Origin of the sequence: Pseudoduganella danionis, assembly GCF_009720775.1 — a bacterium.
GTDB classification, from domain to species: Bacteria; Pseudomonadota; Gammaproteobacteria; order Burkholderiales; family Burkholderiaceae_D; genus Rugamonas; species Rugamonas danionis.
The window spans coordinates 403,069-460,739 of record NZ_WNKW01000003.1 but is presented as its reverse complement, the minus strand read 5'-3'; the positions used below and the strand labels follow the sequence as shown (position 1 = coordinate 460,739).

Annotated in this window: 39 protein-coding genes, 1 pseudogene and 1 riboswitch (2 of these 41 only partly in view); of the genes and pseudogenes, 12 read left to right on the top strand and 28 right to left on the bottom strand. The window is 62.1% G+C overall.

Annotated features, from left to right (window positions below; all coding sequences use genetic code 11):
* Both GM655_RS13655 and GM655_RS13650 read left to right on the top strand, forming a co-directional pair.
* Positions 1–535: the 3' portion of a LytR/AlgR family response regulator transcription factor gene (locus tag GM655_RS13655; RefSeq protein WP_155435202.1), read on the top strand. 242 nt of this gene lie to the left of the window's left edge; the window shows 535 of its 777 coding nt (coding positions 243–777); its start codon lies beyond the left edge, outside the window; the stop codon is at positions 533–535.
* Between the two features lie 137 nt (positions 536–672).
* Positions 673–1,749, top strand: a pseudogene (locus GM655_RS13650) (acyltransferase family protein); the annotation flags it as partial.
* A gap of 67 nt (positions 1,750–1,816) precedes the next feature.
* Here the strand turns inward: GM655_RS13650 and GM655_RS13645 are convergent.
* From GM655_RS13645 to GM655_RS13540, 22 genes are all read right to left on the bottom strand, one after another.
* Positions 1,817–4,264, bottom strand: a complete 2,448-nt coding sequence (locus tag GM655_RS13645) for a penicillin acylase family protein (protein ID WP_155435201.1) — start codon at positions 4,262–4,264, stop codon at positions 1,817–1,819.
* Between the two features lie 81 nt (positions 4,265–4,345).
* Positions 4,346–5,284: a LysR family transcriptional regulator gene (locus tag GM655_RS13640; RefSeq protein ID WP_155435200.1), complete on the bottom strand. Its 939-nt coding sequence runs from the start codon at positions 5,282–5,284 to the stop codon at positions 4,346–4,348.
* A gap of 56 nt (positions 5,285–5,340) precedes the next feature.
* Complete coding sequence (locus GM655_RS13635; RefSeq protein ID WP_371866823.1) at positions 5,341–6,309, bottom strand: glycoside hydrolase family 43 protein; 969 nt, start codon at positions 6,307–6,309, stop codon at positions 5,341–5,343.
* A 31-nt stretch (positions 6,310–6,340) separates the two neighbouring features.
* Positions 6,341–7,324: a galactofuranose ABC transporter, permease protein YjfF gene (gene yjfF / locus GM655_RS13630; RefSeq protein ID WP_155435199.1), complete on the bottom strand. Its 984-nt coding sequence runs from the start codon at positions 7,322–7,324 to the stop codon at positions 6,341–6,343.
* Complete coding sequence (locus GM655_RS13625; protein WP_229632581.1) at positions 7,321–8,415, bottom strand: ABC transporter permease; 1,095 nt, start codon at positions 8,413–8,415, stop codon at positions 7,321–7,323. Before GM655_RS13625 ends, yjfF begins: the two co-directional genes overlap by 4 nt.
* 49 nt (positions 8,416–8,464) lie before the next feature.
* The gene (locus GM655_RS13620) at positions 8,465–10,039 is read right to left on the bottom strand and encodes a sugar ABC transporter ATP-binding protein (RefSeq protein WP_155435198.1); all 1,575 of its coding nucleotides are present in this window, start codon (positions 10,037–10,039) and stop codon (positions 8,465–8,467) included.
* A 16-nt stretch (positions 10,040–10,055) separates the two neighbouring features.
* Complete coding sequence (locus GM655_RS13615) at positions 10,056–11,018, bottom strand: ABC transporter substrate-binding protein (protein WP_155435197.1); 963 nt, start codon at positions 11,016–11,018, stop codon at positions 10,056–10,058.
* A gap of 107 nt (positions 11,019–11,125) precedes the next feature.
* Entirely contained in the window at positions 11,126–13,453 is a 2,328-nt protein-coding gene (locus tag GM655_RS13610) for a glycoside hydrolase family 127 protein (protein WP_229632560.1), read from the bottom strand.
* Positions 13,454–13,572: 119 nt separating this feature from the next.
* Entirely contained in the window at positions 13,573–14,667 is a 1,095-nt protein-coding gene (locus GM655_RS13605; protein ID WP_308807411.1) for an arabinan endo-1,5-alpha-L-arabinosidase, read from the bottom strand.
* 1 nt (position 14,668) lies between these two features.
* A complete protein-coding gene (locus GM655_RS13600; RefSeq protein ID WP_155435196.1) occupies positions 14,669–16,246 on the bottom strand; it encodes a glycoside hydrolase family 43 protein in 1,578 nt (525 codons plus the stop codon).
* A gap of 4 nt (positions 16,247–16,250) precedes the next feature.
* Positions 16,251–17,798, bottom strand: coding sequence for an alpha-N-arabinofuranosidase (locus tag GM655_RS13595; protein WP_155435195.1), 1,548 nt, complete (start codon positions 17,796–17,798; stop codon positions 16,251–16,253).
* A gap of 33 nt (positions 17,799–17,831) precedes the next feature.
* Positions 17,832–19,847, bottom strand: coding sequence for a glycoside hydrolase family 97 protein (locus GM655_RS13590; protein ID WP_229632559.1), 2,016 nt, complete (start codon positions 19,845–19,847; stop codon positions 17,832–17,834).
* A gap of 105 nt (positions 19,848–19,952) precedes the next feature.
* Positions 19,953–20,720: an SDR family NAD(P)-dependent oxidoreductase gene (locus GM655_RS13585; protein WP_155435194.1), complete on the bottom strand. Its 768-nt coding sequence runs from the start codon at positions 20,718–20,720 to the stop codon at positions 19,953–19,955.
* Positions 20,721–20,757: 37 nt separating this feature from the next.
* A complete protein-coding gene (locus tag GM655_RS13580) occupies positions 20,758–22,365 on the bottom strand; it encodes an aldehyde dehydrogenase (NADP(+)) (RefSeq protein ID WP_155435193.1) in 1,608 nt (535 codons plus the stop codon).
* Positions 22,362–23,354 (bottom strand): AraD1 family protein, encoded by a 993-nt coding sequence (araD1, locus tag GM655_RS13575; RefSeq protein ID WP_155435192.1) that lies wholly within the window; start codon positions 23,352–23,354, stop codon positions 22,362–22,364. Before araD1 ends, GM655_RS13580 begins: the two co-directional genes overlap by 4 nt.
* Before the next feature lie 96 nt (positions 23,355–23,450).
* Positions 23,451–25,193 carry an IlvD/Edd family dehydratase gene (locus tag GM655_RS13570; RefSeq protein ID WP_155435191.1) on the bottom strand — a complete coding sequence of 581 codons (1,743 nt, stop codon included), beginning with the start codon at positions 25,191–25,193 and terminating at the stop codon, positions 23,451–23,453.
* A gap of 130 nt (positions 25,194–25,323) precedes the next feature.
* Positions 25,324–26,406 carry an aldose epimerase family protein gene (locus GM655_RS13565; protein ID WP_155435190.1) on the bottom strand — a complete coding sequence of 361 codons (1,083 nt, stop codon included), beginning with the start codon at positions 26,404–26,406 and terminating at the stop codon, positions 25,324–25,326.
* Between the two features lie 64 nt (positions 26,407–26,470).
* Positions 26,471–27,067, bottom strand: a complete 597-nt coding sequence (locus GM655_RS13560; RefSeq protein WP_155435189.1) for a hypothetical protein — start codon at positions 27,065–27,067, stop codon at positions 26,471–26,473.
* A 179-nt stretch (positions 27,068–27,246) separates the two neighbouring features.
* Positions 27,247–28,188, bottom strand: a complete 942-nt coding sequence (locus GM655_RS13555; protein WP_371866807.1) for a glycoside hydrolase family 43 protein — start codon at positions 28,186–28,188, stop codon at positions 27,247–27,249.
* A 46-nt stretch (positions 28,189–28,234) separates the two neighbouring features.
* Complete coding sequence (locus tag GM655_RS13550) at positions 28,235–29,587, bottom strand: MFS transporter (RefSeq protein WP_155435187.1); 1,353 nt, start codon at positions 29,585–29,587, stop codon at positions 28,235–28,237.
* 155 nt (positions 29,588–29,742) lie between these two features.
* Positions 29,743–32,628 carry a TonB-dependent receptor gene (locus tag GM655_RS13545; RefSeq protein WP_155435186.1) on the bottom strand — a complete coding sequence of 962 codons (2,886 nt, stop codon included), beginning with the start codon at positions 32,626–32,628 and terminating at the stop codon, positions 29,743–29,745.
* Between the two features lie 186 nt (positions 32,629–32,814).
* Complete coding sequence (locus tag GM655_RS13540) at positions 32,815–34,323, bottom strand: AMP nucleosidase (protein WP_196308766.1); 1,509 nt, start codon at positions 34,321–34,323, stop codon at positions 32,815–32,817.
* A gap of 183 nt (positions 34,324–34,506) precedes the next feature.
* Here GM655_RS13540 and GM655_RS13535 point away from each other — a divergent pair, with 183 nt between their 5' ends.
* Both GM655_RS13535 and GM655_RS13530 read left to right on the top strand, forming a co-directional pair.
* A complete protein-coding gene (locus GM655_RS13535; RefSeq protein ID WP_155435185.1) occupies positions 34,507–38,592 on the top strand; it encodes a Pls/PosA family non-ribosomal peptide synthetase in 4,086 nt (1,361 codons plus the stop codon).
* Between the two features lie 22 nt (positions 38,593–38,614).
* A complete protein-coding gene (locus GM655_RS13530) occupies positions 38,615–39,238 on the top strand; it encodes a 4'-phosphopantetheinyl transferase family protein (protein WP_155435184.1) in 624 nt (207 codons plus the stop codon).
* Here the strand turns inward: GM655_RS13530 and bla are convergent.
* Positions 39,235–40,131 carry a class A beta-lactamase gene (gene bla / locus GM655_RS13525; RefSeq protein ID WP_155435183.1) on the bottom strand — a complete coding sequence of 299 codons (897 nt, stop codon included), beginning with the start codon at positions 40,129–40,131 and terminating at the stop codon, positions 39,235–39,237. The two genes, GM655_RS13530 and bla, sit on opposite strands and share 4 nt — an antisense overlap.
* A 151-nt stretch (positions 40,132–40,282) precedes the next feature.
* Here bla and GM655_RS13520 point away from each other — a divergent pair, with 151 nt between their 5' ends.
* From GM655_RS13520 to GM655_RS13485, 8 genes are all read left to right on the top strand, one after another.
* A complete protein-coding gene (locus GM655_RS13520) occupies positions 40,283–42,148 on the top strand; it encodes a DUF885 domain-containing protein (RefSeq protein WP_155435182.1) in 1,866 nt (621 codons plus the stop codon).
* Entirely contained in the window at positions 42,148–43,059 is a 912-nt protein-coding gene (locus tag GM655_RS13515) for a cupin-like domain-containing protein (protein WP_155435181.1), read from the top strand. Before GM655_RS13520 ends, GM655_RS13515 begins: the two co-directional genes overlap by 1 nt.
* Before the next feature lie 61 nt (positions 43,060–43,120).
* Positions 43,121–43,218, top strand: a riboswitch (glycine riboswitch).
* A gap of 163 nt (positions 43,219–43,381) precedes the next feature.
* Positions 43,382–44,647 carry a D-amino acid dehydrogenase gene (locus tag GM655_RS13510; RefSeq protein ID WP_155435180.1) on the top strand — a complete coding sequence of 422 codons (1,266 nt, stop codon included), beginning with the start codon at positions 43,382–43,384 and terminating at the stop codon, positions 44,645–44,647.
* A gap of 41 nt (positions 44,648–44,688) precedes the next feature.
* On the top strand, positions 44,689–45,594 hold the full coding sequence (locus GM655_RS13505; protein WP_155435179.1) for a tetratricopeptide repeat protein: 906 nt from the start codon (positions 44,689–44,691) through the stop codon (positions 45,592–45,594).
* Positions 45,595–45,829: 235 nt separating this feature from the next.
* The gene (locus GM655_RS13500) at positions 45,830–47,050 is read left to right on the top strand and encodes a sterol desaturase family protein (RefSeq protein WP_155435178.1); all 1,221 of its coding nucleotides are present in this window, start codon (positions 45,830–45,832) and stop codon (positions 47,048–47,050) included.
* The gene (locus GM655_RS13495) at positions 47,047–49,443 is read left to right on the top strand and encodes a TonB-dependent receptor (RefSeq protein WP_229632558.1); all 2,397 of its coding nucleotides are present in this window, start codon (positions 47,047–47,049) and stop codon (positions 49,441–49,443) included. The genes GM655_RS13500 and GM655_RS13495 overlap by 4 nt, the downstream gene beginning before the upstream one ends.
* 13 nt (positions 49,444–49,456) lie before the next feature.
* Positions 49,457–50,884, top strand: a complete 1,428-nt coding sequence (locus tag GM655_RS13490; protein ID WP_155435176.1) for a serine hydrolase domain-containing protein — start codon at positions 49,457–49,459, stop codon at positions 50,882–50,884.
* A 261-nt stretch (positions 50,885–51,145) separates the two neighbouring features.
* Entirely contained in the window at positions 51,146–51,721 is a 576-nt protein-coding gene (locus tag GM655_RS13485; RefSeq protein WP_155435175.1) for an NnrU family protein, read from the top strand.
* A 19-nt stretch (positions 51,722–51,740) separates the two neighbouring features.
* Here the strand turns inward: GM655_RS13485 and GM655_RS13480 are convergent, their stop codons facing one another.
* The 5 genes from GM655_RS13480 to GM655_RS13460 form a co-directional block, all read right to left on the bottom strand.
* Positions 51,741–52,202 (bottom strand): hypothetical protein, encoded by a 462-nt coding sequence (locus tag GM655_RS13480; RefSeq protein ID WP_155435174.1) that lies wholly within the window; start codon positions 52,200–52,202, stop codon positions 51,741–51,743.
* 17 nt (positions 52,203–52,219) lie between these two features.
* A complete protein-coding gene (locus tag GM655_RS13475) occupies positions 52,220–53,245 on the bottom strand; it encodes a GGDEF domain-containing protein (protein ID WP_155435173.1) in 1,026 nt (341 codons plus the stop codon).
* A 12-nt stretch (positions 53,246–53,257) separates the two neighbouring features.
* On the bottom strand, positions 53,258–56,338 hold the full coding sequence (locus GM655_RS13470; protein WP_155435172.1) for an efflux RND transporter permease subunit: 3,081 nt from the start codon (positions 56,336–56,338) through the stop codon (positions 53,258–53,260).
* Between the two features lie 13 nt (positions 56,339–56,351).
* Positions 56,352–57,491, bottom strand: coding sequence for an efflux RND transporter periplasmic adaptor subunit (locus GM655_RS13465; RefSeq protein ID WP_155435171.1), 1,140 nt, complete (start codon positions 57,489–57,491; stop codon positions 56,352–56,354).
* Between the two features lie 77 nt (positions 57,492–57,568).
* Positions 57,569–57,671 carry the final stretch of an efflux transporter outer membrane subunit gene (locus GM655_RS13460; protein ID WP_371866806.1) on the bottom strand. Its footprint extends 1,427 nt past the window's final position, so the window shows 103 of its 1,530 coding nt (coding positions 1,428–1,530); the start codon falls outside the window, past its right edge; its stop codon occupies positions 57,569–57,571.

Here is a 57,671-nt window from a genome sequence, read left to right as displayed (position 1 = left end):
CGACGAATATGCGATCCGCGCTTTCGATGCCAACGCCATCGACTACCTGCTCAAACCCTACGACCAGCCGCGCCTGCAACGCGCCCTGCAGCGCGTACGCGAGCGGCTTGCGCAGCAGCGGCTGGCCGCAACCGTTGCCGGCGCCGACGCACAAGCCGCGGCAGCCACGGCGCAGCAAACTGCAGCTACCCGGCCGCCGCTGCCCGCCGTCACCCAGCTACTGGTGCCCGAACGCAGTGGCACGCGCATCGTCAAGGTCGAGCAGATACTGTGGATAGAAACCGCCGACAACTACGTGATCCTGCACACCACCGCGGGTGAACCGCTGATGCGCCAGACGCTGGCCGGCCTGCTGGAAAAGCTGGGCCCGCGCTTCGTGCGCTGCCACCGCCGCGCCGCCGTCCGGCTCGATGCGATAGCCAGCATCGCCAATCTCGACAAGGGCGATGGCGAAATCATGCTGCGCGACGGCAGCCGCGCGCCCCTCAGCCGCCAGTACCGCGCGGAGCTGGAAGCCCGGCTGCACCACGGCTGAACTGCCCCCGCATCCCATCCCCCCCATCCGGAGCGCCGGACTATCCGCTTCGCCCCACGCCACGCCCGTTTCGCCCCATCGCGATAGACGCCGGCAGCCGCACAATCTAATCTGGCTCCATTAACAAGGAGCTAACGATGAACCACAACCGTCTCTACTTCCTCGACTGGATACGCATCTTCGCCTTCTGCGTGCTGATCTTCTATCACACCGGCATGTACTACGTGACTTGGGACTGGCACGTCAAGAGCCCATTTGCCAGCGACGCGATCGAACCGCTGATGATTTTATCCTCACCATGGCGTCTGGGCCTGCTGTTCATGATTTCCGGCGTGGCTACGGCCTTCATGCTGCAGAAACTGCGCATCGGCGCCCTGCTGCGGCAACGCAGTTGGCGTTTGCTGCTGCCGCTCATCTTCGGCATGTTCGTTATCGTGCCGCCGCAAGCGTATTTCGAAATCGTGGAAAAAATCAGCTATCAGGGCAGCTATGCGGAATTCATGCGCCTGTACGTAGAGGGCTACCACGGCTTCTGCCGCGGCAACGACTGCCTGCGCCTGCCGACCTGGAACCACCTGTGGTTTGTCGCCTACCTGTGGGCCTACACCATGCTGGGCGGGCTGCTGGTCTGGCTGCTGGGAGCACGCTGGCGTGCGCTGTCGGATGGGCTGGGCCGTTTGCTGAGCGGCTGGCGCATGGTCGTGCTGCCAGTCGCCGTGCTGGCCGCTGCACGCTTCGGTCTGGCCGAGCGCTACCCCAGCACCCATGCACTGGTGGACGACTGGTATAACAACGCCCAGTACTTCTTCCTGTTTGCGCTCGGTGCGCTGCTGGCCACGCAGGCGGCGTTCTGGCGTCAGGCGGAAGCGCTGCGCTGGACCAGCCTAGTTCTGTGGCTGGCCAGCTGGGCGCTGATCGTCTGCTACTGGTCGATACCGGAAGCGCTGGCCGGCAGCGCCGAAGTCCAGCAATGGAAGCCTGTCATGCGCACCATTTACTGCCTGTGCCAGTGGGCGCCGATACTGACCGTGTGCGGTTTTGGCCACCGCCATCTGAATTTCGACAGCGCCAAGCGGCGCTATCTGACCGAGGCCGTGTTCCCCGTCTACATCCTGCACCAGACCCTGATCGTCTGCATGGCGCACTGGCTCAAACCAGTCAAACTGGCACCGGCCACCGAAGGCCTGATTCTGATCGTGCTGACCTTCAGCATCAGCTTCGCTGTGTTCGAAGTGGTGCGCCGCATCGCCGTGCTGCGCCCACTGTTCGGACTCGCTGCGCTTACTTCACAAACGTCAGCGTATGCTGGGCAGGTCCCGGCAGCAGCGGCGTCGGACGACCATGCACCCAGTCATCACGGCCATCAAGGAAGTATGGCGACAGCGGATGGCCGCTCTGGCCACCTGGCAGGTTGAAAATACCCTGCTCTTCATGCCCCGGCGAGACTGACAACCGCTCGGACTGGCCAAAAGTAGGACCGGAGACACGCGGCATATGCTGGTCGCCGGGCAGCATGTCCGGCGCCACTTTCAGGAAGCGGCCCAGCAGCGGCACGGCAGAGGCAAACGGGTGGGCACTCACGGCGGTATTGCGCTCACCCCAGCTAGCACTGGCCAGCGGCTTGCCATCCTTGGTCAGGCTGGCGATCACGCGGTCTATCGCGGCCAGATGCAGCGCCTGCCAGTTGGTATACTGGGGCGGCAGCCATGCTGCCGGCTGCTGGTCCAGCACGCGCGCCACCACGACCGGCCAGCGCGACGTAATCGAGGCCATGCTGGCTTTCGGATCGATCGCCGCCAGTTGTTCATTGGCGCTTTCGAACAGCAGATCGTACAGCGCATACATATAGCCGCGCGTGATGCGGTAGCCCACCGAATCCACGCTGGCCTTGCCGCTCCAGCTCTCCTTGAGCAGCTTGAGCACTTCGGCGCGCTGCGGCTGGCCGGCCACGGCCTTGGCGTCGAGTGCGGCCATGGCACGGTCGCGCCAGCCCGCCATGAAGATGGCACGGTCATCCAGACCGATCTCGTAGACTTTCTTCACATCGGTTTTCGCGCCCAGCGCCGTCAGGTCTTCGCGCACCTGATGGGTACGGGCACCCAGATCGAAACCGCCATCGCCGAGTTTTTCCGAACCCGCGTTGAGCAACTGGCGGCTATTGGCCGTGTACAACTGGCCGGAAGCAGGGTTCACCACTTTCGGATACTCTTCCGGCGCCAGCCAGCCATTCCACACACCGGCCGCTTCGCTGACAGGCATAGGATAGGTGCTGACATTGCCGCTGGCGGCACGGCGCGGCAGCGGACCGGCAATGGTCCAGCCGATATTGCCCTTGTCGTCGCCGCCTACGAAGTTCTGCGCCGGTATGCCCAGCGTCGGCGCGATGGCCAGCGCCTGATCCAGCGAGTCGGCCCATTCCAGTTTCTGCGCATTGACGTTCACTGCGCGCGCTGTGTGGGCGACCCAGTGCACGGCATAGCTGCGGCCACGCGATACACGGATAGGACCGAGCGACGTCTCGCGCACGGCCAGCTTCTCGGCTGCCGCACCTTTGACGAGTATGGTTTCTTCATGCAGCACTGGGGTTTCCCAGCCCGCCTGCGTGCGCACCTGCCCCGGCTTGGCCGCATCGGTATCGAGCGCGATCAGATCGGCGTAATCGCCATAGCTGTTGGTGAAGCCCCATGCCACGTGGCCGTTACTGCCGACCACCACCACCGGCGCGCCGGGCAGGGTTACGCCGACGATGCGGCGCTGGCCGCCCTTCCCGTCCGGGAATTGCAGCGCGGCGCGGTACCAGATGGCGGGCAGCGAAATCCCCAGGTGCATATCGTCGGCCACGATGGCGGCGCCCGTATCGCTACGGCTGCCGGCTACGGCCCAGTTATTGCTGCCTACCGTGTTAAGAAAATCGGCGCTCGCCACTTTGCTGTCGAACAGGGCGCGTATGCTGGCCGCTTTCGGATCGGTCAGGGTAGGTACGCCTGCTGCTTTCGGCTTACCCCACCAGACTGGCGGCATATCAGGGATGGTGGCCGTGCCGGCGATCGGTGAAACATCGTCCAGCGGTGCATCCCAGTGGGTGGCTTCCGGCGCGAGGAAGCCGCGCTGGGCCGGGCTGGCGTTTTCGGCCAGCCAGCCGCGCGCCAGTTCGCGCGCTTCCTGCCCGCCCTGCAGATCGAAGTACATGGCCCAGATCACCAGCAGCGAGTCATCGGCCGACCACGCACGTGGTGCCATTCCCACCAGAGCATATTCAAACGGACGGCTGCGCAGTTGCGCCAGACCGGCATTCACGCCGGCGGCATAGCGCTCCAGCAGCGCGCGGTCGGCGGCCGGCAGTTCTTTCAATGCCAGCGCGGCACGCGCGCGGAAGCGGTGCAAGCGGTGCGATTTATCGACCGACAGCGCGCGCTCGCCGAACAGTTCCGACAGTTCACCGGCAGCCACACGGCGCAGCAGATCCATCTGGAAGTAGCGTTCCTGCGCGTGCACGAAGCCGGTCGCGTAAGCCACGTCCAGCCGCGAACCACCGCTGATCAGCGGCACGCCATGCGCATCGCGCGCCACGCTAGCCGTGGTTTCCAGCCCCGCTGCCTGCTGCGTGCCATCGAGCTGCGCCAGACTGCCGCGTAAATACAGCCAGCCACCTGCGACCGATACGGCCACCAGCCCGGTCACACCTACGGCAAGCCGCTTGGACCAGCGCGCCACTTTGCTTCGATTCATGCTTACCCCATCCGTTGTCTAAGTTACATGACGGTGAGTTTGCCAGAAGCAGCAGGCATGGCGCAAGCATGCAGTTTCAGATCAAGCCAGTTCGCGCGCCACTTCCCGTACGGACTTCAGCAGCAGGCTGGCGCCAGGCGACATGATGTGGCCTTCCACCGTGATGATGCCGTAAGCATCCATGCGGCACGGCAGCTCGATCGGCAGGATATTCAGCACGCCCTGCGATTCGTAGTATTTGGCCACCGCCACCGGCATCACGTTGAGCGCGTCGGTCTGCTGCAGCAGCGGCGTAATCAGCAGCACGGCGGTGGTGTCGATTACGTTGACAGGCACTTCCAGCCCCGCGCGGCGGAACATCAGTTCGCAGCGGGCGCGCAGGATACTGCCTTGCGGCGGCAGTATCCACGCCTGACTGGCCAGCTCGCGCAGACTCAGTTTGCGCGCCGACAGCAGCGGGTGACCGGGGCGCACCACGGCGCATGCCGGCTCGTCGCCCAGCTCTTCATAGGCCAGACCCTCGGAGCTATGCCGTTCCGGGATACGGCCTATCATGAAGTCCAGCCTCCCCCGCTGCAACTGCTCCAGCAGGATGTTGGACTGTTCCATCTCCACGCCTATGCGCAGGCGCGGCGCCTGCTGCTTGGTGCGGGTGATCGCCTTGGGCAGCAGCTCTATGCCGGGCGTCATGATGGTGCCGATATCCACCTGCCCTGCCAGACCAGCCTTGATGGCGACGATATCCTCGTGCGCCAGCGACAGGCTGGTTAGCGCCATGCGGGCATGGCGTATCATGGTTTCGCCATAGATGGTCGGTTCCATGCCGCGCGGCAGACGCTCGAACAACTGCACGCCCAGCATCTCCTCCAGATCCTTGAGCTGCTTGGAGGCGGCCGGTTGTGTCATGTGCAGCTCTTCCGAGGCACGGTGAATATTGCGTTGTTCGTCCAGCGCGATCAGCAGCAATAGCTGGCGCGTTTTCAGGCGCGCGCGCAGGAACCAGTTCGGGTTAGTATCCATGGAAAAATGATATCACAATCAGTATTACTACAAGCCTCAACTAGATTGATTGAATATCACTTGCAAGCTGACGAAGGATTTGCGGCCGGACCTTCTTTAGTCTGCGGAATGAACGGTATCGTGCCATCGGCGTTGTACTTGAACTCTTCCACTGCCACGGAACGACGGAACTCGCCGCCACCGGGCAGCTTGGCGTTGTGGTAGAAGATGTAGGACTTGCCGTTGAAGTCGACGATGGCCTGATGGATGGTCTTCACCTTGGCATTCTTGGACATGATGACGCCGCGATAGTGCCATGGCCCGGTCGGGCTAGGCCCCGTCATATACGCCGTCTCTTCGGGGTAGTTGCGCGAGTAGGACAGATAGTAAGTGCCGTTGTGCTTGTGCAGATAGGAAGCTTCCGTGAACATGTCCATGCCCACTGTCTGGATAGGGCCGTCGAATTCGATCATGTTCGGTTTCAGCTTGGCGTACTTGAGCACCGTATTGCCCCAGTACAGATAGGCCTGACCATCGTCATCCTGGAACACGGCGGGATCGATATCGTCCCATGCAATCGGCGCCTGCAGCGTCATATCGTTGGTCACCAGCGCCGAGCCGCGGGCATCGACGAACGGGCCTTCCGGACGATCCGCCACGGCCACGCCGATGGCATGACCGGGGATGGTGGCGTGATCCACCGTGGAATAGAAATAGTACTTGCCATCGCGCTTGGTGATATCGGCCGCCCATGCGTGGCCCTTGGCCCATTTGAAGGTGGCAGCCTGCACGGGCGAGCCGCGGTCGGTCCAGTTCTTCATGTCGCAGCTAGTGTACAAGCGCCATTCGTTCATCACGTAGTCGGGGCTCTTAGGCGTGGCTTCATCGTGACCGACGTACAGATACACCGTGCCGTTTTCTACATAAGCCGAGGGGTCGGCCGTGAACAGTTTGGGAAACAGCGGATTGGCCGCTTGTGCCACCGGTGCGGCCAGCGCGGCCATGCCTAGGGCGGCCAGGGCCAGCGGTTGCAAATACGATTTCATATGTTTTTTCAAAACAGTCTCCTTGTAAATCTTAACGGCGTGCGCCCAGCGCCAGTGCGCGCTGAACCACACAGAATACGAACAACAGCGCACCGATCACGATCTTGGTCCACCATGAACTGAGCGTGCCATCGAAAGCAATCAGGGTCTGGATGGTGCCCAGCACCAGCACGCCGGAGAGCGCACCGGCCACATATCCGTAGCCACCACTGAGCAGCGTGCCGCCTATGACCACGGCAGCAATGGCATCGAGTTCCGTGCCCTGCGCATGCAGACCGTAGCCGGACAGCATATAGAACGAGAACAGCACACCGGACAGCGCCGCGCAAAAACCGCTGAAGGCGTAGATCAGCACCTTGGTGCGGGCCACCCGCAAGCCCATCATGTGGGCCGACTGCTCGTTGCCGCCCACCGCGTAGATGGCGCGGCCAAACGGCGTGCAGTGCGCCACATAGATGGCAGCGGCCAGCGTCAGCAAGGCGATCAGGGCGGACGGCGACAGATAGCCATCCAGCACCGGCAACTGGGTCTGCGACATGCTGACGAACAGCGGCTGGTCGATGGTAATCGAGTTAATGCTGATCAGGTAGCATAGACCGCGCGCCAGAAACATGCCGGCCAGCGTGACGATGAAAGGCTGCAGCTTGAAGTAATGGATCATGGCCCCCATCAGCGCACCGAAGCCGGCACCGGCCAGCAGCACGATGACTATCGCCAGCAGCGGCGGCCAGTGCCACACTTGCACCATCCATGCCGCCATCATGGTAGTCAACGCCAGCACGGAGCCGACCGACAGATCGATGCCGCCCGAGATAATGACAAAACTCATGCCCACCGCAATCACCAGCAGGAAGGCATTATCGATCAGCAGATTAAGCAGCACCTGCAGCGACAGGAAACCGGGATAGGCCGCGCCGCCCGCGCCCAGCAACAACGCCAGCAGCACCACCGTGGCCAGCGAAGTGAAATATGGCGACGCCATCGCTGCGCGTCCGCGCATTACCAGACTACTCATGCTGTGCCTCCCTGCTTGGCGTCTGCCTTGGCATCCGCCTTGGCGCCGCTCGGCTTGCCCGCTGCGGCGCCCGACCAGGTCCGCGCCTGCATGGCACGCCACATGGTTTTGAATTCGGCCGACTGCGACAGGCAGACCAGGAATACCACCACCGACTTGACCACCATATTGATTTCCGGCGGCAGGCCGAGCGAATAAATGGTGTAGGTCAGCGTCTGGATGATGAGCGCCCCTACCACGCTGCCGACCAGACTGAATTTACCGCCGGCCAGCGAGGTGCCGCCCAGCGTCACGGCCAGAATCGCATCGAGTTCCAGCAGCAGGCCGGCGTTGTTCGCGTCGGCGCTCTTGATATTTGCGCTGATGATCAGCCCAGCCAGACCGGCACAGGCGCTGCAGAACACATATACAAAGAAGATCAGCACCGCCGTACGCAGGCCAGCCAGCCGCGCTGCCACGGGGTTGATGCCGACCGTCTGGATGAACAGGCCCAGTGCAGTCTTACGCATCAGCAGCGCGGTCAGCGCGAATACGCCCGCCACCAGATACAGCGAGAACGGCAAGCCAAACAGATAGCCGCTGCCGAGGAAAAAGTAAGGCTGGTAGTAGACGGTGATGATCTGGCCATCCGTGAACAACTGGGCCAGACCGCGCCCCGCCACCATCAGGATCAGCGTAGCGACGATGGGCTGCAGGCCCAGACCAGCTACCAGTATGCCGTTCCATGCGCCGCATAACAGCGCCGCGCCCATGGCCGCACACAGCGCCCATACCATCGGAGTGTTCGCCACATAAGTCGGCACGCCATCCTGCATGACCATGGTGCCGCCTATCAGCATGGCCGCTACCGTAGCGCTGATGGCCACCACGGCGCCCACCGAGATATCGATGCCGCGCGTGGCAATCACCAGTGTCATGCCCAGCGCTGCCAGTATCAAAGGTGCGGCGCGGTTGAGGATGTCGATCAGACTGCCGTACAGATGGCCGTCCTTGAGTTCGAGGTGGAAGAAGCCGGGTATCAGCAACAGGTCCAGCAACAGCAGCAGGGCCAGCGCCGCCACGGGACGGAACAGGGGATGGTGCACAAACATGATAGAACTTCCCGCTTTCGGCACAGCGGCAGGCCGCTGCAAAATCAGACTAGACATGGTTTGCTCCCGCTGCGATCACCTGCAGCACCGAGCTTTCATCGAGTGCATTGCGTGCATATTCGCCGGCCGTCTTACGGTCGCGCATGACCACAATACGGTCGCTCACACGCAGCACTTCGGGCAGTTCGGACGAGATAAACAGTATCGACATACCCTTGCGGCACAGGCCCGCTACATAATCCATGATCTCCTGCTTGGCCCGTACATCGATGCCGCGCGTAGGCTCGTCGAGGATCAGCATTTCCGGCTCATTCACCAGCCAGCGCGCCAGCAGCACTTTCTGCTGGTTGCCACCCGAGAGCGCACCGATAGGCGTTTCTATACTGGCCGTCTTGATGCCCAGCGCCTGCACATAATGCTGCGCGAGTTCCTGCTGACGTTTGAGCGGAATCGCGCGCAGTATGCCCAGACGGGCCTGCAAAGCCAGCATCATGTTCTCGCGCACGGACAGTTCCAGCACCGCGCCTTCATGCTTGCGGTCTTCCGAGCAGAAGCCTATGCCGGCCGCTATCGCATCGCGCGGCGTGGCGATCTGGCGCTGTTTGCCATGGATGGCGACTTTGCCGCTATCGGCGCGGTCGGCACCGAACAGCAGACGCGCCAGCTCCGTGCGGCCCGAGCCCAGCAGACCGGCCAATCCGAGCAGCTCGCCCTTGCGCACTTCCAGATCGACCGGTGCCAGCGAGCCGCGCCGCCCCAGTCCCAGCGCGCGCAGGAAAGCCGGCATGCCGCCTGCCTGATTCTGGCTGTGGCTTTGGCCTTCGGCCTCGCTTGGGCTCTGGCCCTGACCTGCATTAGCGTTCGTACTCGTGCCGGCAGCGGGCGCCCCCACCATCTTGTTGACCAGTTCCACGCGCGACAGTTCGCTGCAGGCATACTCGCCTTCCCGCTCGCCATTGCGCATCACCGTGATACGGTCGGAAATGGCATAAGTCTGGTCAAGGAAATGGGTGACGAACAGGATGGCCATCCCCTGCTGGCGCAGATCGCGCAGCACGGAGAACAGCAGTTCGACTTCCTTTTCATCGAGGCTGGAAGTCGGTTCATCGAGTATCAGCACCTTGGCCGAGCCTAGCAAGGCGCGCGAGATGGCGACCATCTGCTGCACCGCCAGCGGATAGCTGGCCAGTGGGCGGGTCACATCGATGCTCACCTGCAGGCGCTCCAGCAGCGCACTGGCCTGCTGGCTCATGCCCTGCCAATCAATGCGGCCAGCTTTCTGCGGATAGCGGCCAATGAAGATATTCTCCGCCACCGACAGATTCGGGCACAGGTTTACTTCCTGGTAGACGGTACTGATGCCGAGATTCTGCGCATCGAGCGTAGAAGCAGGACGGATGGCGCGGCCTTGCAGCAGTATCTCGCCGTGATCGGGCGTATGCACGCCCGTCAGCACCTTGATCAGCGTGGATTTTCCGGCGCCATTCTGCCCCATCAGCGTATGCACTTCGCCCGGGTAAAGCGTGAGCGAGACGGCATTCAGCGCCTGCACACCTGTGAAGGCCTTGCTGATGCCGCGTAGTTCCAGCACGGGCGCCATAGTCGCCGCAGTTGCTGCAGTCATTGAGCTGCTCATGACGTCAGTATTTACGGCTCGGGAATTCTTTGGCCGCCACTTCGGCAGGGAATACGCCCTCCACCGTGGTGATACGACGCGGTACCGGCTTGCCCGCGACAATGTCGCGCGCCAACTGCATCAACTGTGGCCCCAGCAGCGGGCTGCATTCCACCGTGACGTTGAGCTTACCGGCCAGCATGGCCTCGAATGCGCCTTTCACGCCGTCGATGGAAATCACCAGGATATCCTTGCCCGGCTTCAGACCCGCTTCCTCGATAGCCTGTATGGCGCCTATCGCCATATCGTCGTTATGCGCATACAGCACGTTGATCTTCTTGCCTTCCGCCTTGAGGAAGGCTTCCATTACTTCCTTGCCTTTGGCACGCGTAAAATCACCCGTCTGCGAGCGGATCACCTTCAGCTTGGGATTGCCCGCAATGACTTCCTCGAAGCCTTTCTTGCGATCCAGCGCCGGTGCCGAGCCCACAGTGCCCTGCAGCTCGACGATGTTGATGACAGGATTAGGCAGCTTGGCAGTACGCTCCACCAGCCAGCGGCCGGCGCGGCGGCCCTCTTCGACGAAATCGGAGCCGATAAAGGTCACGTACAGACTAGGGTCGCTCACGTTCACGGCACGGTCGGTCAGCACCACGGGGATCTTGGCCGCCTTGGCTTCCCGCAGCACCGTATCCCAGCCCGATTCCACCACCGGCGAAAACGCGATCAGATCGACGCGCTGGGCGATGAAGGAACGGATGGCCTTGACCTGATTTTCCTGCTTCTGCTGGGCGTCGGCGAACTTCAGCGTGATGCCGTCTTTCTTCGCAGCGTCCTTGATGGACACGGTATTGGCGGTGCGCCATTCACTTTCGGCGCCGACCTGGGAAAAGCCGATCACCAGCGGTTTGGCAGCGAACGAGGCGGGGCTGGCGAAGCAGGCGGCCAGACAGGCAGCCGCCAGCAGGGTTCTGCGTTTGGATTGCATAGCAAAGTCTCCAGATGGATTTTTATGTATCTTCTGCCATCCATACTATGAGAATCTCGAATATCTATCCAATCACATTTTCGCCAACTTCGATAACAATTTCGATATCAGCGCAGCAGGCGCAAACCGTACAGACCACCCGCCATGGAGCCGGCGCGCGCCTCGAAGCGCACTTCCCATTTTCCATCGTTAGGCAGGTCCGCAGGCAGCGCGTAGTCTACCGTGTAGAACTCCTCCGCCGCGCTGGCCGTCAGTGTCACCTCGGCCAGTAGCCGGCCATTGATGCGGATATCGAAACGTCGGCCAGCATCGCCACGGGCATAGCTCAGGCGCAGCACGCGTGCCTCGCGCTTGGCATCATTGAGCTGGTAGCTGAACCAGCCGCTCGCATGGCGCCAGTGGCGTCCCTGATTAAGCCCCGCATCGGCGCCCTCGCCACGGAAGCCGTGATCAGACTCCGGCTGCTGCTCACCCGGCGCCACCTGATCGACGGTACGCGCATCGAGCGCCAGCCGCGCCGCCTCGTTTTGCGCCGTCTTCTGTCTGAGCGCATCCAGATTGGCAGGCGTCGAATACGGCCAGTAAATCACATAGCGCGAATCGTGCAGCCGGTAGAACGGAATGAAGGTGACGCTGCCATCGTGCGTGCCGCTACCCTGTGCCTGCCCCTGCGCCTTCCCCTGTCCCGGCTGCTGCACCAGCCCCGTAGCGCTAAAGGTCAGCGGCTGACCCGGCACAGGCCGCAGCCGCTGCAAGAAGTCCTTGCTATCGCTAACCAGCATGGGACTGGCCTCCAGCGGGCACACCGGCCCTTGCGCCACATGGCCCATACGTGATTCATCGGCGAGGAAATTCAGCTTCTCGTCACCGAACGGCCGGGTCTTCGCCGCCAGCACCACGGGGCCATGCAGCAGCGCGTAGTAGTTCGATTGATCCGGCATCTGTTCCAGCCGTGTCGTCATCGGCAGTTGCACTTCGACCTGGTCGCCATCGCGCCACTGGCGCCGCAGACTCAGATAATGATCGCGACCAGTCTGCACCTTCACTAGCTGGCCGTTCACGCGCACCTTCATGGCGCCCGCTGCCACCCATGCGGGATAACGAATTTTCAATGTAAAGCTGGCGTTACCGGCTATCCGCAGCATGCTGCGGTCTTCCTCGGGGAAGCGGCCATATTGAGTAACGCTGATGCCGCGCTCACGCCAGTTCAGCGTGGAAGGGATGAACAGGTTGACATACAGTTCGTCGCCACGATGGGCGTAGATAAACTCGCCATATTTGGCATGGCTCTCGATGCCGGAACCGACGCAGCACCACATACCCTTGTCCACCTGCGAATACACGCGGTAGTGGTTGGGCCGCATGGGCGTGAAATACACGAAGCCGCCCGTATCGGGCCGCTGCGAAGACAGGATATGGTTGTACAGCGCGCGCTCGTAGTAGTCGGCATAGCTGGCGCGGCTATCGCGCTGGAACAGCAGCGCTGTCAGCTTGAGCATATTGTAGGTGTTGCAGGTCTCGGGCCCTTCCACTTCATTGATCATGGGTGAGAAGTCCTGCGCATCATGGAAGTGCTCCTTGACGCTATTGCCACCTATCGCCACCGTGCGGTGGTCATGCACGGTCTGCCAGAAGAACTGCGCGGCCTGCTGCCATTCGGCGCGGCCCGTCATGCTGCCTATGCGCTGGTAGCCTATCACCTTGGGGATCTGGGTATTGGCGTGCATGCCTGTCAACTGGTCCTGCCCCTGCGCCAGTGGCTGCATGAGTCCCGGCTGCGAGAAGCGGATCGCAAGATCCAGATATTTGCGCTGGCCCGTCATCTGCGCCACATCGGCCAGCACTTCGTTCATGCCGCCATGCTCGCTGCGCAGCATGGCCTGCATCTGCTCTTCGCTCAGATGGCTGGTCAGTTCCAGCGCCCAGTCGGCCATGGCGACCAGCATGTCGCGCGCATCGGCATTGCCGCCATACTGGTAAGCGTCGCGCAGGCCTGCGTAAAGCTTGTGCAGGTTATACCACGGCACCCATTTGCCATTGACGGAGAAATTATCCGCATGCAGTTCACCTCGGGCGATGGCCTGCCAGGCGGTGCTGCCTTCGGGGATGCCACCGATATAGCCATTGCCGTTCTGCTGCTGGCAGCGTTTTAGCTCGGCGACAAAGTAGTTCATCCGGCGCAGCACTTCGGCGTCACCGGTAGAAGCGTACATCAGTGCCAGTGCGGACAGATAGTGGCCGCCGAGATGGCCATCAAGGCCGCTCGATTCCCAGTTGCCGTAGCTGGCCTGTTTGGGCGGCAGGCCCGCTTCACGCAGGAACGGTGCGAGCAGCCGGTCCGGCTCCATGTCGAGGATGTAGCGCAGATCGGTGCGCTGGGCGTCGAGAAACGGGCTGGCACCGAGTCGCACATCGGCGAGTGGGAAGAGTTGCAACGGCGCGGAAGATGCGGATGGCGTGGAAGGTGCGGCAACTGCCGCAACGCTACTCCCCGCAGGGAGCAGCGCAAGCAGCAGCCATGCCGTCCGCAGCAGGTGACGGCTGAATGGCAGCATCATTTGGGGGCGATGATGCTGCTGCGGTAGCGATCGAGGTCGGCGGCATCGACCGCGGGCCAGCCCGCGTTATCCCAGCGGATTTCCATGACTTTCAGCTTCTGCAGGAAGTCGTCGGCTGTCTCGTAGGCGTGCATGACCAGATAGTCCTTGCCGTCAAAGGTATAGGTACCGTTGTGGCCCAGACCGCGCCACGCCTTGGTTCCCGCGATCAGCGTGGTGCCGCCGCCCTTCATCATATCGACGCCGTTCTTGTCCAGATACGGACCGCTGACACTCTTCGAACGTCCGACCACCACGTGGTAGGTGCTATCGCCCTTGCGGCAGCAGTAGCCGAAGGAAGCAAACAGGTAGTAGTAGTCGCCCTTACGGAAGATGAACGGCGCTTCGATGTCGTCACTGCCAGCCGCTGCCCCTGCAGCTGCCGGTACCGTCGTGCGACTGGCGATGGCATGCCATTCCTGTGGCTGGGCCAGCGCGGTACGCTGTTCGTTCAGTTTCACCAGCTTGATGCCGCTCCAGAATGAACCGAAAGCCAGCCATGCACTGCCCTTGTCGTCCTCGATGATGTTCGGGTCGATGGCATTCCAGTTGTCGCGCAGCGGCACCGATTGCAGTACCAGCCCCTGATCTTCCCAGCGATAGTCGGGCGAGCGCGGGTCTAGCGTCTTGTTGACCGTCACAGCGATGCCGGAGGTGTTCTTGCCGAAGCCGGAGACAGAGTAGTACAGATAATAGCGGCCGTTGTGGAAATGCACATCGGGCGCCCAGATATGCCCATCGAAGCTGGGCGCTACCGTGCGCGCCCAGGCTGGCGGCTGGGCAAAAACCTGCCCTTCCGGCTGCCAGTCGCGCATATTCTTCGAGCTATAGAACGGTATGCCCGGCCCCGTGCTGAACAGATACCAGGTATCGCCCTGCTTGATCATGACCGGATCATGCACGCTGACCTGCTGGCCGACAGCGTTAGGCTGCGTGGCGGCGTGGGCAAACATCGCACTGGCGCCCCCTATGCCCAGCACGACGCCCAGACTAAACAGCAGGGCCAGCGACGGCCGTGCCGCCATGAGTTTCTTCCCGATTTTCGTAAACATCCTAGTTCCCCGTCCGTGCGCCCCAGATGGACACGCCATCCACTGATTGCGCCGTCCATGTGACGACAAATGCACTGGCATTGCTGTTCCACTGGCGCGATAGCACGCCATTGAAAGTACCGCCGCTACCCAGCACGATGGTGATCTTGTTCCCGCCATTATGCTTCCATGTGCCGCTGGCCGCACCGGAGACGACGCCGTCGGCCGCCAGCCGGATATTCTGCGAAGGCTTGATGGTGGCAGAAATGTCCTTGCCGTGGTTGATCATCTTGTAGGCGCCGGCCGCTTCTGCTGTCGTCACTTCGGTGGACAGCGGCGTTGCGTTCTTGCTCAATGGCGCATAGCGGAACGGAGCCACGACCATCCAGCCATCCTCGTTGACGAACATTTCATGCACGCGAATCTGGTGCAACTCGCCCGTACCGGGGAAGCGCGTGTGGAAAATCAGGAAGTACTGGCCACTGGCCGCATCATAATAGGCCGAGTTGTGCCCGGGCGAGACGTAGCCCAGCGGCGTACCCGTTTCGCCATCGGCCAGCGCGAACTGGTGGTTGCCCATGATTTTCTGGCCATAGGGTGCGATGCTGGCATCGTCGAACAGCGGCAGCGCCGGATTCGATTTCACGTTGGCCATGTCGTTGCCCTTGGCATCCACATAGGGACCGTCCGGATTGAGCGAACGCGCCACCCGCATATTGTAGGCGCCGTTGGCATCGAGCCCGCCGAAGGACGTGAACAGGTAGTAGTACTTGCTCTGCGGGCTGTACAGAATATACGCGCCTTCGATGCGGCTATGGTTACCGCCCATCAGCCGCTTGCCATAGCCCTGCCCCGGTTTCTGCAAGCCGGTGGCCGGATCGAGCGCGAGGATGAAGATGCCACCAGAATAGGAGCCATACACCATCCACAGCTTGCCATCCTTGTCGAAGAAGGTCGCCGGATCCACCGTGTTGGGCATGGTCAGAGCGTCGTAGACCTTGACGCCATCTTCGCTGATCTGGCCCCACATGCCGGATTTGAGCATGATCTGCTTGTTGACGTATGGTCCTTCTATCTTGTCGGCCACCGCCAGGCCCAGCGCGGAACGGGGCGAATCGCCTTTGCAGGCGTCGTAATAGAAGTAGTACTTGCCGTCTGCGAGGCGGATCACGTCAGGCGCCCACAGATCCGTGACCTGCGCCCACGCGAAGGTGTCGCCCAGCGCCGTGGTGACGTTGCTGAACAGCGGGTTGCTGTTGTTGACGCCATCGGCGATTTTGGTCCAGTTCATCAGATCCGTGGACTTGGCGGCCGCCAGATGGGAACCGAACACATAGTAAGTGCCATCGACACGGATCACGGCCGGGTCATGCACCGAGGCGTCCGCAAAGCTGATGCTGGTCGGCGTAGGCGTAGGCGTAGGAGTCGGCGTAGGCGTAGGGGTCGGCGTTGGCGTCGGTGTAGGGCTAGGCACCGGCGTTACGGCCGCCGTACTGCCACCGCCACCGCCGCCGCAGCCGGCCAACAGCAGCGCAACGCCGCCAGCGATCGCCTTGCGGCGCGAGATGCTCACATCATCCTGTTTCGTATTCGCGTTCATCGTTTTACTCCACTGCTACCACAACCACGGACTTGGCCGGAATCTGCACACTGAGCTTGCCATCGACCGCCTTGGCGCTGAATGGCGCTGGCTTGACGGCTTGCGGAGCGGCGAAAGTGTTGTGCGCATCCATCGCAGCGGCCGTCAGCACACGGCCACGCACGGCCTGCACCTGCTGGCCCGGCAACGAAATCGCCACATCGGCCGGCTGGCGCGGATTGGTGTTGACCAGCGCCAGATAGACCTTGCCATCCGTTGCGCGGGCTGCCGTGGCGCTAATCTCCGGTATGCTGGCGCCGTCCAGCGCGTACTCACGGTTGTTACTCAGCGTCAGAGGCAGGAAGGTGGCGTTCTGGAACGGCACATACATTTCGAACGCATGATAGGTAGGCGTCAGCAGCATCTTGTCCTTATCGGTGATGATCATGGCTTGCAGCACATTGACCATCTGGGCGATATTGGTCATGCGCACGCGGTCAGCATGGGCATGGAAGATGTTGAAGTTAAGCGCTGCAACAAGCGCATCGCGCAGGGTATTCTGCTGAAACAGGAAGCCGGCATTGGTGCCCTTCTCAACGTCGTACCAGGTGCCCCATTCGTCCACGAACAGGCCCAGCTTCTTCTCCGGGTCATGCTTGTCCATGGCTGCCGAATTGCGCTGCATGTGCTGCTCCATGCGCAAGGTGTTGGCCAGCGTGGAGATCCATTCCTGCTCGGCGAAGCCGGTGGCGGCACCCTTCACTTCCCATTTTCCGGTAGGGATGGTGTAGTAGTGGAAGCTGATGCCGTCGGTCTGGCGCTTGAGCTGCTTGCTCAGCACATCGGACCAGCTAACGTCATTATCATTGCCGCCGCTGGCGATCATCTTCGGACGGTAAGGCGCTGGCGCACGCAGGAAGGTTTCGACGTTGCGGTACAGGTCAGCGTAGTGTTCCGGCGTCATATTGCCACCGCAGCCCCAGGCTTCGTTACCGATGGCGAAATACGCGACCTTGAACGGTTTGTCACGGCCATTCTTGCGGCGCAGATTGGCCAGCGTGGATTTGCTGTCCGAGGTCATGTACTCGATCCACTCCGACATTTCCTGCGCACTGCCCGTGCCCAGATTGCCGTTCACATAGGCGTCGGCGCCCAGCATTTCCACCAGATCGAAGAATTCGTGGGTGCCGACCGCGTTCGATTCCTCTACCCCGCCCCAGTTGGTATTGACTTTCACGGGCCGCTTGTCGCGCGCACCTATGCCGTCTTTCCAGTGATACTCGTCAGCGAAGCAGCCGCCCGGCCAGCGCACCAGCGGCACATGCATGGCTTTCAGCGCCCCCACCACGTCGTTGCGCCAACCTTTGGTATTCGGGATTTTGGAGTTGGGGCCTACCCACAGACCACCATAGATGCCGCTGCCGAGATGCTCGGCAAACTGGCCATAGATATCCTTGTTGATCACGGGGCCGGGCTTGCTGGTATCGATGCTCACGCTCACCGGCTCGGCGGCGAATACGGAAGCTGCGGCCAGCAGCGACAGGGCCCATACACCAGGCTTCAAATAGTTCATGCTTGTCTCCTTATGGATATTGTCTAGCTGTTTTTAAAGTTGAATCAGGAAGCCGCCACGCGGCTGGATGGTCAGTTCTATGCGTTTGCCGGCCTTGAGCGGGCGCTGTTCGAAGCTGCGCTCGGCGGCACCGTCGCTGATGATGCTGCCCTGCTGATGCTGAGCGAACGACAGGTCCAGCGTCACCGTGCGCGCGCTAGCGCCAGCGTTGATGCCGGCGATGTACCAGTGCTGGCCGGCGCGGCGCGCCATCACCACATACTGGCCCGGATAGCCATCGAGCAGACGGCTATCGTCCCAGCTACGCGGCAGTTCCTGTAGCAACTGCTTCACGTAGGCAGGCACACCGGCCATGCCCTCCGGCGTTTCGGCAAAGTGCTGGATGCCGGACAGGTAGAGCACCGAGGTGGCCAGCTCGAAACCATTGCTGGCGCTGCGGCGGATATTCGGTATGGAGCCGAACACCATGGGTGTGAAGTCCATAGGGTCGAACAGATTGCGCGTGAACGGCAGCATGGCCGCGTGGGCCGGCATGCGGTCTTCGTCGACCTGTTCGAAGGTAGTGAATTCCAGCCCGCGCACAGCTTCCATGGTCATCAGGTTGGGATAAGTGCGGCTCCAGCCGCGCGGCAGCGTGGCGCCGTGGAAGTTGACCAGCAGGCCGGCTGCAGCGGCATCGCGCAGGATGTCCGTGTAATAGGCAATCATGGACTGGCCGTCGCCACCGAAGAAATCTATCTTCACGCCTTTCACGCCGATGGCGCGCAAGCGTTCAAATTCGGCCACCCGCTGGGCATGTGTGAGCAGCTGGCTTTTGGGCGTATATTCAGTGGTATTCCATGCGCCAGATGAGTTATACCAGAGCAGTATGCCGACCTGCTTGGTCGCTGCGTACTGCACCAGCTCGCGCACCTTGTCGTAGCCTATCTTGCGGTCCCAGTCGGCATCGATCAGGGTATAGTCCCAGTGCATGTCGGCCGCATAGTCGATGAATTTCTTCTGCACCTCGTACACGGTGGCATCATCCTTGAGCAGCGCCCAGCTCCACGAAGCGTGGCCCGGCTGCACCAGCGCAGGCGGGAACGGGATGGCCGGCGCAGCCAGATCGGTGCCCAGCGTGGAGTCCGTGACAGTCTTCAGCGAGCCCAGAGCCAGCACGCGCCATGGCGTGGTCAGCGTGCCTGCCACGTCGGCCAGCAGGCCGCCGCCGGTGTAGACCTCGGCCGCCATGGGCTGGCCAATGCGGTACTCGGCGCCATCGGAACGGGGCGCCAGCCGCGAGGCCTGATAGCTGCCATCCATGCCCGCTTCGCTGATCGCCAGCCAGTTGGCACCGGCCCTGAATAGCGCGGGGAAAACCCAGCCCGCTTGGGTCGGCGCTGCGCTGCCGGCGGCAATGTCCATCTGATAGTGTTCTTCGTAGGAGGGATTGGTGCCGTTCCAGCCCGTCTGCGCCACCGACATCGGCTGCAGCCATGCGCGGGTGGCAGCGGGCAACGCGAAGCTGGTCTGCTCGGCCAGTAGCTGCTTGCGCGCGAGCGATGCTTCGCGCACGCGGTAGCGGAAGGCCACGCCATCGTTGGAGACGCGGAAGCTGATCTCCATGCGCTGCCCGGCCGGATTGCTGACGGTGGTGGTCTGCTCCAGCGCACGGTAGCTGATCTGGCGCCGCTTGCCGACAGCCATGCTGTACCGCTCATGCACGGCCAGCGCGCGGCTGATACCGCACACGCTGAGCTGCTGCGACAAGTCGGCGCCCTGCAACTGCAAGCCTAGCTGCGATGGCAGCAGCACGGGCCGGCCATCGCGCGCGATGCTATACCGCAGCGTGCCACCGCTGCCGGCTTGCAGCGTCACGCTGATATGCCGATCGGGGCTGCGCAGCACGGCCACGTTCCGGGCCGCGCTGCCAATGTTGCCGGTGCTGTCTGCGCGGATAGTGCGATTAGTGCTGCTAGTGCTGTTCGCGCCATCTGCGCAGGCCGCGACAGCGGACTGCGTAAAGCTGCAGGCGGCCAGCATCAGCACGGAGAATCCTGTCTTCACCATGTTTTCACCCAGATAGAGAGAGCTACCGCCCGCTGCTGACTCGCACCGCACAGCGTGCACAGCGAACGGCACTACTACATAGAAAAGCCCGCAGGCTGCCGCCGTCTAGACCCAGCCTGCATCGACGATGAATTCCTGCGCCGTACACATGGCACCATCATCGGCAGCGAGGAACAGCACCATCGAAGCGATGTGCTGCGGCATCAGCTTGGTCGGGATGCACTGGTTGCGCTTGATTTCTGCTTCGCCCGCCTCATCCAGCCACAGGTCGATCTGACGCTGGGTCATCACCCAGCCCGGCGTGACCGTGTTAACACGGATGCCATGTGCACCGAATTCGCGAGCCAGCCCGCGCGTCAGGCCATGCACAGCCGCTTTGGCCGTGGCATAAACGGGGTAACCGGCATTCTTCACATGCCACGAGATCGAGCCGACGTTGATGATGGAACCAGCGCCCTTCTTCTTCATGCCTTCGAAGACAGACTGGCAAGTGAAGAACATCGGGCGCTGGTTGATGGCAATGCGCTCGTTCCAGTAGTCGGGCGTAACTTCGCTGGTTTCGTGGCGCTGGTCGTTGGCGGCGTTATTCACCAGAATATCGAAGTCGCCAATGGCCGTGGCCAGTTCGGCCATGGTGGCCTGCAATGCCGCGATATCAGTAATGTCGCACTGGCGGAACAACGGCTCGGGATAGCCGGCTTCCTTGACGCGGCGGATCAGCGCCAGGCTGGCATCGCGAGCGATATCGACGAAAGCCACCTGGGCGCCCTGCTCCGCAAACGAGATCACCATGGCTTCACCTATGCCGGTGCCACCGCCCGTAATGAACACGCGCTTGCCGCGCAGGCTGCCAAATTTGGCCAGTTGGGTCATACAGTCTCCAGAATTTTTATGATAGTTGTGAGCCAATTCAGTCGCGCGTCAGTACACCGTCGCGCCGGTGCCAGCGTCCGGCATTCGTGCCTGCGCCAGTATCAGTCTCGCTATTGTCACGCAAGACCTGCGGCAGCAGCGCCTGTGCCAGATTCTGATAGCACACGGGACGCAGGAAGCGGTTGATCGCGCCGGTGCCCACCGAAGTGCTGCGGCCATCCGAAGTAGACGGGAACGGGCCACCATGTACCATCGCACTGCATACTTCCACACCGGTCGGATAGCCATTCGCCAATATCCGGCCCGCCTTGCGTTCCAGCAGTGGCAGCAGCGCTTGTGCCGCGTCGAGATCGGCCGCATCCATCTGCAGCGTGGCCGTGAGCTGGCCTTCCAGACTTTCGGCCACCTGATGCAGCTCGGCCAGATCGCGGCAGGCCACCACCAGCGAGGCGGGACCGAATACTTCTTCCGACAGCGCGTGCTGCGACAGGAAGGCCGCAGCCGTGGTGTGGAACAGCGCGGGTGCGCCCTTGCCCGGTTCCTGCCCGGCCAGTGCCAGCGTACTCACATCGGCATGCTGCTCAAGCTGATGGATGCCGCGTGCATAGCTGCCGGCGATGCCGGACGACAGCATGGCGCAGGCAGCACCACCGGCCAGCGCCTGCGCTGCCGTAGCAGTGAAGCGCGCCAGATCGGGGCCGTCTATGCCTATCACCAGACCTGGATTGGTGCACATCTGTCCCACGCCCAGCACCAGCGAAGCTGCGAAACCTTGCGCGATGTCTTCGGCGCGCGCGGCCAGCGCCTGCGGCAGCAGGAACACGGGATTGATCGAACTCATTTCTGCATACACAGGGATAGGTACGGGACGTGCGGCAGCCACCGCCATCAGCGCCGTACCGCCGCTGCGCGAGCCGGTAAAGCCCACCGCCTTGATGGCCGGATGGCGCACCAGTTCTTGACCTATGCCGTTGCCGCTACCTGTCAGCAGTGCAAACACGCCGGCCGGCAGGCCGCACAGTTCCACTGCCTTGACGATGGCGCGGCCTACCAGTTCGGACGTGCCGGGGTGGGCCGAATGGGCTTTCAGCACCACAGGGCAGCCGGCGGCCAGCGCGGACGCCGTATCGCCACCGGCGACTGAGAAAGCCAGCGGGAAGTTACTGGCCGCGAATACGGCCACAGGGCCGACAGCAATCATGCGCATACGCAGATCGGGACGGGGCGGCGTACGTTCTGGCAGGGCCGGATCGATGCGCACATCATGCCACGAGCCTTCTCGCAGCAGGCTGGCGAACAGTTTCAACTGGCCTACCGTGCGGCCACGCTCGCCTTCGATGCGCAGGCGCGGCAGGCCGCTTTCCGCCATCACGCGCTCGACCAGCGTTTCACCGAGCGCCATGATCTGCTCGGCGATGGTTTCGAGGAAGACGGCGCGCTGCTCATCGCTAAGGGCGCGGAACTGGTCGAACGCTGCATCGGCCAGACGGCAGGCCTGATCGATCTGCTGCAGGTCCACCGCATGGAAAGCCGGCTCCATCTGCTGCTGCAAGCTGGGGTTGTAAGCGTAGATAGCGCCGCCGCTACCCTTGACGGCCACGCCGCCTATCAGTGCGTCACCCGTAATGGTTACAGTGCTGATCATAATGGCAGCACCTTCGCCACTTCCGTGGCATACACCGACAGACGGTTGCGCAGCGCAGGGCCGAACTGGGGCGCTTCGATTTCGAAGGTCTCGCCGGGCTGCACCACGATGTTATCGGCCACGCTCAGGGTGGCGGTACCGAAGAAGTGGATATGCACATCACCGGGACGCTTGAACAGCGGGTATTTGAAATGGTGGTGTTCCAGATTGGCCAGCGTGTGCGACATATTCTGCTCGCCGCTAAAGAAGGCCTTTTCCCAGCGCAGCTTGCCCTCTTTGTCGTAGATGCGCGAGGTGCCTTCAATATGGGCCGGTGCTTCACCCACCAGCAGGGCAGGACCAAGGCCGCAGGCGCGCAGCTTGGAGTGGGCCAGGTATAGATAGTTCTGGCGCTCGGTCACGTGGTCGGAGAATTCGTTACCGATGGCATAGCCCACGCGGTAAGGCTGGCCATCGTCGCCGATCACGTACAGGCCGGCCACTTCCGGCTCTTCACCGCCATCGAGCGCAAAGTCCGGCATGGCCAGATCGGCGCCACTGGCGGCGACGATGGAGCCGTCGCCCTTGTAGAACCATTCCGGCTGAACGCCCGCCTCACCGGCCGCCGGCTTGCCGCCTTCCACGCCCATGCGGAACATCTTCATGGAGTCGCTCAGCGATTCCACATCACCGCCGATTTTCTTGTGCATGGCATCGCGCGTATCGGCACTGCCCAGATGGGTCAGACCCGTGCCCGTCACATAGCAGTGGGCCGGATCGGCATGATCGATAGGCGGCAGCAGCAGGCCTGCTGCCTGCACGGCGTCAAACGCCAGTTGCACCTTGCCCACGGCAGCACTCGCCAGCGCGGCCAGACTGGTTTTCTGGCGGATGGCTTCCTGCGCCAGCGCATAAGTGGTTTCGTAATCTTCGATGACGCGGATGGTATTCTGTTCCAGCACGCCGATCTGGCGGCCTCCCTGAACATTCTTGAATTGCACGAGCAGCATGGCTTCTCCGGATTTCTGGGTTCTGTTAATTCGTTTGAGATAGAGGTGCAGCGCGGGTCCGCTGCACTACCGCAGCGGACCCGCCTGAATCAGCGCTTAGTGCGAGTGGCGCGGTACGGCCGAACCGCGATTCCCGACCAGGAAATCAAAATCGCAGCCTTCATCGGCCTGCAGCACGTGTTCGATATACAGCTGCTGATAGCCCGTCTTCGGACCCGGCGCGCTACCGCGCTGGCGCGCCGCCTGACGCTGGGCCATTTCCTCGTCGGAGATCTCCAGATTCAGCACGCCGCCGGCGCAGTCCAGCGTGATCCAGTCGCCGTCCTTGACGATGCCCAGCGGGCCGCCGGCCATGGCTTCCGGCGCCACATGCAGCACTACCGTACCGTAGGCCGTGCCGCTCATGCGCGCATCGGAAATACGCACCATGTCTTTGACGCCGGCTGCCAGCAGTTTCGGCGGCAGGCCCATATTGCCCACTTCGGCCATGCCGGGATAACCTTTCGGGCCGCAGTTCTTCATCACCAGCACCGAGTTGGCATCCACTTCCAGATCTGGGTCGACGATGGCCGCCTTGTAGTGTTCGAAGTCTTCGAACACCACGGCACGGCCACGGTGCTGCATCAGTTCCGGCGTGGCGGCCGATGGTTTCAGCACCGCGCCGCGCGGTGCCAGATTGCCGCGCAGGATGCAGATGCCGCCATCCTTGAGCAGCGGCTTGTCGAGCGGCCGCACTACTTCGTCGTCATAGATAGGCGCGTCCTTGCAGTTTTCCCACAAGGTCTTGCCGTTGACGGTCAGTGCATCGGGATTCGGTACCAGATTGCCCTCGCCCATGCGGCGGATCACGGCAGGCAAGCCGCCAGCGTAATAGAACTCTTCCATCAGGAAGCGGCCCGAAGGCAGCAGGTCAACGATGGTCGGCGTACCACGGCCGATGCGGGTCCAGTCTTCCAGCTCCAGATCGACGCCGATGCGGCCGGCAATGGCTTTCAGGTGGATCACGGCATTGGTCGAACCGCCGATGGCAGCGTTGACGCGGATCGCGTTTTCGAAGTTCTCGCGCTTGAGCACTTTGGACAGTTTGAGGTCTTCCTTGACCATGTCGACGATACGGATGCCAGACATGTGGGCCAGTATGTAGCGGCGCGAATCCACCGCAGGAATCGCGGCATTGTGCGGCAGCGAAGTGCCCAGTGCTTCGGCCATGCAGGCCATGGTGGATGCCGTGCCCATGGTGTTGCAGGTACCGGCCGAACGCGAGTGGCCCGATTCGGCCGACATGAATTCGTGCATGGAGATTTCGCCTGCCTTGACCTGCTCGTGCAACTGCCAGACGGCCGTGCCGGAACCGATGTTCTTGCCGTTCAGCTTACCGTTCAGCATAGGGCCGCCGCTCACCACGATGGTCGGGATATCGACCGAAGCAGCACCCATCAGCAGCGCCGGAGTAGTCTTGTCGCAGCCGACCAGCAGCACCACGCCATCCATGGGATTGCCGCGTATCGATTCTTCCACATCCATGCTGGCCAGATTACGGGTCAGCATGGCGGTAGGACGCAGATTCGATTCGCCGTTGGAGAACACGGGGAATTCGACAGGGAAGCCACCGGCTTCCAGAATACCGCGCTTGACGTGTTCGGCCAGCTTGCGGAAATGTGCATTGCAAGGGGTCAGCTCGGACCAGGTGTTGCAGATGCCGATAATCGGTTTGCCCTGGAATTCATGATCAGGGATGCCCTGATTCTTCATCCAGCTGCGGTACATGAAACCGTTCTTGTCCTGCGTACCAAACCACTCGGCCGAGCGTAACTTGACCTTTTTGTCGTTCTCAGACATGCATATCTCCTCAGTATGTTCCTGTACGGGGACGTGCTTGTCATGCCCCCGCATCGATAAGCCATACTAAGATGTACAGAGATATCTTTCCAATAAATTATTATTCGACTTTGATACCAAAATCAATATCTCATGCCGGCTGCTGGCCTGCCGTGTTATCGGTACTGAGACGGTATTCCATGCGGCGACGGTATTCGGCGCCGGGGCGCAATATGGTGCTGGCAAATTGCGGCTGATTAGGGGCGTCAGGAAAATACTGTGGCTCCAGGCAGAAACCCGTGCGGAAGTCATAAACCCGGCCCTTGCCCCGCACCGCTTCGGACAGGAAATTCCCGCTGTAGAACTGCACACCCGGCCCCTGCCCCCACACTTCCAGCACCCGGCCCGAGACCGGCTCGCGCACGCGCGCGGCCAGCGCCAGCGCGCCTTCCTGCCAGCCGCTCAGGGCGAAATTATGGTCATAGCCGCTGCCAAAAGCCAGTTGTGGATCGGCCGCACCGATACGGGCCCCTATCGCGTGCGGCGTGCGGAAGTCGAACGGCGTGCCTTGCACGGCGCATAGCTCCCCCGTGGGAATCAGGCCTGCATCGACAGGCGTGTAGGCATCGGCAGGAATGGTCAGCTCGTGCGCGAGGATATCGCCCTGGCCCGCCAGATTGAAATAAGCGTGGTTGGTCAGGTTGACGGGCGTGGCTTGATCGGTGACAGCATGAAAATCGATGCGCAAAGCGTTATCGCTGCCCAACTCATAACGCGCCGTCACGTCCAGATTGCCGGGGTAGCCCTGTTCGCCGTCCGGACTGCGGTAGCGCAGCGTCAGCGTGGCGGCATCGGCCGTGCTGGCGGGTTCGGCCTGCCACAGCCTGCGGTGGAAGCCATCATAGCCGCCATGCAGGTGATTGATACCATTGTTGATATCGAGCTGGTAGCGCTTGCCATCGAGTTCGAACTGCCCGTTTGCGATGCGGTTGCCGTAGCGGCCTATCAGCGCGCCGAAATAATGCGATTCGCCCATGTAGGCGGCCGCATCGTCGAAGCCGAGACACACGTCGGCTAGCTGGCCGTTGCGGTCAGGCGCCAGTATCGAAGTAATCACCCCGCCCAGATCACTGATGCAGACCTGCATGCCATGCTGGTTGGTCAGTGTATAAAGCGTGGCGGCACGGCCATCCGGCAGCTGGCCGAACGAAGAACGGGAAATGCTAGCTTGCATAAGGTACTTTCAGGTCTGGATAGTGTTTCTAGGACTGGTATTCAATTGGAGCAAGGACATGCACTCAGTGCACGTCCTCTAACAGATCGGTCTCGCGACGATACTTCGGCAGGCGGCGCTCCAGCACCGTTGTCGATTGGTGATCAATATGTTCGATCAGCGTTACTGCAGCCGTCAGCGCTTGCCCCATCGCCTTAGCTGCAGATGAAAGCGCCTCGGCAGCCGTCTGCGGCGGCTTGGCAGCCGGATTGCCGTGCGCACTCTGTCGACTACGCAACAGTCCAGCATTACACCACTGACGTTCGCCCGGCATGCGTATCCAGAGGTCGCGCCAGGCATTGCGCCCATCGCCAGCAATCGCCAGCGTCATCCCGCGTGGCGTTACCGCACGCTGGCCGAACATGAGCTGGTCGCCTGATACTTGCGCGAAATAGCAACGCTGCAGATATTCCATGCGGACTTGCGTACCCTCGGGCAGAAACAACTGCTTCCACTGGTAGCCACGTAGCGGCTCCTCACCCTTTTTCTGGGCAGCGATCCAGGCTTTGATGGCTTGATCCGCCGCCTCCACCACCGACAGCCGACTACTGCTGGAATATAAAAAGTCGCAAAGCAGTTGCCACGTATGGGGTGGCAGCACATGCTCTCGTGGCGCATTCATACTCGTTTGCCTCTCTCGTTTTGTCTGGTTCTTACTCGTTCTGTCTCGTTTGACTCGCTGCGGCGCACAAAGTTCAAAACGAGACAAAACGAGTACAAACAAGTACAAACCAGACACCCAAACGAGACAGGATTATTTTGACGTCGCCGCGCCTCCCCCCCTGCCTATCGCCTTGCAGTCTAGGCGAGCGATGGCTTACCGAACACCGGCATGCCCTGCGCATCCCACTTGAGCGGCTTCACATAGGTATGGCGATCCGGATTCCACAGCGGATCACCGACGATCTCCGTATAGGTACGGGCGTGGTAGACCAGCAGCGTCTCGCCGTCTTCACCCACGGTAAAGCTGTTATGGCCAGGGCCATACACGCCATGCTCGAAGCAGGTCTGCAGCACTGGCTGGGGCGATTTGGTCCACGCAGCAGGATCGAGCAGGTCGGCATTTTCGTCCGCCCACAGCAATCCCATCGCATAGTTTTCATCGGTGGCGCTGGCCGAATAGCTGATGAAGATCTTGCCGTTCTTCTTCAGCACGGACGGCCCTTCATTGACCCAGAAGCCGCGGATCTCCCAGTCGAATTCCGGCTTGCTCAGCATGACAGGCGCACCGCCAAGCTGCCACGGCGTTTTCATGGGCGCGATATACAGATTCGAATTGCCTTCGATGGCCACATCCTTCTGCGCCCACAGATAATACAACTGGCCCTTGTGGGTGAAGGTGGTCGCGTCGAGGCAGAAGGTGTCTATGCCCGTATCGATCTGGCCCATGAACTCCCACTGCCCTTCCAGCGGGTTGGCATTGGTATTGCGGATCGCATACATGCGGTGCTGGAACAGCTTGTACTTAATCTCGCGGCTAGGTGCGGCGGCAAAATACACATACCACGCCCCCTCATTGAAATGCAGCTCGGGCGCCCATACCAGCTCGCTGTAAGGCCCCGTATCCGGCTTGTGCCAGACATCGACCTTCTCGGCATCCACCAGACCGGCCAGCGTGGCCGCGCGCCGCAGTTCGATACGGTCATACTGGGGCACCGAGGCCGTGAAGTAGTAATAGCCATCCGTATGGCGGTAAATATGGGGATCGGCACGCTGTTCAATCAGCGGCTTGAGAACGTTCACAGTTTCCATGCTAGGTAAAATAAAGTAATCAGAGAGAACAGCAGTTTCAGTGAGTGGCATAGCCGAGCTGGCGCATCTCTTCCTTGACCTGCCCGTAGTAGCTATCGCTGATGCGGTACTTGAACATCAGCAGGCCCATAATCAGATGGAAGCAGCCCGGTATCACGGTCAGCATCAGCGCGATGCCGCTCATGGCCAGCTGCGACTGCGGCTGGTTAGGCACGTACTGGAAATATGTCAGCAGCACGCCCACCATGCCGCCGGCCACCGCCATACCGGCTTTCTGGCATACAGAAATGCCGCCAAACGCCAGCCCCGACACGCGTTTGCCGCTCTGCACCTGACCGTAGTCGATGGTCTCGGCAATCGAGGACCAGAACACGGGCGCATGCAGATCGACGATGAAGGACAGCGCAAAATACAGCACATAGGCCAGCAGGATATCGCCCGGCTTGACCAGATAGAAGATCGCGATGCTGATCACGAACACCAGCAACTGGGTATTGCGGAACAGCTTGACCTTGCAATAGCTCTTGGTGATCCAGGTCGACGCCACCATGGACAGGATGGCCGCCACCACGCCCAGCGACAAGAAAGTGGACTGCACCGACACATCGCCGCCCAGATAGTATTTGGCGTAATACAGCGCGACCGAACCACGGATTACATAGCCCACCGTGCCCGTCACGCAGGCGCCGGCCAGCAGCAGCCACTGGTCGTTTTTCATCAGCAGGCGGAACTGGGCCAGCAGCGAAGTGCGCTCGACCTTGTGCACCACCCGTTCACGCGTACCGAACACGCAGAACAGGAACAGCAGCACGCCCATGGCCGCCATCACGCCCATCGCGGCCTGATAGCCGGTGGCAGCCTTGCCCTCGCCCCAGTATTCGGCCAGCACGGGCACCACGATGGTCACCATGAATGCGCCTATCTTGGCGAAGAACAGCCGGTAGCCATTGGCCGACAGGCGTTCCTGCGGATCGCTGGTCAGGCCCGAAATCAGGGAAATATATGGTACGCCGACGCCCGACGTCATCAGCGTCATCAGAATATAAGTACTGTAAGCCCACACCAGCTTGGCGCTGTAGGCCCAGTCCGGCGTAGTAAATACGAAGAATACGCTGATCCCGTAAGGCAGCGCCAGCAACAGCAGCCATGGCCGGTAGCGCCCCATGGCGGCAGCATAGCGGTCGGTCAGTTGGCCCACGGCCAGATCGGACACGGCGCCCACCACTTTTACCAGCACGAACAGCAGCGCCAGATCCTGCGTATGCAGGCCATAGATGTCCGTGTAGAAGAACGTAATAATCAGCATCATCGACGAGATGACGACATTCAGGGCCATATCGCCGGCACCGAAAGCGATTTTTTCCACCAACGACAATTTTTGATTCGACATCAACTACTCCACCAGATAGTCATTCCCGCTCGCGGGTAGACGTTAACACAACAAAGCGGGAATGCTCAACCACCACCCAGAAGGCAAACGGGGCGTTGCGGGTATCAACCGAGCAACGCCCTGTCTGGCTAGCGGGTCTGTCTAAACGCCGCGGCTTACATCTGCCAGCGCAAGGCAGCCGAAACCGAACGTCCGATCTGGAGCGTACCGAAGTTGGTCAACTGCGGGGTACCCGCAGTGCCGAAGTGGTAGTACTGCTGCTGCATTTCGTTGGTCAGGTTGACCCCACTGATATCGATCGACATGCGGTCGTTGATCTTGTAGGAGATCTGCATGTCTATGCTTTTCTCCGGACTACGCCAGATACCGATCGGATTGGCGAACAAGGCCGCTTCGTTTTGAGCCAGGAAGCCCGAGCGCCAGACATAGGACAGGCGCGCGCTGATCGGTCCCTTTTCGTAAGCCAGCGTGGCATTGTAAGAGCTGTGCGACACGCCGAAGAACGGCGTCTCGAGTTGCGAAACGATCTCGCCGGCATCATTGGCATCAGGCACGTTCTGCGACGAGCTCAGTCGCGTATAACTACCCTGGAAGCCCAGACCATCGAGCAGGCTAGGCAGGCCTTTCGGGAAGTAAATCAAGCCCAGCTCGCCGCCCTGAATGTTACCGTTGGAAGCGTTGACCGGCGAGTTGATCACGTAGTCATAGCCATTCGCATGATTGCCACCCGAAGTCGAGTTGCGGAACGGATCGTTGGCCGGATCAACGTGTACCTTGTGACGCAGGCTCACGACCAGACCGTCGATCTTACGCTTGAACAGCGTGCCATAGACCGCACTGTCCTTCTGGAAATACCACTCACCCGTCAGATCGAGGTTGGTGGAGCGCGTCGGTTTCAGGTCAGGATTGCCGCCGGAACCCGAGCCATATCCCACCTTCGACACGTCGTCGGCAAGTTGCAGGACAGGATTCAGATCACCGAAGTTAGGGCGGCGCAGGGTTTGGCCATAATTGGCACGCACCACCACATCCTTGGATGGATCGTAAATCAGGGTCATGCTAGGCAGGAACTTGCTGGTCGACTTGCTGGCACTGGACGGCGTGACGGCCTTGCTGGTCGCATCGACTTTATAGAAGGTCATGTCGGTATCGACCTTCACGTAGCGCATGCCGAAATTGCCGCGCAGGCGATGGCCGAACAGTTCGTTCTCGGTGTTGCCCATCAGGAACAGGTTGTTGGTCTTTTCATCGATCTCGAAAGTCTTCTGCAAGCTCAGCTTGTCCGTCGTCAGGAAATTCGCGTCGACCGAGTTATACATCTTGCGCCACTCATCGATATGGTCACGGATGTAATAGGCATTGGGTTCTATCCAAGCGCGCGGAACGTCCGCGATGGCCGTGCCAAAGCCCGAGTTGGTGGAGGAATATGCCGCGCCCAGCGTGGCCAGGTTGCGGCCCAGGAAGGCCGATTGCGTGCGGTTAGCTTCCGACGCCTTGCGGTCGTCGAAGCGCAGGCCGAAGTGCAGCGTTTTCAGTGCGCCCCAGTCGGCATCGTAGACGCCGCCCAGGCTGGCCGTCGCTGCGCTGCCCTTGTTGCGGTTGGCGTTATCGTAGAACTGTGCAACATTCCACTTGGTCGGGTCGGTCAGGTCGGCATTGTTATTGAAGCGGAATGCCGTGTTGTTGCCACCGGCGTTGAAATCGACGGCAATCGACGGTGCCGTACGGTCAATACGGGTAGCGGTGAATTCCGAGTGATAGGTACTGGTCTGGTAGGACAGATCGCCTTCCAGTTTCAGCCTGTCGCTAATGTCCCACTTGCCGTTCAGCGCATAGACATAAGAGTCCGTTGCCGACGTGGTGTAATCGCCGCTATTGAAGCCATACACATTGTTGACGTTGCGGCTCTTGATGATATTGGTGCCCGGGAAGGTCGTGATCGAGCTCGCAGGATTGCTGCCGAGATCACCCCACCAGTCGACAAAGCTGAACAGCAACTGGTTGAACGTCTTGTCACGATAACCGTTGTACATCGATTCGAAGGTGTAGACCGCATCGCTGTTCGGTTTCCACTGCAAGGCGACATTCGCGGCAGGACGCTCGCGCTCGCCCTTGAGGTCGCTCTGGAATACGGCGTCGCGCGCCAGATAGTAAGGATAAGCCTTGCCATTGAAATTGAGCGTAGATCCCGCTGCCGTCGGCAAACCGGTATGGGTACCAGGCGTCCAGATGCTGTTGTCGAAGATACGCTGCAAAGGCGTGTAACCGGCGGGAACTTCGGCCGCGTTCGGGCTCGTGAACGGCACCATCGCGCCTGGCGTTACGCTTTCATTGCGGTATTTCGTCTTCACCTCGGACAGGTTGACCAGGGCACCGACTTCGCCGATACCCGTTTCCCAGCGGTTGCTGAGCATGGCGCTGAGCTGAGGGTTGGCTTTTTTGGCAGGATCGAGATAGGTTTCACGCGCGGCCAGCGAAATTTTCTGACCCTTGAAATCGAATGGCCGCAGCGACTTGACGTCGACCTGGCCGGCAATGCCGGTTTCGAGCTGACTGGCATCGCGCGTCTTGTAGACGTCAATCTGGCGTACCAGGGTCGACGGAATGTCCTGCAGCGCAACTTGCTGACCAGAAGCCGTGAAGATCGTACGGCCGTTCCAGGTGGTCTGGATATCAGGCAGACCACGGATGGACAGGGCGCCGACTTCGCCGCCGGAACGGTTGGTCACCTGGATGCCCGTTACGCGCTGCAGTGCTTCGACGACATTGTTATCAGGCAACTTGCCGATGTCTTCGGCAACGATGGACTCCACCACCTGGTCATTCGTGCGCTTGATGGCCAAGCTCTTGATCAGCGATGCCTTGACGCCTGTGACGATCACAGACGGGGCTTCGGTCGGTTCAGCTTTTTCGGCGGCCGTTTGCGCCCACACCGAAGCGCTGCTCAGCAGGCCGGCCGCGGCCAATGCGGCCACCCCGGTTTTCAGGACAAGGCGGTGCTTATTCTGGGACATGGAAGTCCCGACGATAAAGTCGTTCATACGTCTCCTGTGTTATCTGTTTTATAGTGATTTGCGGCTAACTCGGAATTCATCTTATTGGTTGAGCAAGAAACAAACCAATCAATTTTTTCCGGTTTTCGATATCGAAAAAGATATCAACGCAGGAGGCCCATCGAATAAAAAAGCCCGCACCAGGCGGGCTGTCACAGGGCGAAACTGTGCGCCCTACTGGAACGCGACTTCCGTAAAACTGCGCAGTTTGCGGCTATGCAGCTTATCCACTCCCAGTGCCCGCAGCAGGTCGAGCGCGCGCATACCGATGCGCAAATGCTGATCGACGCGGTCGCGGTAAAACTGGTTAGCCATGCCCGGTAACTTGATTTCACCGTGCATGGGCTTGTCGCTCACGCACAACAGCGTGCCATACGGCACACGGAAACGGAAACCATTGGCGGCGATGGTGGCGCTTTCCATGTCGAGCGCAATCGCGCGGCTCTGGCTGAAACGGCGCTCCGGCGTACGCTGCGGCAGCAGCTCCCAGTTACGGTTATCGGTGCTGGCCACGGTCCCCGTGCGCATCGCCCGCTTCAAATCGTGCCCCGTCAACTGGGTCACTTCGGCCACCGCCGCTTCGATCGCCACCTGCACTTCCGCCAGCGGCGGGATCGGCACCCACAGCGGCAAATCTTCGTCGAGCACATGGTCTTCGCGCACATAGCCGTGCGCCAGCACATAGTCGCCCAGTTCCTGCGTGGTGCGCAGGCCCGCGCAATGGCCCAGCATCAGCCACGCATGGGGGCGCAGCACGGCTATGTGGTCGGTAATCGTCTTGGCATTGGCCGGCCCCACGCCGATATTCACCATCGAGATGCCCGTGCCATCGGCGCGGATCAAGTGGTAGCCCGGCATCTGCGGCAGCCGTGGCGGCGCGGCACCCAGCGCATCGGTGGCCTGTACGGCCTGCCCCACGCGACGCGTGACCAGATTGCCCGGCTCGACGAACGCGATGTAGTCATCGCTGCCGGCAGCCGGACTGGCCATCAGCTGGTGGCCCAGTTTGACGAATTCGTCGATATAGAACTGGTAATTGGTGAACAGTACAAACTTCTGGAAATGCTCGCACGACGTGCCCGTGTAATGGCGCAGGCGCTGCAGCGAATAGTCCACCCGCGGCGCCGTGAACAGCGACAGCGGCAAAGCCTCGCCCGCGCGCGGTTCGTGGGTGCCGTTGGCGATGCCGTCATCCATCGCCGCCAGATCGGGCAGATCGAACACATCGCGCATCAGCAGGCGGCGCTCGGCCGTCAGACTGCCTTCCAGATGCTCATGCTCGGCAAACGAGAAATGGATGGGGATGGGCTGGGAACTGGTGCCCACTTCCAGCTTGAGTCGGTGCTTGCCATGGTTTTTCAGCAGCAGGTGGAATTGCTGCTGGTAGTAGCGCGCAAACAGGTCGGGACGGGTCAGCGTGGTTTCGTAGGTGCCGGGACCGGCCACAAAACCGAAAGCCAGCGTGGAATCAGCCCTGGCCACGGTATCAGTATGTACGCGCACGAAGGGATAGCAGGCGCGCACATGCTCGCCCACATTTTCACCGGCCACAAAGCGCTTCATGGCATCGCGCAGATGGGCGATATTGGCATCGTAGATGGCCACTACCTGTGCGTAGGCGGCCTGCGGATCCTCAAACTGCATGGGGGCGATAAACGGGCCACTCAACGATGGACGACTCATAACCATAGCACTCCTAGAAAACTCGCCCTGCGGCGCAAAACTGCTGTTGCCCCCATTGTAAGGGCTAGCCGCCGAGTTTGCATGCGCTGACGGCTGGTCATGCTGCGCCCGCTTGCGGCCTAACTAGAGCAACTGGCAGCGGTGCCGTACAATGGCAGCATCCACGCAAAATAAAGTATCAGCATGAATCAGCCAGTATCGCCGCAACACCCGCCAGCACATCCCGACATCCTGTTCGGGCCAGCACAGGGCGAGCTGCTGCGCGAGGAAATACTGGCCGATCTGCTGCAGGCCAGCGCCACGCGCCAGCCTGACCATCCCGCCCTGCTGTGCGGCCAGCGCAGCCTCAGTTACGCCGAACTGGATGCCCAGGCCACGCTGGTAGCGGCCCGCCTGATCGCCGATGGCGTGGCACCCGGCCAGATCGTCGGACTGTGGCTGCCGCGCGGCATAGAACTGCTGGTGCTGCAGGCCGGCATCGCCAAGGCCGGTGCGGCCTGGCTGCCCGTGGATGAAGATACGCCGGTCGAACGCCTGCAGGTCTGCCTCGACGATGCCAACGGCGCGGGCGTGCTGACCTGCGCCGCCTTCGCAGCGCGGCTGGCCCAACTGGGCCGCCCCGTGTGGACGGCCGAAGCGCTGCTGGCCGGCCAGCCTGACGTGGCAGCGCTGCATGCGTCCGCCGCTGCCGCGGAACTGGTGCGCGCGCGCCGCGCCGAAGTCACGCCCGATATGCCGGCCTATGTGATCTACACCTCGGGCTCCACCGGCAAGCCGAAAGGCATATTGATCAACCAGCGCAGCATCTGCCACTTCCTGCGCAGCGAGAACGCCGTGCTGGGCGTGCATGCGGGCGACAAGGTGTATCAGGGCTTTTCCGTGGCTTTCGACATGTCGTTCGAAGAGATCTGGATCGCCTATCTGGTCGGCGCCACGCTCTGGCTGGGCCCCAAGGAAATCAGCGGCGACCCGGAAACCCTGCCGCGCATGCTGGCCGAACAGCAGGTGACGGTGCTGCATGCCGTGCCCACTTTGCTGGCCCTGTTCAATCAGGAAGTCCCCAGCCTGCGCCTGATCAATCTGGGCGGCGAAATGTGTCCGGAAGCGCTGGTCGAACGCTGGTCGCGGCCGGGCCGGCAAATGTTCAATACCTATGGCCCCACGGAAGCCACGGTGTCGGCCAGTCTGGCGCGTTTGCAGCCGGGCCAGCCCGTCACCATCGGCACACCGCTGCCCAACTACGGCCTGCTGGTAATCGATGCCGAAGCGGCAGCCAGCGAACCGCCGCAGCTCAAGCTGCTGGCGCGCGGCGCCACAGGCGAGCTATGCATCACTGGCCCCGGTCTGGCCGCCGGCTATCTGGGGCGGCCCGATCTGACGGCAGAAAAATTCCTCAGCAATCCGTGGAGCTGCGGCCAGCATGATGCGCGCCTGTACCGCACGGGCGATCTGGCCCGCATTGGCGCCGATGGCGAAGTGGTTTGCCTCGGGCGCGCCGACGATCAGGTCAAGATCCGTGGCTTCCGCGTCGAACTCGGCGAAATCGAAGCCGTGCTGGCCCAGCAGCCGGGCGTGGGCACGGTGGCCGTATTGCTGCGCAAGGACGACGGCATCGACCAGCTAGTCGCCTATCTTGTGGCCGACGCTGGCAACGCCCCGGCACCACGTGCCTTGCGGGCCGCACTGGCAGCCAGCCTGCCGCCGTATATGGTGCCGGGCCGCTACCAGTTCCTCGACGCCATGCCACGCCTGACCTCGGGGAAGATCGACCGCAAAGTTCTGAAAGCCCTGCCGCTGCAATCTGACATTGCAGGCGCAGGCAGCGATGCCGGCGCCGATTCCGATCTGGCCGAAACGCCTGCCGAGCAAGCGCTGTTTGCGGCGCTGGCCACCCTGTTCCCGGGCCAGCCCATCCTGCGTCAGGCTGATTTCTTCAGCGATCTGGGCGGCCATTCCTTCTTCGCCGCACGACTGGCTTCGGCGCTGCGTGCCGATCCCCGCTTCGCCCACATCACCGTGCGCGACATCTACCAGCAGCGCCAGATCGGTAAGATCGCGCAGGTGCTGGCCGATGCGCCGGCCGCCACGCCAGCGCAGCAAGAAGCGCCTTGGAGCCCACCGTCTACCCTGAAACGCTGGACCTGCGGACTGGCACAGGCTGCCGCCATGCCGGCACTGGTGGCGTTGCGCATGGCGCAGTGGCTGGCGCCGTTCTTCACCTACCACTTCTTCACGGGCGATCCGGGCGACTCGGTAGCACGCGCCATCGCCGCGTCGGTAGCCGTATTCCTGCTCGCCACGCTGGCCGAATTCGCCATTGCCATCGCCGGAAAATGGCTGATCGCCGGCCGCCTGCAAGCCGGCTCCTACCCGCTGTGGGGCTGGACCTATTACCGCTGGTGGCTGGCCGACCGGCTGGTGGAAGCGGCGCCGGCCTATCTGCTGTCCGGTTCATCGCTGAGTAGCTGGTGGCTGCGCGCACTAGGCGCCAAGATAGGCAAGGAAGTCATCATCGGCTCGATGACGCTGCGCGCGCCCGACTTGCTGGAAATCGGCGACAACGTCAGCGTCGGCAATGCCGTCAACTTCGAAAACGCGCGCGTCCAGCGCGGCCGCCTGCTGCTGGGCCGCATCACGCTGGAGCAGGACGCCTGCGTGAGTTCCTTCGCCGTCCTCGAAGGCAATACCCGCGTTGCGGTGCTCGGCCATCTGGAAGGCCAGTCGGCACTGGCCGATGGCCAGACCGTGGCCGCTGGCCGGATCTGGGCCGGCTCGCCGGCGCGCGATGTGGGCGCCTTCGACAGCAGCCTGCTGCCGCCCCGACCACCTGCCAGCGCCGTGCGCCGTGCCGGCGAAGCACTGTTCTTCCTGTTCGGCATACTGCTGATCGTGACCCTGTTCTTCATGCCCGTGTTCCCCAGCTTCGTACTGATCGACTGGTTCGACGAAGCGGGCTGGCTGCCATGGATACAGGGCGACGACCTGCGCATCCAGTTGCTGCGCTACTTCCTGCTGGCCTTCCCGGCCAGCACCGTGCTGATCATCCTGACCGCCCTGCTGTCGGCCGGCATACGCTGGAGCGTGCTGCCGCGCCTGCGGCCGGGCCGCTTCGCCATCCACAGCCGCACCTACTGCGCCAAATGGCTGGTCAGCCAGATTCAGGAATCCAGCCTGAATGTGCTGCACGGGATTTACGCCACCGTGTTCGCGCCCAACTGGTACCGTCTGCTGGGCGCCAAGGTCGGCAAGGATGCAGAAATCTCCACCGCGCTCGGTGTGGTGCCCGACATGCTGACGCTGGGTGACGAAACCTTCATCGCCGATGCAGTCATGCTGGGCGATGAAGAAATCGACGGCGGCTGGATGACCATGCAGCCCACCGTGGTATCGCACCGCAGCTTCGTCGGCAATGGCGCCTACATCCCGGACGGCACGGTACTGCCCGAGCATTTGCTGATCGGCGTGCATTCGCGTGCGCCCGACAACAGCCGCATGCAGAGCGGCGACACCTGGCTGGGCTCGCCGCCTATCAACCTGCCCGCACGCGAACAGACCAGCGGCTATCCCGAATGGCTGACCTTCCACCCATCACCGCTGCGCCGTCTGGGCCGTGGCCTGATCGAAGCCTTCCGCATCGTCGCGCCCCATGCGCTGGTGATCGCAGTCGGCTATACGCTGGTGCTGGCCGTAATGCCGGCCGCCGGTGCGGGCCGCTGGGCCGAAGTGACCTGGGATCTGACGCTGGCCGGCCTGGCTTACGGCATCGGCAACTACGTGTTTGTGGTGCTGCTCAAATGGCTGCTGATCGGGCGCTACCGCAAACAGTCCGAACCCATGTGGACCCCGTTCGTCTGGCTGTCCGAAGGCGTGACCAATCTGTACGAAGGCATCGCCGTGCCCAACTTCATGCGCTACCTGCGCGGCACGCCGTGGCTGCCGCTGGCCTTCAATCTGCTGGGCTGCCGCATCGGCAAGGGCGTGTATCTGGACACCACCGACATCACGGAATTCGATTGTGTGCACATCGGCGACCATAGCGAACTGAATGCCCTCACCTGTCCGCAGACCCACCTGTTCGAAGACCGCGTGATGAAGATCGACCACGTGCAGATCGGCAGCAAAGTGTATATGGGACCGCGCAGCGCCGTGCTGTATAGCGCCGTCGTCGGCGATCAGGCCCGCCTCGGCGCACTCACGCTGGTGATGAAGGGCGAGCAGATTCCACCGCGCAGCTACTGGGCCGGCTGCCCTGCCGCGCCGGCCCGCTAGACACACGACCGGCAAGGCCGCCATGCCAGCGCCCGCCCTGCAGCCGCCCGTCACGGTCCAGCCATGGCCGGGCACACTGCATCTGTCGCCGCAGGGCATACTGGTGCTGGGCCTGCACTTGCCGCACTCTGGCACTGGCGATGGCCGTCCGCAGGCGCGGCTGGCCATCCGGCAGGCGCTCACGCAGGCCTTGGCCAGCCTGCTGCAACGCCCGCCCACCGACATCCACATCGATAACCAGCGTGGCCAGCCCGCGCAGATCCGCATCGCGGCCAGCACCACGCCAGCGCCCCACTGCTCGTTTGCCTATAGCGATGGCTATGCCGTAGCCGCAGTGAACCTGCATGGGCCTATCGGTGTCGATCTGACGCCCGTGCTGGAAATACCTGATTGGACCGCGCTGGCGCGCGATTATCTGGGGCCGCCCACACTGGCGCGGCTGCAGGCAGTGCCTGCGTCGCAGCGCGCGCTGGCGCTGGCGCAAGCCTGGTGCCGGCTGGAAGCCGGATACAAATGCCGCGCCGAAGCGCTGACGGAATGGACGGGCGAACGGCCGGACCATGCCCTGCATGCACAACTGATATTACCGCCGCTACCGCAGCCACCATCCCAACTGGTAGGCCACGTGAGCTGGCACCAGCGCTAGAACTTGAAAGCGGCCAGCGCGATGCGCGTCGCTTCGGCGATCACTTCATTGCGCGCCTTGTCATCCTTGCCCGGCTGGGTAAAGTACACGGCCAGTACGATGGGCTCTTTGCCCGGCGGCCAAATCACGCCGATATCGTTGGTACTGCCGTAGTCACCGGTACCCGTCTTGTCGGCCACCAGCCAGCCGCTAGGGACACCGGCACGGATACGCGTATCGCCTGTGGTATTCCCCAGCAGCCAATCCTTGAGCTGCTTGCGCGCCGCTGTCGTCAGCGCATTACCCAGCACCAGCCGGTTGAGCGATTCGGCCATGGCCGCCGGCGTGGTGGTGTCGCGCAGATCGCCGGGCAGTGCCGTATTGAGCTCGGTTTCCAGGCGGTCTAGCCGGAACGCCTGATCGCCGATGGAACGGGCAAACGCCGTCACGGCCGCCACCCCGCCCAGTCGCGCGATCAGCAGATTGGCTGCCGCATTGTCGCTGTACTGTATGGTGGCAGCGCACAGCGCCGCCACTGTCATGCCGCGTCCCACATGCTTGCCCGTGATCGGCGAATGCGGCAGCAAATCAGCACTACCGTAAGGGATGCGCTGTGCCAGCAGCGCCGGACCGCGTGCCAGCACGGCACCTGCCAGCATCATCTTGAACGTACTGCAGAACGGGAAGCGTTCGTCGGCGCGGTGCTGCACATGCTGGCCATCGGCCGTATTCAGCGCAAACACGCCCAGGCGCCCGCCTGATTCACTCTCGAGTCGCGCCAGCAAGGCCGTCGCCGACGACGGCGCTCCGGCTGCGGGGTTATCCAGCAGTTCGGCCGCACGCGCCAGCGGCGTGGCGGCCAGCGCCAGCAACAGGGCGCGACGACGGGTAGCAGGTGTAGGCAGCTTCGACATGGGAAATCACTAACATTTAATTAACATTTAGATCATACACCCCGAATCTTAAGAGCCGCTAAGCAAAACCTGACGGATTGACAGCCAGCCACGGAACCGCTAAGTTCCGCTTCGCGCCCCAACACAGCGCCCCGCCCACACTGAGGAAGCCATGAACCCTATGCCATCGAGTCTGTCCCGCCGCGAACTGCTGCTATCCGCCCTGTCTGCCACTGCACTGGGTGCCCTCCCGCTACGCGCGCAAGCACAGACGCCTGCCACTGCCGGCACCCCGGCCGATGCCGCGCTGACCCAGTTGCTGGCCGGCTTTGCCGATGAAATCTTGCAGCTGACGCCCACCACTGCCAGCTCGCTGGGGCTGGACAAAGGCGAGCGCGCCGCCCTCAAGGGCAAGCTGGAAGATGCTTCGCCAGCCGGCGACGCCGCATGGGCAGCGCAGGTTCACAGCATGCTGCAGCGCCTAAACGCCATCGACCGCAACGCGCTGGGCGCCGATGCGCAAGTGCGTTACGACACCGTGCGTTATGCCGCCAGCGAAGGCGAGGCCGGCATCCGCTTCAGTTTCGGCGGCGCCGCCAGCGGCTTCTTCGGCGGCACGGCGCCCTACCCTGTTACCCAGCAGGATGGCGCTATCGTGCGCATCCCCGAATTCCTCGACAGCCAGCACCAGATCGCCAACGCCGCCGATGCCGAAGCCTATCTGGAGCGCGTGGCCGCACTGGCCAGCGTGCTCGATCAGGAAACCGCGCGCATCAAACAGCAAGCCAGCCAAGGCATCATGCCGCCCAACTACATCGCCCGCACGGCACTGGGCCAGTTGCAGGACTACCGCAAAACTAAAGTGGCCGACCAAAAGCTGGTGACGTCGCTGACGGAACGTACGGCCAAACTGGGCCTGGCCGGCAACTGGCAACAGCGCGCACAGAAGCTGGTGGAAAGCGCCGTCTATCCGGCGCTGGACCGCCAGATCGCAGCCTTCCGCAAAGCCACCGCACATGCACCGGCCACGGCCGGCGTACACCGTCTGCCAGAAGGCGCCGCCTACTACGAGTGGGCACTCAAGCTGGGAACTTCGACCAATCAGAGTGCACGCGAAATCCACGCCATCGGCCTGCAGCAGATCCGTGAAATTCAGGCCCGCATCGACGGCATCCTGAAATCGCAGGGCATGACGCAAGGCAGTGTGGGTGCGCGCCTGCAGGCGCTGGCCAAGGATCCGGCGCGCTTCTATGCCGACGACGATGCTGGCCGCGCCCAGTTGATCGCCTATTGCAACGAACGCGTAGAAGCCTTCCGCGCACTGATGCCGCAAATTTCCAAGCTGGGCCTGAAAGTACCGCTGCAGATCAAGCGCGTGCCGGCCGATATCGAAGCCGGTGCGGCACTCGGCTATATGAACTCGGCCTCGCTCGATGGTTCGCGTCCGGCCATCTATTACATCAACCTGAAGAGCACCAAGCTGTGGGCCAAGCATGAGCTGTCCTCGCTGACGGCGCACGAGGGTCTGCCCGGCCACGCCTTCCAGCTCGCCTATATGGCTGAACGCCAGAACGAACTGCCGCTGATTACTTCACTGATCGGCTTCAACGCCTTCGTCGAAGGCTGGGCCCTGTATTCGGAACAGCTGGTCGACGAATTCGGCCTGTACCAGAACGATCCCTTCGGCCAGATCGGCTACCTGCAAGGCCAGTTGTTCCGCGCCGTGCGGCTGGTGGTCGATACCGGCATGCACGCGCTGCAGTGGACGCGCCAGCAGGCCATCCGCTTCGCCGTCGAGAACACGGGCCGCGGCGTACAGGCCATGACCAGCGAAATGGACCGCTACGCTGTTTCGCCCGGTCAGGCTTGCGGCTACAAGATGGGCCACAACGAAATCCTGCGCCAGCGCGAACGCGCCAAGGCTGCGCTGGGCAGCAAGTTCGATCTGGCCGCCTTCAACGATGCGCTGGTCAGCAGCTGCGGCGTGCCGCTGACGGTACTGCCTACCGTGGTAGACCGCTATATCGCCCGCGCCTGATGGAGCAGAACACCGATCTGGCGCGCCTGCCGCCGCGTGTGCTGGAAGCTGAAGCGCACGCGCCGGAACTGGCGGCCGTACGCCAGCAGGCACGCGCCCAGCGCGATGCGGCCGTGCGCGGCGTCACCTCGGTGGCGGCCATGCGCGCCGCCATCCAGCACGCTACCAGTGCGCTGCCGCTGATCAGCAGCGTGCCGCGCTACCGCAATCTGGATGCGGCCGAATTCCGCGCGCTGGCCGCACAGGGCCAGCCTTTCCTGCTGACGGAGCCGGTAACACGCTGGCCGCTCAGCCAGATGGATGCCGGCGTGCTACGCCAGCAGTATGCGGGCATGCCCGTGCGCGCACGCGTGGGCGACTACATCAACACCGCCTTCGCACCGGACCGCGCCATGCAGGACATGACCATGGGCGCCTATCTGGACCTGATCGCGGCAGGCGACTACAGCCTGCCGCCCTATCTGGGTAATCTGGAACTGCGTGAACTGAACCGGCTATGCCACTGGCCCAGCTACTTCGACAAAATGGGGCCGCCGCGCTTCTGGATAGGGCCGGCCGGCACCATCACGCCACTGCACGCCGATTACGACGACAACATCTTCGCCCAGATCTGGGGCAGCAAGCGCATCATGCTGGCGCCGCCCCATCACGAACCTTATCTATACGTGAAGCCGGCCAATGAAATCCTGATCGGTTCCCCCGTCGATGCCGAAGCGCCCGACTACCAGCGCTATCCGCTGGCGCAGCAGGCCAGCCTGATCGAATGCATCGTCGAAGCGGGTCAGCTGCTCTATATTCCGGCCGGCTGGTACCATCAGGTGCATGCGCTGGCGTTCTCGCTGTCGGCCAACCGCTGGGCGCGCGCCATGCCGCTGGTGCTCAGCCACGACGATCACGGCGTACGCGCCTGAAGCGCTGGTGTGGCCGCAGATTTTGCTGTAAGCTGCCGGTTTTGCAAGATGGCCAAAAGCCAACGCCGTATCGGGAGAGCCTGTAGCGAACCCGTATCCTACAGCGCCGAAGGAGCAACCGCCCCGGAAACTCTCAGGCAAAAGGACCGATACCGCATTTCAAACTCTGAAGAGCAACCGGGCTAGCCGTCGCCCGCTGCACCGAAGGAGCAAGCGACGTCGCTACCCGTGGCCGTCGTGAATCTCTCAGGTCCCGAACAGAGGGGGTGTCGATCCGCATGTCGCGCGTCGACCACACCCTTTGACGAGTCTGGAGTCCCGCATGAAACACATCGCCATCATCGGCGCCGGCATCACCGGCGTTACCACTGCTTACGCCCTGGCCAGGCGCGGTTTCCGCGTCACCGTACTGGAACGCCACCGCTACGCCGCCATGGAAACCTCCTATGCCAACGGCGGCCAGTTATCCGCGTCGAATGCCGAAGTCTGGAACCACACCAGCACCATCCTCAAAGGCTTGAAATGGATGCTGAAGAACGATGCGCCGCTGCTGGTCAACCCCAAGCCAAGCTGGCACAAGCTGTCGTGGTTCGGCGAATTCATCGCCGCCATTCCGCGCTACGAAGCCAACACCATCGCCACCGCCAGGCTGGCCGTGGCGGCACGCGAGCATCTGTTTAGCTGGGCCGAGCAGGAAGGCATAGAGTTCGATCTGAAACGTCAGGGCATCTTGCACATCTACCGCGACCGGGCCGGCTTCGAGCATGCCGGTGCCGTCAGCCGCCTGCTGGCACAAGGCGGCCTGCCGCGCCGCGCGGTCACGCCCGATGAAATGCGCGCGATCGAACCGACGCTGGCCGGTCAATACTACGGCGGCTATTACACGGAAAGCGACAGCAGCGGCGACATCCACAAATTCACCACGGGGCTGGCACAGGCGGCAGAAAAACTCGGCGTGCAACTACGCTACGAGCAGCAGATCAGCGCCGTGCAGGCCGATGCGACGGGAGCCGACATCACGCTGGCGCAGGATGGTGGCAGCGTGACGGAACGCTACGACGCCGTGGTGGTATGTGCCGGCGTGACCAGCCGCGCACTGGCCGCCATGTTCGGCGACCGCGTCAACGTCTATCCCGTCAAAGGCTATTCCATCACCGTCCACCTCAACGATGAGGCTAGCCGCGCGGGCGCGCCCAATGTCAGCCTGCTCGACGACGCCACCAAGCTGGTCGCCAGCCGCTTCGGCGCAGACCGTTTCCGCGTCGCCGGCACAGCCGAATTCAATGGCTACAACCGCGACATCCGTGCCGACCGCATCGCCCCGCTGGTGGCCTGGGTGCAGCAGTGCTTCCCCTCCGTCAGCACGCGCAACATCACGCCATGGGCCGGCCTGCGCCCGATGATGCCGGACCTGATGCCACGGGTGGGCCGCGGCAAGCTGCCAAGCGTGTTCTACAACACGGGCCACGGCCATCTGGGCTGGACCCTGTCCGCTGCCACGGCCGATATGATCGCCGCCACCGTGGCTACGGCGTTCGGTTCACCAAACGTTACAATTGCCGCCACACAAGACTTGAAATTGGCATAAACTAGCCCCACTTTGGGCCTGTCCCACTTTGGAGATCTGACATGACGGCAAAATCTTTCGCACGTATGACTCTGCTGGCTAGCGCTCTGGCGCTATCCGTGCCAGCGTTCGCGGCTGAACCGACCATACACGAGGTTTATCTGGCCGCCGAAGCAGGCAAATTCACTGAAGCGCAGGCCATGATGGATCAGGTGCTGAAAGCGCACCCGAACAGCGCTACCGCCCATTTCGTCGAAGCGGAACTGCTGGCCAAGCAGGGCAAGTTTGTACAGGCACAGGCCGAACTGGCCCGGGCCGAGCAAATTGCGCCGGGCCTGCCCAAGGTAGATCCTAAAGCGCTGAGCAAGCTGCGCACGCTGCTGGTAGAAGGCCAGAAGCCAGCCACCAGCTACAGCCAGCAAACGCCGCGTAACAACGCCGGCTACAGCAACAGCAATTACGGCGCACCGAAAAGCAGTGGCATCCCCTGGGGTACCGTGCTGATACTGGGCGCCGGACTGCTGGGCTTTATCTGGCTGGCCACCCGCTTCATGGCCAAGCGTAATCAGGAAGCGCAAGGCTACCAGCCCGGCGCAGCCTACAACCCCGGCGCACCAGCTCCGGGCTATGCACCGGGCGCAGCCTATCCGCAGCAAGGCTATCCGCAACAAGGCTATGGCCAGCCGCAGCAAGGCCCGACCATGGGCTCGCGCATCATGGGCGGTCTGGCGACCGGCGCTGCCGTGGGTGCCGGCATAGTGGCCGGTGAAGCGCTGGCACGCCAGTTCACGGGCGGCAGCCACGATAACGCCAGCAGCCAGCCACGCAACGACATCGTCTATGATGACCCTGCGCGTGACGAACTGCTGCGTCGCGATGACATGGGCGGCAACGACTTCGGCACCAGCGGTGGCTGGGACGATGGCGGCAGCAGCGGCGGCGATAGCGGTGGTGGTGACTGGGATTAAACCGGCATCCTGCAACACCAGAAGAGCGGCATTGCCGCTCTTTTTTTATGCGCCCGGAGAACAACGCGCCCGGCAGGGTGTGCGCCGCAGCAGCTAAAACTGGATTCATTAGCGATGCCAAACTGACTTTAACTGACGCCATTTGTGTGTCATAAACGTCAGTATTGCTGCTAATTCTTGTGTAATTTACATGGATATAGGCATAATCGTTTCGACCTAAACAATCGTCACGCCTATGAATCCCATCGTACTGGCCATACCGGTTTTTATGCTCACCATCGTACTCGAGGCATGGATAGCGCATCGCCGCGGACTGGCCGTGTACGATACTGCCGACGCGCTGACCAGCCTGCATCTGGGCATCGTCAGTCAGGTCATCGGCGTGCTGGTCAAGCTGGTCATGCTAGGTACTTACACGGCCGTGTACCAGCACTGGCGCTTCTTCACCCTGCCCGACAACAGTCTGTGGGTCTGGCTGGGTGCACTGGTGGCCTACGACTTCTGCTACTACTGGGCGCACCGCATGGGCCACGAAGTCAGTGTGCTGTGGGCCGCGCACGAAGTCCATCACTCGTCCGAGTACTACAACCTCGCCACTGCGCTGCGCCAGACTTCCAGCGGCTGGCTGCTGGGCTGGGTGTTTTATCTGCCGCTCGCGCTGGCCGGCGTGCCGCCGCTGGTCATGGCCGTGGTCGCCATGATCGATCTGCTGTATCAGTACTGGGTGCATACGGAACTGGTGGGCCGGCTCGGCTGGCTGGACCGCGTATTCGTCACGCCATCCAACCACCGCGTGCACCACGGCCAGAATGACTACTGCATAGACCGCAACTACGGCGGCATCTTCATCCTGTTCGACCGCCTGTTCGGCACCTTTGCCGACGAACGCGACGACGAACGCATCACCTACGGCGTGCGCACGCCGCTGCGCAGCCTGAATCCGGCCTGGGCCAATCTGCACTACTACGCCGCACTGTGGCAGGCCACGGGACAGGTACAGGGCTGGCGCAAGAAACTGCAGGTGTGGTTCGGCGCACCCGGCGCCTGGACCGGTCAGCCGCTGGGTCACTTCGAGCCGGCCAGCTTCCAGTACTACCGCCCTGCCACGCCGCCCGGCGCCCAGCTGTATGCGATGTTCCAGTTCGCCCTGCTGGTGCCCTGCATTTCGCACTTTCTCGCGCTGGCGCCCACGCTGGCCGCCGCGCCGCTGCTGGCTTATGCCGCCTTCATCATCGGCAGCACGCTGTCGCTGTCGGCGCTGCTGGAGGGCCGGCCGTGGATCAAACGGCTCGAACAAACGCGGGCGCTCGGTGCCGCCCTCGCCTTTACGCTGCTGCCCGACTGGTTCGGCTACGCCGCCCCTCTGATAATAAAACTGGCGACACTGATCGCCATGGTAATTGCCGTAAGCTGCCTTGAGAAAATCATAAAAACGACACAATGGAGACCCACATGAGCAAGCCGAATCGCACCATCCTGTCCGCCAGTCTGGCCGCCGCCTTTTTCGTTCCACCCGCCTGGGCAGCCGACGAAATCCAGTCGGTGGTCGTGACGGCACAATCGCGCAAACAGCTGGTGCAGGATGTGCCCATGACCATGGCCGTGCTGACCAACAAGGATATCGACGCCGTCGGCGCCAAGGATCTGGCGGACCTGAACGGTTACATTCCCGGCCTGTCGGTGGATGCCACCGAACCCACCCAACCTTCGTTCGGCATACGTGGCGTGCAGGCGGCCGATTTCGGCATTGCCACCGATTCGCCGGTCGGCATCTATGTCGATGGCGTCTACACGGGCAAGACCGGCGGCGCCCTGATGAACTTCATCGACGTGCAGCGCATCGAAGTGGTAAAAGGCCCGCAGGGCACGCTGTTCGGCCGTAACAGCGCGGCCGGCGCCATCGCCATCACGGCCAACGAACCGGGCAAGGAACTCGATGCCGCCGGCCACCTCAAGCTGGGCCGCTTCGGCCGCGCCAATGCCGATGTGATGATGAATCTGCCCATCAGCGACACGCTGGCCGCCCGCGTGGTGGCCGTACGCTCGGGCAGCGAAGGCTGGGTCGAGAATACCACCACGGGTAAAAAATCGGGCGGCGATAAAGACTGGGCCACCCGCATCACGCTGCGCAAGGATTTCGATGCCGCCAAGGTGATCTTCGGCTGGGAACATGAAAACATGGAGCAGTATGGCCGCCCGGCCTTCGGCGTACTGAAAGACCCGCGCCTGCCGCTCAACGGTTACCTCGGCGTGTACGACGCCACCTACACGGCCAACTTCGTTGATCCGTTTTCGGCCAAGCTGGAGAACGACCAGCCCGGCTCCGAAGGCCGCTTGTTCGATGGCGCGACGCTGCGCATCGAAGCGCCGCTGGCCGGCATGACCTTCAACTCCACCAGCGCCTACCGCCGCTTCGACACCCACAACCTGACCGACAACGATGGCACGGCCCGCCCTACGCTGCGCCTGACCACGCAGGATGCCAAGCAGGCACGCAGCTTCCAGCAGGAGTTCAAGCTGTCCGGTAAAAACGAGAAGCTGGACTGGATCGCCGGCCTGAGCTTCTACAACAATAACGAACATCAGGATGCCGGCGCCTACGTCAGTACGGGCACGCTCGACACCCTGAGCCAGTTCGCCGGTGGCCAGCCCAACTTTGCCATGCTGTTCGGCGGCCTCGGTGCAGCCGGCCTGCCCGGCATTAACAGCAGCACCATGTTCAACTGGGATGAAACCCATTACAGCGATGTGCACACGCGCTCTGCCTCGGTGTATGCCGACACCATCTGGCACCTATCGCCGCAGACCAATGTGACGGCCGGTCTGCGCTACACGCGCGACCACAAGGAAATGACCTGGTTCGTGCCGGGCCGGGTTTCGCCCCAGCTCGACAGCTTCCTGAATGCCTACGGTCCGCTGGCCGGCCTGAATGCTGCAGCCTTCCCGTCCAATGTGATCTTCGCCACGGCCGCCCAACTGGCCGCCACGCCCGTTAGCCGCAGCAAGGACTGGACCGACTTCAGCCCCCGTCTGGTACTCGACCATAAACTCGACAAGGACACCCTGCTGTTCACCTCGCTGGCACGCGGCTATCAGGCCGGCGGCTTCAACATCTTCACGCCACCGAATCCCGCTTCCAGCAGCACGACGGGCAAAGACCCCAGCTTCGAACCGGAGAAGATGACCAACTTCGAAGCAGGCGTGAAAATGGGCCTGCCACAGTACCGCGCCACCATCAATGCTTCGCTGTTCGCCTACAAGTTCAAGAACCTGCAGGGCGTGCAACTGTATAGCGTGGGCACGCTGCCGACCTACAACGTGGTGGCCAGCGACCAGAAGGCCCATGGTCTGGACCTCGATGCGCGCATCCGCCTGTCGCCACGCGTGACGCTGTTCGGCGGCATGGAATATATCGACCAGACCTATACCCGTTACCAGCGTCTCGATGCCAACGGCAAGGTCACGCTTGATCTGGGCGGCCAGCCTGTGGGGACGCCGCGCCTGACGGCCATGGGCGGCATCAACGTCAACTGGGAAGCCTTCGAAGGCCGCAGCAGCATCAACTTCCAGGGCACCCACGCCAGCGCCCTGCGCTGCAACAGCGATACGGCGGCACTGAGTTGCCTGAGCACGGCCAAGCTGAAGACTGGCACGGCCACCAGCAAGTTCGATCTGCGTCTGGCCTGGGATAGCCCTAGCTCGCGCTATGGCGTAGCACTGCTGGTCAACAATGTATTCGACCAGCGCTACATCCAAAGCCTCGGTGGTCAGACCGAACAATATGGTGCACCATACGCCTACATCACACCGCCGCGCAGTGTGGCCGTGGAGTTCCGCGCCAGCCTCTGATCAGTCTCTATCCATGCCGAAAAAAATCCTACAACGTACCACCATCGCCGCCCTCCTGCTGGTGGGCGGCGCCAGTGCCGCACTGGCGCTGCAACCACCGGAACTGCTGCGCGTGGGCGCCAATTACAGCGCCAAAATCGTCTGCTCGAATGTGTTCATCGCGGGCCGCGATGCGCAGGCCGTGCTGGCCGACGATGTGCAGGCACCCGGCCATCCGCTGCTGAAATTCCTGCGCGTCAAAGTCGACAAGGAAAAGCAGACCGTCAGCGCCAAGCTGCTCGGCCTGTTCGGCAACGGGCTGGCCGTGTACCGCCCCGGCACAGGCTGCGCCGTGGTGCCCGATGGCGATGTCGAACAGGCGCGCCGCTACCAGTTCACGCCGGAGCCCATCAAACCGGGTGCCGTCGATGCACCGTGGCCGCAAGGCCGCGAAGCTGATCTGTCGCTGGTGCCACTGACTGCCCTGCAACAGCCCGAGCTGACGGGGCCGGGCGCACGCGCGGTGGTGGTGATCCACAAGGGGCAGCTGGTTGGTTCGTATTATGCCCAGGGCTACAACGACAATACGCCTTTGCTGGGCTGGTCGATGACCAAGACCGTCACGGCAGCGCTGATCGGCATGCTGATCAAGGATGGCAAGCTCTCCATGGCGCACAACGGCTTCTGGCCCGGGCAGAGCGACCCGCGCCATGCGATTACACTGGCCCAGCTCATGAGCATGAGCAGCGGCCTCGAATATAACGAAGGCTATGGTGACGTTTCCGACGTCACCCGTATGCTGTATCTGGAACCGGACATGGCCAGCTATACGGCCAGCAAGCCGCTCGCGCACGCTCCGGGCAGCCACTGGAACTATTCCAGCGGCACCACGGTGCTGCTGTCACGCATCTGGCAGCGCGCTGCGGCTGGAGCCGGCAGCGCCACCGACGCGGCCACCCTATCCTTCGCCCACAATAGACTGTTCACGCCGCTGGGCATGCGCACGGCCGTACTCGAGGCTGATGCACGCGGCAATCTGGTCGGTTCCAGCTATATGTACGCCAGCGCGCAGGACTGGGCCCGCTTCGGCCAGTTCCTGCTGCAGGATGGCGTGTGGCAAGGCCAGCGCCTGCTGCCCGAGGGTTATGTCCGGATGATGCAGCAGGCGGCGCCCGCTTCCGGCGGCCAGTATGGCCAGGGCCAGTTGTGGCGCTGGGGGCCGTCCGGGGCCAGCTCTGGCGGCGCAAATCCCGATGCGGCCTTCCAGCTTCCGGCCGATACCTACTGGATGGAAGGCCACGATGGCCAGAGCATCACCATCATCCCGTCGCAGGAACTGGTGGTGGTGCGTCTGGGCCTGACACCGTCATCGCTGCATTACCAGCCACAGGCGCTGGTGGCGGCCATCCTCAAGGCTTTGCCGGTGGCGACACTGGCCGATAAAGCCCGTGCCCGGCCATAAATCCGCGCGAGACCGTGACTGAGATTGCGCCGCTGCAACACCGCTTTGCTGCGGCGCCACAAGCCAATTTTCCCGCATATCCTCTGGGCTGAAGGGGCGGCTTTAGGGGGCAATTCCGTTGCGACAGAAATCACAGATTTCCATGCTGCGCCGCACCGAATCAGGCCTGCAGAATAAGTTGAATCTGACATGCATTAATGTTGCAACGCCAGTAAAGCCGGTGTATCTTTTATCAACGCTAACGCATAACAGGGGACGCTCATGGAATTCCTCGTTCTGGGCTTGATGATGTTTCTAGGCCTCCACTCCACCCGTATCTTTGCCGACGGCTGGCGCTCTTCGCTGCGCGCGAATATCGGCGAGCCACGCTGGAAGTGCATCTACGGACTGGGTTCGATCGCCGGCTTTGCCACCTTCCTGCGCGGCTTCTTCGAAGCGGGACGCGATCCCGAAGTGCTGTGGGTGCCGCCTTCGTATATGCACCACGTGGCCGCCGTGCTGATGATGGTGTCCTTCATCCTGCTGACGGCAGCCTACATCCCCCACAACAGCATCAAGGCCAGACTCCATCATCCGATGACGCTGGGCGTGATGGTCTGGTCTTTGGCTCATCTGCTGAGCAATGGCCAGCTGCATGAAGTGATATTGTTCGGCAGCTTCCTCGTGTGGTCGGTCATGCTGCTGCGTTCGGCCATCCAGCGCGATGCCGCCGCCGGCACCAGCTATGCCGCCGGCACCACCGGCGCTACCGTAACCACGGTGCTGCTGGGCGGTTTCCTGGCACTGGCTTTCGCCCACTGGATCCATCAGGCCCTGATAGGCGTTAAACCTTTCTGATCGCTGTAAGCTGCCCAGGCTAGCGGCACTTGCCTCGCAAGGCCGCAGCCACTACCCACGGCAGCGAAAACGGCCCCACCACCGCGAACGGACCGATGTAGGCGGGCTGCAGTTTCAGGGCATCGTCATGCAGACAGTCCGGCACCTTGGCCTGATTGAAGGCCGTCGTCATCCTGTCCTGTACCGTCACCGTTGCTGCCCCATAGGCTGCCGCATTGCGCGCCGCCAGCGCCTGCGGGTGAGGGTCTTCCGCCACCGTATCGCGCACTGCCTTGCGTATCAGTTCATCCGATAGCACGGGAGCCGCCTGCAGATCGAGCGCCACATCGCTCACTAGCAGTTCCTGTGGCGCAGCTTGCGCCTTTCCGTGGTTTTGCCCCGCGCCATTCTGCGCATGGGCCGGTGCCGGCTCCGCCAGCACGCTGCTGCCTGCTACGGCCGCCGCCAGCAGCCACACCAGCGGCTTGCGTGCCGCGCGCATGCATCCTGTTTGCCCCATCATGCCTCCCTGTATGGCGCAATCCGCACGGTATTGCGCCCTTCTTCCTTGGCCCGGTACAGCATCTGGTCGGCCTGCAGCAGCCACTCTCTGGGCGAGGTGCGTTTGTCCATCATGGCCACGCCTATCGATACCGTCACGGGGCGCTGCTCAAGCAGCTGGGCCAGCGAGACGGCCACACGCAGATTCTCGGCCAGACGCAGGGCAGCATCCGCCTCGGCACCACTGGCGATGATGGCAAACTCTTCGCCGCCATAGCGGAAGATGCGGTCCGAGGCACGCGTATGCTGGCGCAGCACCGTGCACAGACGTACCAGCACGGTATCGCCCACGGCATGGCCGTATTCGTCATTGATGGATTTGAAGTGGTCCAGATCGAGCAGCAGCAGACAGGAATCCATGTGCGGACGGCGCTCGTCGGCATAGTCGCCCAGCTTGCGGTCCAGCGCACGCCGGTTCAGCACGCCTGTGAGGAAATCGCGTTCCACTTCCGTGTGCAAGGCGCGCGTCTGCAAGCCCGTACGATAGGCAAAAATATACGCAAACAGGTTCACCAGCCCTATCGTCACCACTATGGTCAGCAGGTTCAGCGTGACCAGCAGGCGGCTCAAAATCACCACCAGCACCAGCAGCGCAACCGTATTGATCGCCAGTGCCACGCGTGGACGCAGGATGAAATACGCAGCGATGGTGGTCGGGTAAACCCAGTACACCATGGGCACGCCGCGCAGATACACGGTGGCCAGCATGCCGGCCGAATAGAATAGCGTGACCAGCAAGCTGGCCACGCGGTGTCTGCCGGTACGCAGCACATGCACGATCACGGCTGCAAACACCAGCACCAGCGACATATCCACCGTGGCCGACAGCCAGCTGCCTTCCCACAGCCGGAACAGCGCAAACGGCAGCACACTGGCGATGCTTATCATGCACAGCAACACCAGTATCACTTCTTCCAGACTACGTTTCTTGTCTCCATGCAGCCAGCGCAAAGAGCTGGCTGCCGTTTTTAATTGTTCTACCATCTTCACTTTCTGTTACGTCGTCGGCTCCGCTGCGTGGCCATGGCCTGCCGCTGCCTGTGCCTGTGCCTGCGGATCGACCTTGTGCTGGCCGGACAGGAACAGATACATGGCAGGTACCACGAACAGGGTGAACAGCGTACCGATAGACAGACCGGTAAAGATCACCAGACCCATGGCATGGCGACCTGCGGCACCCGCACCCGAAGCAATTACCAGTGGCACCACGCCGAACACCATCGCCGCCGTCGTCATCAGGATAGGCCGCAGACGCGTAGCTGCCGCTTCCTCGATGGCTTCACGCTTGCTCTTGCCGGCCGCGCGCAGGTGGTTAGCCACTTCCACGATCAGAATACCATGTTTGGATATCAGCCCCATCAGCGTCACCAGCCCCACCTGGGTATAGATGTTGATGGAAGCGAAGCCGAGGAAGATGAAGGTCATGGCGCCGAACAGGGCCATCGGCACCGAGAACAGGATCACCACCGGATCGCGGAAGCTCTCGAACTGGGCGGCCAGCGCGAGGAATACGATGATCACGGCAAACGCCATGGTCACCATGAAGCCGCCCGATTCGCTCACATACTGGCGCGATGCGCCCGAGTAGTCCACCGTGTAACCGGATGGCGCCACTTCTTTGACCGCATTGCGCAGATATTCCAGTATCTCGCCCTGCGAGGCACCGGACACGCCGGAAATGGTCGCCGAATTGAGCTGCTGGAAGCGCGTGACGGATTCCGGCTGCACCGAGTACTTGATGGTGGCCACGGTAGAAGCAGGTATCATGCTGCCGTTCGGCGCCTTGATATAGAAGTTCAGCACATCGTCGGGATTCAGACGGTCTACCTGCTGCACTTGCGGAATCACCTTGTAGGAGCGGCCCGAAATCGAGAAGTAGTTGACATAGCCGCCACCGAGCGCTGCGCCCATGGCATTGCCGAAGTCCTGCTGGGTCAGGCCCAGCGTGGCCAGCTTGTCGCGGTCCACCTCCACGCGTGCCTGCGGTGCATCGATTTTCAGATCGACGTCGGCGAAGTAGAACTTGTTATCCTTCTGCGCCTTGGCCAGCACGGCCTGCGCCACCGTGTTCAGATTCTCGAACGGCTCGGTGGTGGTAATCACGAATTGCACGGGCAGGCCCGAGCTGCCCGGCAGCGGCGGGAACTGGAAGGCCGCCACGCGGCCGCCGGCCACGCCGTTCCACTTGTGCTGCAATTCCTGCTGGATTTCCTGGGCCGAGCGGCTACGCTTTTCCCACGATTTGAACAGCACCCCGCCGAAGCCGGCATTGGTGGTCGGCACACCGGTAATCTGGAACATCTGCTCGTATTCGGGCAGCGCACGCGCGACATCGAAAATCTGCTTGGCATAGGCCTGCATCTGGTCGGAGGTCGCCGTCGGCGCACCCACCACCTGCGACAGCACGATGCCCTGATCTTCTTCCGGCGCCAGTTCCGACTGCGACATCTGGAACATCAGCGCCAGCAGCAGGCTCAGGATCACGCCCATCACGATCAGCACGGGCCAGGTATTGAGCAGGTTGTGCAGCACGCGTAGATAGCCATGGTGCACCTTGTCGAATACGCGGTCGATGGCTTTGACGAACTTGCCTTCATCCTGCTTGGGATCGAAGAAATGGCCGCACATCATCGGCGACAGCGTCAGCGCAACAATGCCCGACACAGCCACGGCACCGGCCAGCGTGAAGGCGAATTCAGTAAACAGCGCGCCCGTCAGGCCGCCCTGGAAGCCGATCGGCACATACACGGCCACCAGCACCACCGTCATGGCCAGAATCGGACTACCCAGTTCGCGCGCCGCGATGATGGCTGCGTCGAACGGTTTCATGCCCTGCTTCATGTGACGGTCGACGTTTTCCACCACGATAATCGCGTCATCCACCACCAGCCCGATGGCCAGCACAATCGCCAGCAGGGTCAGCAGGTTGATCGAATAGCCGAGCAGCAGCATCACGAAGAAAGTACCGATCAGCGACAGCGGCATGGCGATCACGGGCACGATCACGGCGCGCAGGCTGCCGAGGAACAGATAGATCACCACCGTCACGATCAGCAGTGCTTCCACCAGCGTTTTCACCACTTCCTCGATGGAGGTGTTGATGAACTCGGTGGAGTCATAGACGATTTCCCCCGTCAGGCCATTCGGCAACTGTTCCTTGATGGCAGGGAAAGCCTGGCGCACCCGCTTGGCCACGTCGAGAATATTGGCTTCCGGCGCCACCTTGATGCCGATGAACACCGAGCGCACGCCGCTGAAGGCCACGTTGAAGTCATAGTTTTCCGAACCCAGCGTGACGGTGGCAACATCTTCCAGATGGACGATGGCGCCGCCCTCCTGCTTGATGGCCAGCGCCTTGAATTCTTCCACCGTATGCAGATCGGTGCCGGCCGTCAGCGGCACGGTCACCATCTGGCCCTTGGTCGCACCGAGTCCCGTCAGATAGTTATTCTGCGCCAGCGCCGCGCTGACGTCGGCTGCCGTCACGCCATGCGCAGCCATCTTGCCCGCATCGAGCCAGGCGCGCAGCGCGAACTGGCGTGCGCCGAGCAGCTCGGCCGTCTGCACGCCCTGGATGGAATCGAGCTTGGGCTTGACCACGCGCGCCAGAAAGTCCGTCACATTATTGGTCGGCAGCGTATCGCTGTAGAAGCCCATGTACATGGCGTCGGTCGTCTGGCCCATCTGCACCGTCAGCACCGGCTGCTGGGCTTGCTGCGGCAACTGGTTGCGTACCGAGTTCACCTGCGTGGTAATTTCCGTCAGCGCGCGGTTGGAATCATAGTTGAGCCGCAGCGTGGCCGTGATGATGGACACCCCGCTGTTGCTGGACGAAGACAGGTAATCGATACCCTGCGCCTGCGCAATAGCCGATTCCAGCGGCTGGGTGATAAAGCCGGCCACCGTTGCCGCATCGGCACCATAGTAGGTGGTGGAAATCGTCACCACCGCATTCTGGGTTTTCGGATACTGGTTGATCGGCAAGCTGAACAGCGAACGCAGGCCCAGCACGACGATCAGCAGGCTCACCACGCTGGCCAGTACGGGCCGCTTAATGAAGATGTCGGTAAAATTCATGGCGCGGCTTTCCTTAGTGTTCCTGCGGCGTCGGGCTAGGATTGTTGGCCGGTTGCACCTTGTTGTCGATCACGGCAGGCGTGCCATTCTTCAGCTTGAGCTGGCCGCTGGTGACCACCACCTGGCCCGGCTTCAGGCCCGTCAGCACGGCCACCTGATCGCCGCGGGTAGGGCCAGTCGTCACGAATACCTGCTGGGCCACCAGTTGGGCATTGCCCTTGTCATCCTTGGGGCCATCCTTGGCCGTCGACGGTGCCAGCACGAATACGGTAGCGCCATACGGGTTGTAGGTAATCGCCGTCTGCGGCAAGGTCAGGTATTCCTTCTTCTCCCCCTGATCGAGGCTGACATTGGCGAACATGCCGGGCAGTAGCTGGCGTTTGCCATTCGGCACGGTCGCTTCCACCTGCACATTGCGCGTCGCGGCATCGACTTTCGGGCTGATCGACGTCACCTTGCCGGCAAACGTTACGCCGGGATAGGCATCGGCCGTCAGGTTCAGCTTCTGGCCCAGCGACAGGCCGGCCAACTGGCGTTGCGGCACGAAAAAGTCCACATACACGGTATCGATAGTCTGCAGCGTCACCAGCTTGTCACCCGCGTTGAGGAACTGGCCCGGATTGACGGCCGTGATGCCGAGCTTGCCGGCAAACGGCGCACGTATGGTCTTTTTCTCCACCAGCGCCTGCGCCTGCGCCGCCTGTGCCTTGCGGCTCTTCAGGTCGGCCTCGTCGGCATCGAGCTGGGCCTGGCTGATGGCCTGGGCAGCGAACTGCAGCTTGTCGCGCTTGAGCACGGACGCGGACAGTTCGGCCGCTGCCTGCAGGGCCTGCAACTGGGCCACATCGGCTTCCGCATTCAGCGTGAACAGTACCTGACCGGCGCGCACTTCCTCGCCCGAACGGATATGCACCTGCCGCACCATGCCGGCCAGCTCGGTACTCACATCGACACCGCGCACAGGCACCAGCGTGCCCACCGAGTTGATCTGCGGCTGCCATGCGGACAGCTCGGCCTTGATCGCCGTGACCGTCTGGGCACCGGGCTTGGGTGCAGAAGCGATCAGCTTCTGAATCTGCATATATTTGCCGAACGCCAGTACGGCGATCAGCACGACTACGCCGCCTATCATGATGAACATGCGCTTGGTCATGAATCAGTCTCCTGCCTGAAGATCAAAGGAATAGTTGTCCGGCGGCGTAGGCGCCCCCGGCCTGATGGGAATGCGGATTAACGGCCACTGCTGCCATACACGGGCGCGGCCGACACGGTGCTGGCAGCAGCGGCTCCGCCATTGCGGTTCCACCAGCCGCCCCCGAGCGCCTGGAACAGC

Excerpts from the sequence above, each read along its gene's own strand:
- GM655_RS13465 (WP_155435171.1), bottom strand. The coding sequence starts at position 57,491 with ATGACCAAGCGCATGTTCATCATGATAGGCGGCGTAGTCGTGCTGATC.
- GM655_RS13570 (WP_155435191.1), bottom strand. The coding sequence starts at position 25,193 with ATGTCTGAGAACGACAAAAAGGTCAAGTTACGCTCGGCCGAGTGGTTT.
- GM655_RS13510 (WP_155435180.1), top strand. The coding sequence starts at position 43,382 with ATGAAACACATCGCCATCATCGGCGCCGGCATCACCGGCGTTACCACT.
- GM655_RS13505 (WP_155435179.1), top strand. The coding sequence starts at position 44,689 with ATGACGGCAAAATCTTTCGCACGTATGACTCTGCTGGCTAGCGCTCTG.
- GM655_RS13645 (WP_155435201.1), bottom strand. The coding sequence starts at position 4,264 with ATGAATCGAAGCAAAGTGGCGCGCTGGTCCAAGCGGCTTGCCGTAGGT.
- GM655_RS13540 (WP_196308766.1), bottom strand. The coding sequence starts at position 34,323 with ATGAGTCGTCCATCGTTGAGTGGCCCGTTTATCGCCCCCATGCAGTTT.
- bla (WP_155435183.1), bottom strand. The coding sequence starts at position 40,131 with ATGTCGAAGCTGCCTACACCTGCTACCCGTCGTCGCGCCCTGTTGCTG.
- GM655_RS13535 (WP_155435185.1), top strand. The coding sequence starts at position 34,507 with ATGAATCAGCCAGTATCGCCGCAACACCCGCCAGCACATCCCGACATC.
- GM655_RS13520 (WP_155435182.1), top strand. The coding sequence starts at position 40,283 with ATGAACCCTATGCCATCGAGTCTGTCCCGCCGCGAACTGCTGCTATCC.
- GM655_RS13590 (WP_229632559.1), bottom strand. The coding sequence starts at position 19,847 with ATGGTGAAGACAGGATTCTCCGTGCTGATGCTGGCCGCCTGCAGCTTT.
- GM655_RS13475 (WP_155435173.1), bottom strand. The coding sequence starts at position 53,245 with ATGGTAGAACAATTAAAAACGGCAGCCAGCTCTTTGCGCTGGCTGCAT.
- GM655_RS13615 (WP_155435197.1), bottom strand. The coding sequence starts at position 11,018 with ATGCAATCCAAACGCAGAACCCTGCTGGCGGCTGCCTGTCTGGCCGCC.
- GM655_RS13620 (WP_155435198.1), bottom strand. The coding sequence starts at position 10,039 with ATGACTGCAGCAACTGCGGCGACTATGGCGCCCGTGCTGGAACTACGC.
- GM655_RS13490 (WP_155435176.1), top strand. The coding sequence starts at position 49,457 with ATGCCGAAAAAAATCCTACAACGTACCACCATCGCCGCCCTCCTGCTG.
- GM655_RS13485 (WP_155435175.1), top strand. The coding sequence starts at position 51,146 with ATGGAATTCCTCGTTCTGGGCTTGATGATGTTTCTAGGCCTCCACTCC.
- GM655_RS13545 (WP_155435186.1), bottom strand. The coding sequence starts at position 32,628 with ATGAACGACTTTATCGTCGGGACTTCCATGTCCCAGAATAAGCACCGC.
- GM655_RS13595 (WP_155435195.1), bottom strand. The coding sequence starts at position 17,798 with ATGAACTATTTGAAGCCTGGTGTATGGGCCCTGTCGCTGCTGGCCGCA.
- GM655_RS13530 (WP_155435184.1), top strand. The coding sequence starts at position 38,615 with ATGCCAGCGCCCGCCCTGCAGCCGCCCGTCACGGTCCAGCCATGGCCG.
- GM655_RS13480 (WP_155435174.1), bottom strand. The coding sequence starts at position 52,202 with ATGCGCGCGGCACGCAAGCCGCTGGTGTGGCTGCTGGCGGCGGCCGTA.
- GM655_RS13495 (WP_229632558.1), top strand. The coding sequence starts at position 47,047 with ATGAGCAAGCCGAATCGCACCATCCTGTCCGCCAGTCTGGCCGCCGCC.
- GM655_RS13640 (WP_155435200.1), bottom strand. The coding sequence starts at position 5,284 with ATGGATACTAACCCGAACTGGTTCCTGCGCGCGCGCCTGAAAACGCGC.
- GM655_RS13515 (WP_155435181.1), top strand. The coding sequence starts at position 42,148 with ATGGAGCAGAACACCGATCTGGCGCGCCTGCCGCCGCGTGTGCTGGAA.
- GM655_RS13550 (WP_155435187.1), bottom strand. The coding sequence starts at position 29,587 with ATGTCGAATCAAAAATTGTCGTTGGTGGAAAAAATCGCTTTCGGTGCC.
- GM655_RS13580 (WP_155435193.1), bottom strand. The coding sequence starts at position 22,365 with ATGATCAGCACTGTAACCATTACGGGTGACGCACTGATAGGCGGCGTG.
- GM655_RS13625 (WP_229632581.1), bottom strand. The coding sequence starts at position 8,415 with ATGTTTGTGCACCATCCCCTGTTCCGTCCCGTGGCGGCGCTGGCCCTG.
- yjfF (WP_155435199.1), bottom strand. The coding sequence starts at position 7,324 with ATGAGTAGTCTGGTAATGCGCGGACGCGCAGCGATGGCGTCGCCATAT.
- GM655_RS13565 (WP_155435190.1), bottom strand. The coding sequence starts at position 26,406 with ATGCAAGCTAGCATTTCCCGTTCTTCGTTCGGCCAGCTGCCGGATGGC.
- araD1 (WP_155435192.1), bottom strand. The coding sequence starts at position 23,354 with ATGCTGCTCGTGCAATTCAAGAATGTTCAGGGAGGCCGCCAGATCGGC.
- GM655_RS13500 (WP_155435178.1), top strand. The coding sequence starts at position 45,830 with ATGAATCCCATCGTACTGGCCATACCGGTTTTTATGCTCACCATCGTA.
- GM655_RS13470 (WP_155435172.1), bottom strand. The coding sequence starts at position 56,338 with ATGAATTTTACCGACATCTTCATTAAGCGGCCCGTACTGGCCAGCGTG.
- GM655_RS13600 (WP_155435196.1), bottom strand. The coding sequence starts at position 16,246 with ATGAACGCGAATACGAAACAGGATGATGTGAGCATCTCGCGCCGCAAG.
- GM655_RS13560 (WP_155435189.1), bottom strand. The coding sequence starts at position 27,067 with ATGAATGCGCCACGAGAGCATGTGCTGCCACCCCATACGTGGCAACTG.
- GM655_RS13635 (WP_371866823.1), bottom strand. The coding sequence starts at position 6,309 with ATGAAATCGTATTTGCAACCGCTGGCCCTGGCCGCCCTAGGCATGGCC.
- GM655_RS13585 (WP_155435194.1), bottom strand. The coding sequence starts at position 20,720 with ATGACCCAACTGGCCAAATTTGGCAGCCTGCGCGGCAAGCGCGTGTTC.
- GM655_RS13605 (WP_308807411.1), bottom strand. The coding sequence starts at position 14,667 with ATGTTTACGAAAATCGGGAAGAAACTCATGGCGGCACGGCCGTCGCTG.